This window comes from Mucilaginibacter sp. L196 (assembly GCF_009765905.1).
Lineage (GTDB): Bacteria > Bacteroidota > Bacteroidia > Sphingobacteriales > Sphingobacteriaceae > Mucilaginibacter.
Window position 1 is genome coordinate 606,909 of record NZ_LMUO01000015.1, and the last position, 57,671, is coordinate 664,579.

A 57,671-nucleotide genomic window follows, 5' to 3' on the forward strand; every position below is an offset into this window, starting at 1 on the left:
GAATTTTTTTATTTCTCTTATTTCCCTTGGCGTCTCAATAAAATCATAGACCAACAATTTATTTTTTATTGCATATACTATTTCTGGAGTTTGTGTGAGGATATTATAATATTCGGGTCTTTTACTTCTATATTTTTCGATCAGTTCTTCTCTAATATTGGTATTGAGAATAAAGTCTTTGGAGGATAAATCGCTAAGTGAGTAATCAGAGAATTCAATTATTTTATCTAAAAGATTTAGATTGTAACCCTTTTTTTCACTTTCAATATTAACAATGGTTGGTTTTGAAAGGCCTGTGAGAATTGAAAAACTTAGTTGCGATAGCCCTAAAGATAACCTTAAGGATTTTACATTTTTTCCTATAATGCTTCGAGAAAAATCATTCATGAAACAAATAGATACAAGCAAATCATTTCAATTTGAATATGTATGTTTTATAATTGAAATAATTTATATATATTTGATTCAGGTAAACAGGTAATAATAAGAGTCTTGCGGTTACATTTTCTGACGCCGTGACGTAAGACAGCAGTTAATGCCCATGTCTATGTGTAGATGTGCTATATTAGCGCATTGAAATAGATGTGGGGGCTGCTGTAATTCCATGTCACATAAGGCGTCAGAAACTTTTAGTAACCATGGTTTGTAGCCCCCACATTTATTAAGGGAACCTTCCAACAAGACTCGTACTTCTATACGAGTATGATCAGAATTTACAGATTTGATTTTTTCCTTAATGATCAAATTGCAACAAATCTTGCACTTAGGCTTGTTCATGCCTTTTATTTCCATTTCTTTTCCTTCAAACTCTTATATAAGAGCCTGATAAAGGCCCCTGTATAATTTCATGCAAAAACGGCAGCGACAAATCAGTTGTAGTTAATTATTTCTCAGCTGCCGTTTTCCATCGTTTTTCTTAAATATCAATTAAAATCGAAAAATATATTCATGAAAAAAACTATACTTTTTATAGGGCTGGCCACGCTTTGCCTGAATTTTGAGGCAAAATCCCAGGTAGTTACTAAACTATTTGGAAGAGTCACTGATTCCTCTGACAATAAGCCTGTGCGAGGCGCTACAGTTAAAATTAAATCTACAAGTCTTTCAACTACAACCAATGAAGATGGTGAATTTGCCATTAATACAAACCAGATCAAAGGGGTTGTAGCGATTAGCTTTGTGGGTTACAAAACCATCGAACTCAATTTTAATCCAACCATAAAGGGCCCTTTTAACATCAGTCTAAGAGAGGGTAGAGTCTTGAAAGATGTAAACATTGTTTCAACAGGTTACCAGGATATTCCCAAGGAAAGGGCAACAGGTTCTTTTGCGCAACCAATTAAAGAGATGTATGATGACCGGGTATCTACAGATGCTTTATCAAAACTGAACGGGATTACCAGCGGCCTTTTATTTAATGCTAATACCTCACAAGCCCAATCAGGCTTGGACATAAGCATCCGCGGCCGTAGCACCATTTTTGCCGATGATCAGCCCCTAATCGTTGTAGATAATTTCCCGTATAGTGGCGATATAAATAATATCAACCCAAACGACGTAGAAAGCATTACTATATTAAAGGATGCTGCTGCTGCAAGTATTTGGGGTGTTAGGGCTGGCAATGGGGTGATTGTTATAACCACGAAGAAAGGGAAAATGAAACAGCCCCTCAAGGTTGGCTTTAATTCAAACATCACGGTCTTCAATAAACCTGATCTAAATTATAATCCCAACCAACTAAGCTCCTCGTCATATATCGGACTGGAAAAATACCTTTTTAATCAAGGATATGATGATGCGAATTTAAGCGATACCTATAATTTACCTGTCATCTCGCCAGTTGTACAGCTTTTAGCTGCACAGCGTGCGGGAACCATTTCAACAGCCAATATAACAACTCAACTGAATGCCTTGAGCAATGTAAATATAAACGATCAGTTGAATAAATATTTTTATCAGAAAGCAACTAACCAACAATATGCTGTCAACCTTTCAGGAGGCTCTGATAAAGCTATCTATTATTTCTCAGCCGGTTATGATGAAGATATAGCAAGTTTAAAGGCCAATGCAAATCAAAGAATTACTATTAATACACAAAATACATTTTACCCGATTAAAAAGCTGGAAATAACTGTTGGTTTAAATGCGGTTCAAACCAATGTGAAAATTGATAATACGTTAGCTCAAACGCAGCCTTTTTTATTCCCTTACAGCCAGCTTGCAGATTCAAAAGGGAATCCATTAACTATTCCATACGGTTACAACCAAAGCTTTATACAAAGTGCGCCCGCAAATGGGTTTTTAGACTGGTCGTATTCTCCTTTGCAACAATTAGGAGAATCGGATAATAAAATTCAGGACAATGACATAAGATTTACAACCGGTTTAAAATATACATTCATTAAAGGGCTGAGCGGTGAAATAAAATACCAATATGAAAATTCAAATGTACAGAACCGGGATTTTGAGGGCCAGAATAGTTACTCTACTCGTAACTTGATAAATGAGTACTCAATCGTTTCAAATGGTATTGTAACGGGTTATAATATCCCACTGGGCGGCATATTAAATTTTAATAATTCAAATACAATATCCAATAATGTCAGAGGCCAGTTAAACTACAATTTAAGCTGGAAAGATAATAGTATAACTGCACTGGCGGGATATGAATTGTCGCAAACAACTTCTTCAAGCAATGGCTCTGTTTTATATGGTTATGATGACAACAATGGAACTTTTACCAACGTAGATGCGGCAGATTATTTTTCTCTTAACCCTACCGGTAATTACGGAACAATTAATAGCGGTTTAGGTGTCAGTGGAACATTGGATCGGATTCGTTCTACCTTTGCTAACATAGCATATACTTATAAAGACCGTTATACCTTCTCAGGCAGCGCTAGGATCGACGGATCAAATTATTTTGGAGTTGCCACCAATCAAAAAAGCTTACCGCTTTGGTCTGCGGGAGCCAAGTGGGCTATTGATAAAGAAGATTTCTATGATGTTTCCTGGCTGCCTGTGTTAGCACTTAGAGCCACCTACGGGTATAATGGAAACCTGGACAGATCGGTAACTGGTGTAACCACATTATTATATTTGAGCAACGCCCAGTATACGAATCTTCCATACTCCTTAATTTCTAATGTAGGTAACCCTGATCTGCAATGGGAAAAAACAGGTATTGCTAATTTGGGGATTGATTTCGGATCGGAAAATAACATAGTAACAGGAAGTATTGAATATTATTCAAAAAAAGAAACCGACTTACTTGGATATAAGGCATTTTCTGAAAATTCAGGAATTACATCATTGGAAGGCAATTATTCTGATATGGAAGGCCATGGTTTCGATCTTTCGGTTACGACACGTAACTTAAATGGGAAGTTGAAATGGGTAACTACAATTTTGTTTAGTCATGCAACGGATAAAGTAACCAATTACGAAGCGTCTCCAGACCAATATGCGGAAACACTTGTATCTGCTGATGGTAACCAATCATCAACGGCTCCTGTTGTTGGTAAACCCGTATTCGGTTTATACAGTTATAAATGGGGAGGCTTAGACCCCGTTAATGGCAATCCTGTTGGATTTTTTAATGGCGTTAAGAGTGAAGATTATGCCAATATGGTTTCCAATACACCAGTCAATGATTTGGTGTATTCAGGGCCTGCAAGACCTACCTACTTTGGGGGACTTAATAACCGCTTTTCATATAAAGGATTTAATGTTTCATTTCAAATCAATTATAAGCTTGGATATTATTTCAGGAGGCCAACTATCAACTATTATAATATAACTGCACAGCAAACTTCATTTCTTTCTGTAAATCGTGATTATAACAATAGATGGATGAAACCGGGGGATGAGAAAATCACCAACGTGCCTTCATTGGTTTATGCGTTTGATTTTAATCGCAGTTATTTTTATCAATATTCTTCTATAAATGTAGATAATGGTGATAACGTTCGCTTACAAGATCTTAGTTTAAGTTATGATTTTAATAAATCAGCTTATAAAAGCCTGCCTTTTAACAACCTCCAGTTATTCATCTACGCAAATAATATAGGGATTCTATGGCGTGCTAACCACGATGGGCTAGACCCGGACGCAGTTCCCACAAGCCAGTTTAGTAACACGACAATGCCTAATCCAAGATCAATATCCATTGGATTTAAAGGCACCTTTTAATTATGATCAGTTGGTATCTGTCCGTTCGGAATGAAATTTAATTTATCAGAGACTGAATAAATATTTGTAAAAATAGAAATCATGAAAACTATAAAAAATTACTCCATATACCTGATGCTATTTGCATTTTTAGGATTAAACGCCTGCAATAAGAACTGGTTAAATGGAAAACCGAGTAAAGCACTAGTAATTCCAACCTCGCCAGAAGATTATCAATCTCTACTGGACAATCCTGCAATGAATGATAATTATGCCAGCCTTTATATGTTGGGGGATGGCGACTTCTATTTGACAGATTCGGTTTATGCCAGCCTAGATCAACCCGAAATAGGCGCTTACACATGGGCGGAAACAAAAAGCTTTTACGGCGGCCAGAAAAATTATGATTTGTTACAAGCTTATAGCAACGTTTTAGACGCGAATGTAGTTTTAGACGGCATTAAGTCATTACAAACCCAACCGAGTACTATAGCGGTTTATAATAATGTAAAAGGCAGTGCTCTATTTTATAGAAGTAATATATTTTATGATCTGGCACAAATGTTTTGCAAGGTCTATAATAGTGCAACTGCGAATACAGATTTAGGATTGCCTTTAAGAGTATCTGCTAATGTTAATTTGGTAATTAATAGATCATCAGTTCAGCAAACCTATGATCAAATCATTAACGACTTATTAACAGCAGCCCGACTCTTACCAGTAACCCAGTTATATCCCACCAGACCCTCAAAGCCAGCGGTATTTGGACTACTGGCAAGAGTCTATTTATCGCAACAAAATTATACCAAGGCGCTGTTATATGCAGATTCCTGCCTTTCTATTAGCAATACGCTGGTTGATTTTAACACCTTAAATCCAACTAAAAACTATCCGATACCCCGTTTTAACAACGAAGTTATTTTTCATAACCTACTATGTAATTACGAGGCTTTTAGCACTGGTTTGCAATTGGTTGATTCTGTACTATACCAATCATACGCATCCAATGATTTAAGACGGAACATATATTTCACACCTGAACCAGGCGGCTTTTCCTTTAGAGGAAGCTACAATGGGAACAGCGAATTCTTCGGTGGGGTGGCTACGGATGAAATGTACCTTATCCGAGCAGAGTGTTACGCAAGGGCTGGCAATACGACATCCGCAATGAACGATATTAATTCATTATTAAAAACGAGATGGGTGACGGGTACTTATACGAATCTGACAGCATCCAGTTCAGATAGCGCATTGATTTTAATTCTTAACGAAAGAAGGAAGGAATTGTGTTTCAGAGGATTTAGATGGACTGATCTCCGGAGATTAAACAATGACCCACGTTTCCAAATAACACTAACCAGGATTATCAATGGTCAAACCTACACCTTACCTCCAAATTCAACAAGGTATGTTTTACCTATTGATGATTATGAGATTCAATATGGAGGCCTGGTACAAAATCCACGATAACAATAAAGAATCTAATACAAATACGACAATAAAAATCTTAACAAAACTTAACCAACAAATAAAATGCGTAGAATAATCAAAATCTCCTTATTAGTCTTAGTTTCACTAAGCATTACGAGATCAACTCTTGCACAATCCCAAATTGAAGAAATCCAAGTTGGACGAAAAATCCCTGATGTTAAAATAAATGGAATAATAAACTATAGTACACAAAGTGCCAATGTCTCTGATTTCAAAGGGAAACTTTTGATACTTGATTTTTGGGCGACGTATTGTGCACCTTGTATTAGTATGTTTCCGAAGACGGACTCATTGGAAAAATTATTTAATGGAAAAATTCAATTTCTGTCGATAACGAAAGAATCGAAAGGAAAGGTAAATGATTTCCTAAACAGGATGTACGAAATAAAAAATATTAAACCGCTAACCGTAGTTAATGATACGTTATTTAGCCAGTTTTTTCCTTTTTCTTCAATTCCATATTATGTTTGGATCGATGCGAATGGAAAAGTGATTGCAACAACCAGTTCCGAAGGGGTAACAGCCTCCAATATTGAGGCTGTTTTGACAGGTAAGCCAACAACATTTGAAAATAGAAAGGATTTGCGATTTCGAAAATTGGATATTAGAACCGCGGCATTTGTCATCAGTAATAATTTTGTACTAAAAGATAGTTTGGCTAAAAGAGAGGAAATTCCCAATAAAAATATTTTCTCCTACTCCATTGCCACAAAAGCCGTTGACGAAACGGCCGGTCACATGCATTATAATATGGATCGGTTTTCGGTAATTGATGTTACCGTTAGCATGTTGTATAAATATTATTACGCAGCGGGCTATTATGATTCACCTGTTCAAGGTGCTTTTGATTCTAAGCTCAATTATTCTTATGAAATTCATGATCCTAAATTGTTAAACAGGATTGACTTAATGGATGAAGCTCATATTAAGCCTGGCACAATAGCTATGCACAATTGGTTAATGGAAAATACAGTTTGTTACGAAATCAACTACCCGGCAGGTTTAAAATGGAAAGATAAAATGGCATTGGTTGGTCAGGATTTAGATCGATATTTTGCTAAACCGATGGGTTTTGAAGTTCATGTCGAACATAGATTGGATAGCAACACGATGGCATTAAGATGTCTAAATAGTCAATCACCGCTTGGCACAACAGGCGAAAAACCTGAAGAGCATCATGACAGGTATGGTTATGTTCAACATAATTTACCGCTGAACCATTTGATAAGTTTGTTAAATAGTTATTTCTTCCAAGATCAAAAGATATCATTCGTTGATAAAACAGCCATAACACACCCCGTTGACCTTGATTTAATTTGCGACATGACGAATTTACAATCCATTAATTCCTCACTATTAAGATATGGGCTCAAATTGAATAAAGAACCTACCAAAATAGATGTCTTGGTATTTTCAGATGTCAAACGCTAAAATGTTTAAAAGCAGGTGGAAATTATAAATTTCCACCTGCTTTGTTCTATTACGGTTTGTAAGTTCCTGGCTCAGTTCCATTTTCAAACATTGGGGAACCGGCTGGAGCATCTCCCTGAACAGGGGCAATAGTGGTTTGCCATACGGCTGAACATATTTTTGTTGACGAAGTACAAGAGCCATTTTCATCATAAACATAATCGGATGCGGAATGACTCGCCGTACCGTCCAAGCTATAATAACTGGCATTATAAAGGGTTTTGTGTCCAAATGATGTTTTTGCGTTTGTAAAAGCACTAAACCCGATTGCCATAGCGCCTACCATTAAGCCTAAAGCGATTTTTTTGAAATTTTTCATGATTTTTGAATTTTAAAATTGTTTGAATTACTGAGGTACAAAGCAAATACAGCAATGGCAATAAACGCCAAGTTAAACCATATATGTTGTACCCATGTTAATTTTTCAATGACACCACCGCAATTACATGGTAACGTCTTTGCCCATAATACCATACTTATAATATAGATAGTGAATACACTCACCAATCCTGCAAAACCATAAAGGCCCAATTTGTAAGTTCGAGGGATGATGAGTAAAACAGAAACTAAAACTTCAGATGATGGTACGAGCCACGATAAATAAATCGCAAAGCTCCCAATTACTGAAACCGTTGACAGGCCCTTAAAAAAACGCTGATGATCAATAAATTTGCTGTAAGCTGTATATAGAAATAAAAACATACAGATTAGACAAATAATGAATACCACTCTTTCCCCGAGCTTATCTGAAAGATGAAATTTTGATTTTGAGATTTTAACTGTTTCCATTAGGTATAATTGGTAAATGCCATATTAATAAGAGTGGCAATTGCCACTCGCCGGTCAGTGACCATCAATTTCGCTTCTTTTTCTATGTCACGACACTCCTTTCTTATTTGTATTACCAAAAAATATTCGGTAAGGGGTAAGTAAGTTTATAACGGTTATGTAACAGGATAAAATTAGTGGCTTATATTCAAGCTCCCTTGAGAGGATATCACTATTTTACAGTTAAAATCTCACAACTTTAAGGAATGATTTTCGCATTTTGAAAGTGATTTTTTCACACGCTTTTTAAGAAACACTATCGCTTACCTATAAATTTGGTTAAGGTTTCCCTTGTCATGTGCAAATAGGAGGCGATGATTCTAATAGGTAATTTTTGAAAAAGTTCCGGTTTCTTTTTTCGAAGTATTTGATAGCGTTCTTCAGCGGGTAAAGAAACTAGATTTTGCTTTTCATATTCTTCATGCTGATATTGAAGTAACAATGATTTTATTAAGATTGAAATCTCCGGAAATTTATCATCCAGATCATGGAGTTCTGTATAGGCCATTGTAATCAGTTCTGTTTCCTGGATGATCTCGGTGTAGAAATAAGATGAAACTTTATAATAGCCCTCGTAAGAAAACAAAATATCTCTAGGTTCCCAGAATTTTACAGTATGCTCATCACCACGCTGGTCATAATAATAGTTTCGGGCGAATCCTCTGGTCATAAAATATAACCTGCTTTCTGTTTGTCCGGCAGCATGTAATATTTGGCGAGGTTTATAAAATTCCTGTTTTAATGTTGAATTTACCTCACGAATGAACTCTGGCGATAAATCGGTAATAGTAGATAATAGCTGAATCATTGGACCAGTATCCATAAGGTTTAGTTTCAGTAATAAATTATAGATCCTTGCTACAGGCTTTTAGTCTAAAGCTATAAAGTGATGTCAAACTTAGAATTGAAAAATGCCAAAAGTGGTGACATGGAATAATTTTTAATAATAAATTATAATAATTAAGAAAAAGTTAAAGAAATATACCCATGTCACCACTTATAAGGATATCCCGCCATATTTTAGAAAAATGATAAACTAAACCTTATAAATATGGATTTTGAAAAAGCAAGTTTTAAAGACTATGAAAACATTGAAGGGTGGGATATATATGCAACCGCACTTGAATTTGAAAAATATTTGGACTACCTCAGATCTAAAGGTCATTTAAATTACAGGATCGAATCATTAACCCGTGTTGGTCCTGAAATGAACCTGATGTTACCCGGCGATGATCACCCTTCCTGGATGGTGTGTCTGGTTTCCAATGATTACCTTGGTTTTAGCCAACATCGGAGAATTAAAGATGCTGTAATCAAAGGTGCCGAGATGTTTGGAACAGGTTCAGGCGCATCACCTGCAATTGGTGGACACTTCGTATATCACAAGCAATTAGAAAACAAAATTGCAGGATTCTATAAAAAGAAGGATGCGATTCTCTATACAACCGGTTATACAGCTAATAGTGCTACGCTTCAATGTTTGCTTCACAAAGATGATAAGGATCGAAATAATAATAAAAGAAATGACCTCGCCATTGTGGATATGAATGTTCACGCTAGTGTATATGAAGGTGTTTTAACAACAAATGTGAAGACTTTCTTGCATAATGATTTGGAGATGCTGGAACAGGTTCTTAAAAATGCGCGGGACAAATACCGTACAAAAATGGTGATCATAGATGGCGTATATAGTCAAGATGGCGACATTGCGCCAATTGATCAAATAGCGGATTTAGCCCACAGGTATGGGGCATTGCTGGTAGTTGATGATGCTCACGGAATTGGTGTCTTAGGAAAAACAGGTCGAGGTGTTATTGAAATGTATGATGCTTATGAAAAAGTGGATATTATTACCGGGACATTTAGCAAAGCGCTAGGCAACATAGGTGGCTATGTGGTAGCAAGACCGGAAATAATCACATACCTAAAATACCAATCCAAACAGCATTTATTTTCAACTACCGCTACTCCTGCAATAATGGGTATCCTTAAAGCAATTGACCTTGTAGATGAAGAGCCACAATGGAAAGACAGGCTTTGGGAGAACATAAACTATTTAAAAACTGGTCTTATTGGTTTAGGATTCGACGTGGGGGCGACTGCCTCCGCAGTGATCCCTGTAAAAGTTGGCGATATTCATAAAACTTTAGAAGCCGGTAAACTTCTATTAAAAAGGGGCGTGTATACGAATCCAATCATGTATCCTGCGGTTTCCAAGAAAAATGCTAGAATTAGAATGAATGTTATGGCTACCCATACCCAAGTACATCTTGACAAAGTACTTAACTCGTTTGGTGAAATAGATCGTCAATTACATATTTCAAATAAATAACCGAAAACAAATGAGTGATTGTTTAAAACTTAATAAATCAATAAATCCATCTGGCTTTAAATAAGATGATTTTCTAATCATAATAAATAGTGAAACCGGAAATTTAAATAAATATCTAATTACCTATGAATTACGAATTAGAATTACTGGAAACGCTGGCTGATTGGTTGAAAAAGCAGGTTGTTTTTAACGAACAAGATGTATTGATACATGAAGAGACGAAAAGGCTTCGGAAAGCAATGTTAAAACATATAATGACTTTGACCAATGACACGCAAATAAATACCTACTTACAAATACACCTTTACAAATTGGTAGAAATATGTGATCTGCTTTATCACCCGGAAAACGAAAATAATTTTAATTCTGCTGCAACGCTTGAATTATTGATAGCCATCAGGCAGGCAGCAAACTCCTTTGCCCCGCAAGACTTGAAATTACCCTTGTTATTGAGGCAAATTAAATGTGTGGATTACGCCGTTCAATGGATAAATATAAATAAAGCACTTAAAGATCAGATTGTCGATGAAGTGCTCATTGATATTATTGCATATCCTATTGAAAATTTTGCAAATATCAAATCTCAGCCTAAATGGTCTAATGACAATTATTTAAGTTTGTTTATAGGCGCTTTAGAAGATATACCTCAAAATGTCAATGTAGATGTGATAATTCATCTGCTGATTAGAATTGGATATAATTTCTCACGTTTTACAGCTTATTGCTACAGATGGATGCAGCAAAAATTAGAGGGGAAAGATCAGGAAGAAAAGCTGAAATTATTATGGGTATTAAAAAAAGAAATCAGGCAACATGGTTTATTAAATAATTTAAGCTTTGATGATAGAAGATTACCTATAACGGAGGAATTGTGTAATTGGATAGACGAAGAACAGACATCTTTAATCCATCAACAATCAGAAAACCCTTCTAATCAAATGAAAATAAATACCAAACTGAAGGTTTTGCAATTGGCTTATTGGGAAAAATTGCAGTATGATAATGGCGTATATGACGAAGCTAATTTGGATATTTTGTCTGAAAAAATTGCTTTTAACTTTTCAAGTAAATTTCAAGAAGAGCTTTCAGCCCCTAGTATTAAGTCAAAGTTTTATCCTAAAGATCGTTCAATAATTGAACCGATTGAAAAATTACTGGTGAAAATGCTGGAAGAGGTTCGGCAATTTTTGCATTAGCTATCTTACTATTCCATATCCAGGTAATGGCATAAATGATGCGTTTCCAGAAATTCAATGTATTCACCGAGCAAGTGATATGAAAAGCCAGGCACTTTTATTAGCTCGCTGGTATGGCGCTCTAGTAATTCACCTGCTGTGTGAAAACCAGCCAATTCACAAACCAGCGAAAATTCCTCACTTAATCCTAACTGGGAAATTGGCAACTTTAAAATAGGCTCCGGAAATCGTGTGTGCATGTTAGAATATTTAAAGCCGTTTATCCCTTTCAGCGGTTTGTATAATAACATAGCGCGGAAATGACAAATATCTGTATCAGAGGCTTGATGAAAAACCAGAAATATAAGATAAGGATTTTTCATGCTAAAGCGCAGATAATCAGCCTGGTTTCCATGAGCTTTTCAAAGTTTCATCGGTTTCTGATTACAAATGAAAATAGTCTTCGCTATATATTAACACCCTAAATATACATTACAAAAATAAAATATCCGGTGAATTAATCATGTGTATGTACTGTGTATGTATAGGTAGTATCGATATAAAAACCATTGATTTACATCAATCAAACAAAATAATGATGAAAAATCACTCAGATTCCATTTTTAAAGAACTTGAAGAAGAATTGTTTCTTTATTTAGAGCTAGGTACAGTTCCTGTTAGACGGTTAGCGGGGGCATTGAGTAGTATTAGAAACGCCCTTAGCAAATTGAAAGATTTTTTAAAGGAACATCCATTTAAGAATCAGCAAGAAGAAATTGAGTTCTTCAAGTATGAAAAGCCTCGGTTTACAAGTGAGCAGATTTTTGCATTGGAAATGTTCAATATAGAAACAAACAAGCCTGTAACAGACAATATTTTAATAAAGGCTTTTTATGAAAAGGAGTTGCAATTTTTAGATCGCTTTTTTACTCAATACAAATTTCTTTACCAATACCACAAATTTGAATTTAAAGAATTAGATGCATTGCTATTTGTAAGAGGGGCGAAGCCATCCGATATAATTTTACCGGAAACAGCGGGATTGGATATTGATTTTTCTACAAGTTGTGACTTGTTATTTGGAAAGTTTATGGCTTATGACCGACTACAGATTTATTTGTTGGAGGAAATCCAAAGTCTTTCAAACCCTTTTAAACCTTCAATCGAAGTTAGAGAGGATTTTATTGACCTCAAATGGACGGGCGAAACAATTAATCTCGCTGAGTTAGGGTATGGAATATGGCTAACCAAGCAAATCAATGACGGTAACGCTACAATTACAGAAATAATTGGATGGTTAGAATATCATTTTCAGATTAAAATAGGTACAGCTTTTCGTCGGTGGCAGTCAATTTCCAGGCGAAAGAGAATTAAACCGACAAAATATTTAGATCAAATGAAGGAAGCTGTATTACGAAGATTAGATGAGGAGAATAGTAGATAGGTAAGAATATACCGTTAGATAGCCTTTAATATACAATTTCAGCCAGAGATATGGAAGGTGTTTTAACGATAGGAAATGGCCCTCTATTTACAAATCACTTATATCGAATATTGTCCATTTCAAACCTTTAATTGTCCGTTTGATTTTATTATCTATAGATTATTTAAAAATTAAAACGAGATTTATATATGTTTAAACTCTATCACATTAAGTGGGGTATCTTCCTATCACTTGTTTTCACGGTAATTGGATTTTTACCAAGGTTAGGACTGCCTGGATTTAATCAGCTTGATCTCATAGAAAGTTATCTTTTTTTTTCCTTTATCAATGTATTCACTTGTTGGTTTATCCATCACTATTTTATTCTTCATTCATTTAAATATATCGGTAATATAACAAAGAGTATAGTCAGTAATATAATTGCTATTTGTATTATATCCTTCTTAGATTATTTCTTAACTCGGTTTAATGCAATGCCATCACTGAGTAATGATAGGAGTCGGGATGTATTATTTGATCTTACTGCTGCTGCTTTTATCAGCGTATTTATCTACATTATCATTCACAATATCCAGATCAATGTAACATTGCAAAAATCAAAATTGGAAAACGAATTGCTTAAACAGGCGCAATTAAGGGCACAGCTCTTGTCGTTACAACAGCAGGTAAGCCCGCATTTTTTATTTAATTCGCTGAGTACGTTGAGAACGATTGCGCCGGACAATGAAACTAAAACCTATGTAATACAGTTAGCCAATGTTTATCGTTACCTGTTGAATTTCAATGAACATCACCTGGCAAGCGTAAAAGATGAACTGGCTTTTATGAAATCATACCTGTATATATTACAGGAGCGGTTTGAAAAAGCATTACAAGTTTCCATCAATGTGCCCGATAACTTTTTAAACTATAGTATTCCGCCACTTTCTTTACAGCTGCTCGTTGAAAATGCTGTCAAACATAATATTTTATCACCCGAACAACCGTTGATTATCAATATTTACACGGATGAAATGCCCTCTATCACGGTTTCAAACAGCTATCAGCCTAAGCCTTCGCTGGAAGAAAGTACCGGTATGGGCCTGCAAAATATAAAAGATCGTTACCAGTTACTAATAGGTAAACAGGTTGAAGTTATTCAAGCAAATAATCTGTTCATTGTTACTTTACCGCTGTTGCTGCCATGAATATACTTATTATAGAGGACGAAAGTAAAACGGCCAAAGAGCTAAAAGGCTTGGTTGAAGCTTTGGGCAACGATATTAAAGTTGTTGATATTTTGCAATCTGTCCGATCGGCTATACAGTGGTTTAAAGAGAATGTAGCACCTGATCTTATTTTTTCGGACATACAATTAGGTGACGGGCTTAGTTTTGATATTTATCGGGATGTGCAAGTCAATGCGCCCGTAATTTTCTGTACGGCATTTGATGAATATGCCATCCGCGCTTTCGAAGCAAATGGCATAGATTACTTACTTAAACCAATAGATGTAGACATGCTTCAACAAAGTCTGGAAAAATACCAGCGGTTTAAGAAGTTGTTTGATGGTCAAAACAGCCCTTATCAACAAAAGCTTACAAAGCTAATCGGGCAAATGGATACTACATATAAACAGTCCATCCTGGTTTATTTTAAAGAAAAGATTATTCCTGTAAAAGTAATTGATATTTGCTTTATCTATGCTGCCCATGGATTAGTTTATCTGTATACGTTAACTGATCAGTTCACAATCCAGCATAATATGGAACAGTTAGAAGCCATGTTAAACCCTCAACAATTCTTTAAGGCAAACCGGCAATTTATTATTAACAGGGAGATTATTAGAAATGTCGAACATTATTTTAATCGCCGCCTGTTTGTTAAAGTAAACTGTGAAACGCCAGAAAAGATCATTGTCAGTAAGCTAAAAGCGAATGACTTCCTTCGATGGATAGAATCCTAAATTCCCTTTACTCCTTTCTTTTCCTATAAATTCCCGATTTATCTAATTTAATTTCCAATCTATTAAGCTCCTGAAATTCATTTTCGTTTCTGTCATTTTCATTTCTCTTTTTGTACCGTTCACTGTGAAATTTCTGATAATCAGTCGGTACAGAACTAATTTCGGGGAATTAAAAAAAATAGAACAGGCATGTTTTCAGGAACAAACGATCATTTTAACCCCTCATATTTTGCTCAAAGAAGGTTGATAATTAAAATATTTTTTTATCTGGCCCTTCTGCTGGTTCCTACTTTAGTACTTGCCCAACAAAATTACAGTCTTAAAGATTGTATTACTTACGGTCTGAAAAATAACCGCAGCAATATTCAATATGCCAACGACCTGAAAATTGCAGATGCCAAAGGTAAGGAAGCCTTGGCTGACTACCTGCCAAGCATCAGTTTAAATGGTTCTTTGGATGATAATTTAAAAGTTCAGGAATCAGTGATCCCGGCTGGTATTGTTGGCCCTAATAGTATTAAGGTCGCCTTTACGGAAAGGTATAACACTAATGTTACCGCTGAGATGGATCAAACGCTTTATGATCAGTCGCTACTGACCGGGCTGAAAGCCAATAAGTACAACAAACAACAGGCACGTCTCAACCAGCAGCAAAACGATGAAAGCATTATTTATAATGTAAGTAATGCCTACTACCAGATATATGTTTACAGGGAGCAGCTTTTATTGCTGAAGGCCGATTTGGAGACCTACCAAAAACAATTGGAAATATCCCGTTTACAGGTGAACAAGGGTACCGTTTTGCAAACCAATATGGATAAAATCAGCGTGAATTATAATAACACGCGCTCCCAGATTTCGGTAGCAGAGAGTAACTTGGCATTATCAGAAAATCAGCTCAAGACGGAAATGGGTTATCCGTTGGATATCCCCTTATCGGTAGATAGCAGCAGCAATGAAACCGTTAATCCAATATCGGTTGTAAAAGATAGTTTAACAGTATTTCAGGTCAGTAACCGTTCAGATTATCAATTGTCCCAGGTGAATTCCAAATTATTAGAAATTGACGAAAAAAGGATAGCCGCTAATGCACTTCCTAAGCTGACCGCTTATGCACGTTATGGTGGCGTTGGCTTTGGTGCTGATCTGTCCCCGGCTTTATCAACATTAGATCCTTTTTCAACTATAGGGATCAAATTAAATATCCCATTGTTCGATTTTTTTAGGAGAAATGCCCAGCACAGTCAGGCAAAATATAAATACCTGAATGCGCTGGAAGACACCAAACTGGATGAAGCTGAATTCAGGATGGAATTTGAAAATGCCCGTACAAAACTGAATAAGGCAACAAGTAACCTGGAAAATGATCAGCGGAATATCGTGTTGGCGCAATCTGTATTTAAAATTACTGACTTGCAATATCAAAAGGGCGTAACTGGTTTGACCGATTGGCTGAATGACCGATATTCACTAAAAGAAGCCCAAAACAACTATCTCGTCTCTCTTTATAATTACTATCTCGCCAGAATTGATCTGGAAAAGGCAAACGGAACACTTAAAAACTTTTATAACAATTTATAAATCCCCAATGAATCGCAAATACGCTATAGGCATTTTAGTAATTCTGGCAGTAATCATCCTGATTGCCTGGAAGCTTACTGTCAACAAAAACAAACTGGATGAAAAGAATGGCCCGATAAAAACCATTGCTGTCAGGATACCCGTTAATGTAGCTGCTGTGAAGGAGCAGTTAATGATGATAAGTATCCTTAAAACCGGCAGCCTTGCCCCATTTAAGGAAGTAAAGGTACTTTCAGTTACCAGTGGCATCGTACGGCAGCTACCTATAGAACTTGGAGATCATGTAAGACAAGGGCAGCAATTGGCCTTAATGGATACACGACTGCTACAAATTGACCTGCAAAAATCGGAGGTAAATCAGGCAAAAATGAAAAACGACCTGCAAACCTATACAGACCTCTTCAACGGAAACGCTGCTACCCAGGAAAAGGTCAATGAGGTAAGGCAGAATTATACTGACCAGGTAAATCAATCTGACCATCTCCGCAAACAAATAGCCGATGGCGCTATCCTGGCGCCTACCAGCGGCATCATATCCGTAAAATCGGTAGAGCAGGGCGCATTCGTCAATGCCGGAGCCGATATACTAACCATTGTTAATTTATCCAAAGCGAAAGTACAGGTAAATCTTGGTGAAGCAGAAGTTTACCAGATAAAAGAGGGTCAACCCGTTAAGATCACTACGGATGTTTATCCGAACAAAATATTTAACGGTAAGGTGAGTTTCATCAGCCCACAGGCAGATGCTGTTCATAACTATCTCGTGGAGATCATCGTTGATAACACCCAGCAATCCATTTTAAGGTCCGGCACATTTGTATATGCTGACTTTTCGAAAACGACGAAACAGCAAATGTTGGTTATTCCCAGGGAATCGCTTACTGCAAGTATAAAAGATGCGTCAGTCTTTGTCGTGGAAAATTCAGTAGTACATCAGCGGGCTATTAAAACAGGCATAGAAACCAATGGAATGATCCAGGTACTCGAAGGCCTGAAACAAGGCGAACAGGTGGTGGTTTCCGGCCAGATCAATCTTAGGGATGGAACCGCAGTAGACATATCTAAATAAACAGACGATAATGAGTATAACAGAAATAGCCGTTAAACGGCCCTTATTGATCATCGTTATATTTATTGTGCTGCTATTATTTGGTGCAGAGAGCTATTTTAAGCTCAATTATAACCTGCTGCCAAAAATAGAGACCAATGTAGTAACTGTAAGTACAATCTATCCGGGCGCTTCCGCTTCAGAAGTTGAATCATCGGTGACAAAAAAGCTGGAAGACGCTTTCGCCTCTGTGGAAGGACTGGATAAGATCAGTTCTACCTCTCAGGAAGGAGTTTCTCAGATCACAATAAATTTAAAAGCAAGTGCGGATGCTGATCAGGCGGAAAGAGATATTCAACGCAAGGCAGACCAAGTACAAAATAATCTGCCAGACAATGCAGATAAACCGGTGGTCAATAAGATCAACCTGGAAGAAACTCCGGTTATTCAAGCGGGTGTTACCTCTAAATTAGCATCCCGAACGCTTTATGATCGCATTGATAAACAGATAAGGCCAGTTTTGCAAAATATAGCAGGCGTTGGCCAGGTAAACATTATCGGCGGAGATAAACGGCAGATCCAGGTGAATATTAATCAAGGTAGATTAAAAGCTTACGGACTCGGAATAACCCAGGTAACACAGACCATTGCCAATGATAATCAGTCTTTTCCGGCGGGCAGTATTGAAACAAAGGATCAGCAGCTTTCTATTTTGTATGACGCAAACGTCAACTCAATAGAACAGCTTAAAAAACTGATCATTCAGCAAAATCCACAGGGAGGAAGCATCTATCTGACCGATATTGCAGAAGTGGTAGACGCGACGGCCAAAACCACCGCTATCAATCATATTAATGGCCTGCCATCAATCGGAATACAGATTATTAAACAAACGGATGCCAATGCGGTGGATGTGAGTAAACGGGTCAAAGCAGAGTTTGTTGAAATTGAACGGCAATACGCGGCAGATCAGCTTAAATTTACCGTATCAACCGATCAAAGCACTTACACGTTATCATCAGCAAATGCGGTGATGGAGGACCTTGGCCTTGCCGTACTTATTGTCGGGATTGTCATGCTTGCCTTTCTGCATAGTTTTCGCAGCGCCATGTTTGTCATGGTCGCTTTGCCTTCTTCCATCATTCCAACATTTATTGTTATGTACCTCCTGGGTTTTTCTTTAAACCTGATGTCGCTTTTGGGCATGTCACTCGTCGTAGGTATTCTGGTTGATGACTCTATCGTAGTGCTCGAAAATATTTACCGGCATCTGGAAATGGGATCGGACCGGATGAAGGCGGCTGTAGATGGCCGTAGCGAGATCGGTTTTACCGCGTTGGCCATAACACTAGTTGATGTGGTTGTATTTCTCCCTTTATCATTTGCAGGCGGAATTATTGGCGCTATCCTAAGAGAATTTTCGTTGGTCGTTGTATTCTCTACGCTCATGAGTTTGTTTGTATCGTTCACCATAACGCCCATGCTGGCGAGTCGGTTTGGAAACATCGCCAAAATGAGCCGTAAAACCTTATGGGGAAAGCTTAACCTGGGATTTGAGCATTTTATAGATGCTTTAAAAGAAGATTACGGTAAACTACTGACGCTGGCACTACGAAAGAAACGATGGCTGCTCTCAGGAGTTATCATCCTTTTATTGGGCTCATTTATGCTCCTGGCTAAAGGATTCATTGGTGGGGCCTTTATCCCTGATGGTGATCAGGGTGAACTGATCATTAAATTGGAGTTGACTCCGGCAGCCTCTATTTATCAGACCAACATGGTTACCCAGCAGGCAGAGAAAATGATAATGGCAAGACATGAGGTTTCCAATGTTTTTTCCAGCATAGGTTTTGTAACCGGCAGTGTTATTGGTTCAACCAATAACAGTAACCTTGCCGAAATCACTGTTTCCCTGGTAGATAAAAGTAAAAGAACGTTTTCTTCGCAGGACTTTGGGCTGGATATGCAGCGGAAACTTAGCGCGGTATTGCCGGGAGTGAAGGTGACTGCGGCTGCAAGCTCAATTTCGGGTCAGAATCAGGCGCCGATCCAGATTGCTGTTAAAGGAATTGATCTTAAAGCTATCAGGACGGTAGCTGAAACATACAAGGGTTTAATTGCAACTGTACCTGGTGCCCAGTTTGTGGAACTCTCGGTAAAAGATCAGAAGCAACAAATAAAAGTAACCCTTAACCGGGATAAAATGACGCTTTTGGGCCTCAATGCCAACCTTGTAGGGGCTGCCTTGCAGAACGCTTTTAGTGGGAATGATAAAAGTAAGTTTAAGCAGGCAGGTAATGAATATGATATCCTGGTCGGGCTGGATAGCTACGACCGTTCAAAGATCAGTGATGTCCGCAATTTATCTTTTACCAACAGTGATGGACAGAGTTTTGTCCTTAGCCAGTTTGCAGATGTACGGGAAGAACTTGGCGAAAGCGTTTTACAGCGCAGTGACCGTTTAGGATCTATTACCATAAATGCTAGTGTGGTCGGAAGACCTGTGGGTTCTGTCGCCAATGACATCAAAGTCAAGTTGGCCAAAGTTAATGTACCGGCAGACGTGTCAGTTGAATATTTAGGTGATGTAAAAAATCAGGCGGATGCCTTTGGCAGCCTTGGATTGGCATTGCTAACCGCTATCATTTTAGTTTACCTGATCATGGTTGCGCTTTATGAAAGTCTTATCTATCCTTTTGTAGTTTTATTTTCCATACCGGTAGCTTTAATTGGCGCGCTGCTGGCACTGGCTTTAAGCATGGAAACACTCAATATCTTTTCCATCATCGGTATGATCATGCTGCTCGGGCTGGTCTCTAAAAACGCTATCCTGATCGTCGATTTCGCTAACCAGCTGAAAGGCGAAGGCAAATCTGTAAAAGAGGTATTGGTAGAGGCGGGGAAGGAACGTCTGCGACCTATCCTGATGACAACTTTAGCTATGATCCTGGGTATGTTACCAATTGCGCTGGCTAACGGTTCCGGTTCGGAGATAAAAAATGGCATGGCCTGGGTAATCATCGGAGGATTGACCAGCTCCATGATTCTTACTCTTTTTGTAGTACCGTCAATGTACTTAATTATAGATAATCTGGCTATGAAATTTCAGAAAAAAGCTGCTGCGGAGCCGGCAAATCATGCAGCATCCTTAACAAAATATAAAAATCAAACTTCATGAAAAAGATCTCATTATTCAGTATTTTATTCCTTCTATCTATCGGAGAACTATTTGCTCAGACGGACAAACAAGCCATGATGAAAAAAATGGCCGATTCCATGAGAATGGTTTACCTTGATGCTGCCGCGATTCAGTACCCGGTTTTACGACAGGCTTTTATTTCAACGGATATTATGGGTGGCGGGGATGTTACCGGCAAGCTCAATGGGAATGACTTATTTAAAGCAAAGCTTCAGCTTAGTCGGATAAAGGCAAACTTCAATCTGCCCATTGCTCAGTGGGGTAAGAATAACCTGACGGCAAGCATGGGCTACTTGCTCCAACATACGGATATATCGCAGGTAACCAGCTATAACCCCCAGATACCGGTAAGTAATTCAGATGTTAACACAACAACCATAACGTTTGCAGCCAGTTTTACCAGGGTGGATTCTTTATTTCACCACCAGGTGATCTATTCCGCAAATATTACAGGGCTAACTAATGAATTATCCACCATAAGAAGAGTTAACGAGATTGCCGGTATAAATGTTCCCTTCAAGCGGACAGCAACCTCCGCTTTTTCGGTGGGCTTGTATTATATTAATGACCCAACCATCCCTACCCACATTATACCTTTTATTACATATTGGCATTTATTCCAAACCGAGAACATCCAGTTGTTAGCCGATTTGCCTTACCGCATTTTATTAAAAAAGCAATTGTCGCCAAAAAGCTGGGTATCGTTTGGATCTGAACTGGCTGGTAGCGAATCATTTTTAGCCCTTAACCAGCCTCCTTTGCCACATAATTCGGTCAGTTCAACACTGGAGCTTAAAACAGGGCCGGCATTTGAATATCTGGTGAATAAAAAGATTATACTGGGTGTTAGCGGCGGCATGTTTTCAACCCTGTCTTCCAAAGTATTTGAACAAGGGAGCAGTCCGTCTGATTATTTTATAAAAGGCAGCAATAATACTGTTCCGTACGTAAACTTTTCTATTTCATTCCTACCGTTCTTAAAAGCGCTCAGTAACAAATAGTGGATGACTATTTAAAACGTAATACTCTGTTCAATGCGGATAATCACTGATTATTAACTTTGAACAGATGGGTGTTTTTTCAAGTGTTCATTGTCTTTTCTTGAATTTGTGTAAATGTAAGAAAAGGAGAGAAGGGTCGGTACTGTATAACTGTGGAACGTTAACTAGCATGATAACAGTGGTTTAAAACATAAAGTTCCAAATTCAAAACACACAAAAAATCATTTTTTGGGCTTTTAATGCATTTTGTTTGCGGGGATAAAGGGAGCCAATTAGAACACTTAACTACGATTCTGGCAATAATCAATGAGATTAAAGGAAATAAAAACAAGAAATGATCAGTCTGGTTCTTGTTTTTATTTCCCAATAGTTTTAAGCGAGGTGGTATTTTATTTAAGGATGTCTATTTTTGGTGTTTCCAAAATCTGCTTTTTCCTTCACCTATCCATTCTAGAGCTTCACTTATTCTTTTTTGTCGTGTTTCGTCGGTTTTGGTGTCGGTGATCCAAACAATATATTCCTTGCGGAACGAATTGGATTTGCTTTCAAAAACTTCCTTTGCTTTGGGATTAGTTATTAATGCGACCAGCAAATAATCGGGCGTTTCTAGTATCTTAGGTTTATCAGATTCTGGCTTATTCCTTTTTATCTTAATGCCTTTTTCGTTTAACTGCATGGCTTCTTTAAGCATAGATATAAATTCATCGTCTGGAGGGAGGTCAGTTATTTTACTTATCTTTCCTAAAAATCTTTGTATAGGCTTCAAATCCTTGTTTATCTTTAGTCGCGGGTTCGTCATCAGTTCGGCCTTCAGGAATGTGAAAGAGCAATGATTTTTATAGGATGCCACTACGCACATATTATCATCTTTATAATCAAAATGAGGTAGGCTCCATTTTATCGTCTCTTCCACATCAGGGCAATTTTTATGAATAAGCAAACGCCAGTGCTCAAGAATGGGTTTTGCAAAGTCTTCCGAGTTAGCTATGTAAGCATCCACAGCTGAATTATAGTTCATGGTGTTTAATTTAACTGTTTAAGATTGTGGGAGCTGACTCATGTCAAGATAAGCCATTTCCCATTTATGCCCATCAAGATCGGCAAAGCTGTGTTGATACATCCAGCCCTGGTCCTGTGCCTGGGCATATATCTTTCCGCCCAGTGATTCAGCTTTACTGATAAATTGTTTCACTTCATCAGCCGATGCTGCGTCAAGCGCAATAAGTACTTCGGTGGAGTGGTGTGCATCGCATACTTCAGTATCAATAAAAGATTTGAAATAGATGTCAGTAAGCAGCATCACAAAGATACTGTCGGTCACAATCATGCAACCGGCCTTCTCATCGGTAAATTGCGGATTAAAAGAAAAGCCTAAATCATGGAAGAACTCCATAGACTTTGCCAAATTCTTCACAGGTAGATTGATAAATACTTTAGTAGCCATATTTTTAAACTGATCGTTTAGGATATATTTAATTTAACGGAACAAAGAAACTTATCCAGACACGAAAGATTTGGTCGAAAACTTGGATAAACAGGTCAATTTAATTACTTGAACCGTTTGCGGAACGCCGAGGGCGAGAAACCAACCTGTTTTTTAAAGAATTTGCCAAAATTGGCAGGGTCTGAAAAATTAAGCTGATAGGCAATTTCGGCTATCTCAAAATCGGTGTATTGGATGAGTGATTTAGCTTCAGTGGCAATACGCCCGGCAATAAATGTGAGGGCATTTTTTCCTGAAACCTGTTTAATAGATTGCGAGAGATAATTTGCGGTAACTGAGATCCTGTACCGTTCGCATATCAATATAATGGTTATTTATTAACTGAATAAACTTACGCAACAGGATTTGTTGGGTTGTGGCCGGGCGAATGTCCTTTTTCTTTTCTAGTAAAAAGTCTTGCAGGTAGTAGAGCAAGCCGAGTAACTTTGTTTTTGCTTCAATATGTTGTGCTTTGGCCGACCTTTCATAAGTGGTAAATACAGCTTCAAAATGTGGCGCTAAATGTTTAAATGTGGCGTGGTCAAACTTAAACAGGTTGGTATGTAATACATCAAATAGGGGGAATTGCTGGTGAAAGTCTGGTTTGAAGAATGAGAAGCACTCCGGTTTAAAATAAATAATATAGCCCTCCAGGGCATTGTTATGGGCAAAACTATACACAAGATCAGGAGAATGAAAGACGAGATAGGAATCAGGATCATGAATGGTCTGATCGCCATAGTTAACTTCGATCTTACCGGAATTGAATAGCAGGGCGAAAAAATAAAATGAACGTTTAAAAGGTGGCCGATATACCTGCAAGTCGTGGTCAAGATGCTTTAACCGCAAACAGTAAAAGTTTGGATTAGTGGTTCGGCCTGGCCATGGAATAGAGGCCAGAAAATCGTTGATTTCTGTGTAATAGGGAAGTGTGATTTTTATTTTCTCCATAAAATAATCTACAAAAAGGATTGATCCTAAAATAGAAAAAGAAAATCTCTTCACCTACTGATCACAAAAGATTCACCATCGTGAACATCTAATATTATCGTATAGTTTTCACCCTTGTTGACGCTGTGGCTAACATATCTATGAAATGGGATAAGGAGATTTAGAGCATGATAATATCTTCTGTTCATGTTATGAAACAAGAAAACCCGACTAATGTCAGGTCTTGTTGGATTTACGAAGAGGCCCTGTTATTTCATTATTTGCTTTGTGATATCGCATAAACCCTACCATCAGGCGCGCGGAAAAACTGATATTTATAATTTGGACCCGCTGACTGTACATCACCCAAGAGTTCATCGCCAGCATTTTTTAGTTCTTTTATAGCAGCTTGTATATCATCAACAGCAAAGCCAACCGCAAAACCATTAGTCCCATTTTTCCAGGGTCTTGCGGGCGAACCCGGGCCATACAATTCAAAAAGGCTGCCGTTTGGAAATGCAAACACCGAAAAATTAGGTTGATCAACAACTGCGTGCATGTGAAATATATTTTTTGCCTGATGATACATTGCTTTGTATTGCTGGTCATTTAATTCTACGGCACTCCACTGCAACCGTGAGGTATTAAACATAACAGAATCTGCATGTTTCTTCGCACTTGTCACTATGTTGGTTTGTGCTTTGAGTAAAAACGGGATAAGAATTATAGTAAAAACGATGAATGAGATTTTTTTTCTGTTCATTGGTTTATTTTTATTGTTGAAGTATTTGCTGTTTAGAAATTTAATCAATTACCAATGTTGCAATGGAATGAGCAATACTTGTTGTTTTAGCAGCCTTTCCTTTTATCCATAAAAAGTAATCAATGTTTTTATCGGTTGGGTTCATTACTACCACAGCAATTTTACCGTCAGGGTTTTGATAAGCAGTGGTTAAAAGGTTATTCCTGCTGGCAGAACTCACAATCCGTTTTGCGCCGGGGCGGATGAACTTTGAGAAGTGTCCCAGGTAATAATAAGCATTAGTGTAAATTAATTCGCCTGTTTTGCTATCCATGTGTATTGGCGCCATACAAAAATTTCCAACATGGTTTGGTCCTCCTTTATCGTCAAGCAGGATGTTCCAGTCTGTCCAGGCAACGGTGCCTATGTTAAAATCGTTGATCATTGACTGACCATATTTTTCACCAAAGTCCCAATCCGTATAAAATTTAGGATCAAAATTTTCAGCACACCCTTCTGTTAGCATCAGTGGTTTGTTCGGGAATGATTGTGCAACTAAGCGTTCATTTTCAAAATCCATGCTGCCGCTTATAAGGTCTTCATACCAATGATAGGCTACACCCCAAACATATTTGGCTGCTTGTGGATCTTCCAGAACAGTACTTACCCGCTGGTACATCAAATCACGGTTATGATCCCATATCAGTATTTTTTTGCTTGCTAAGCCCGATTTTTGCATGGCAGGCCCTAAAAAGTTTTTGATAAAGTCGCGTTCCTGTTCGGCGGTGTATATACATGATTCCCAAGACTGCTTAGCCATTTCTTCGTTTTGAACCGTAATACCCCAAATAGGAATACCCTCCTTTTCATAAGCTTTTATAAACTTTCCGTATAAATTGGCCCAGCTTTGGTAGGCTTCGGGTTTGAGCGAACCACCATGCAATGCATTATTATTGGTCTTCATCCATGCAGGCGGACTCCAAGGAGACGCAAACAGTGTTAATTTTCCACCAGTAGCAGCCAAAACATCTTTAATAAAAGGTATGCGATATTTTTTATCGTGGCTGATATCAAATGTTTTCAAGGCTAAATCACCTTCTTTTACATAGCTATACGTATCACTGCTGAAATCGCAGCTTTGGATGTTGGTGCGGCCGAGCGTATAGCCAATACCATTCTCCTTATTGTAATAAGCGGTAAGCAATTCCTTTTGCTTTTCTTTTGATAGTTTAGCATAGACTTCGGCAGAAGCATCCGTTAATGCCCCGCCAATTCCTAACATAGTTTGGAAAGTTTTAGACGGATCAACAAATATCGATACTTCGTTTTGAAGCGGTTGTGGCTTATCAGTAAAATGAAGTGTTTCGGTCTGTGTTAATTTATTGTTTGTATTTTTAGCTGTTACATAAACTGTTATTGTCTTGTTGTCAGTCGAATACGCAGCTTTTTGTGCATTCGCAAACATTGCCGTTAACAAAGTAATTGCTATAAAAGCCCATCGCAGCGTATTGAATTTTCTTTTCATAATTAAGTAATTGTATTTGGTCCTGGTAAATGATTTATCCTAAAATGTTGTTTATGGCGCACAGTTCTTCGTCGGAAAATGACAGATTTTCAAGGCACTTGATCGAATCCGTTAACTGTTCGGGTTTACTTACACCAACGAGTACAGAAGTAATCCGGTCATCTTTTAAAATCCATGAAAGTGCCATCTGTACCAGATTTTGGCCACGTTTAAGGGCCAGTTCATTCAGTTTTATCACTTTGGCAATTTTTTCGGGCGTAATTGCATATTCCTCAATAGCCCCGTTCCCGCGATGGCTTGATGCCCTTGAACCTTCGGGTATACCTTTTAAATACTTATTGCTTAAAAGGCCCTGGGCAAGTGGTGAAAACGGAATACAGCCAACGCCATTATCACCAAGTACATCCAGTAAACCATCTTCCACCCAACGGTCAAACATCGAATATTTGGGTTGATGTATCAGGCATGGCGTTCTAAGTTGATCTAAAATTCCAATGGCAGTTTCTGTTTCCGATGCGCTATAGCTTGATATGCCCACATATAAAGCTTTTCCCTGACGCACAATCAGATCGAGGGCTCCCATTGTTTCTTCCAATGGGGTTTGCGGATCGGGGCGGTGGTGATAATAGATATCAACATAATCCAGCCCCATGCGTTTTAAACTTTGATCTAAACTGGCTACCAGGTATTTTTTTGACCCCCAATCGCCGTAAGGTCCTTCCCACATTCCCCATCCCGCTTTTGTAGAAATGATCAACTCATCACGGTAGTTTTTGAAGCCATCTTTGAAGATTTTACCAAAAGTCTCCTCAGCCGAACCAGCTGGGGGGCCATAATTGTTGGCCAGATCAAAATGGGTTATTCCGCTATCAAAAGCCAGTTTTAAAATCGTACGGGCATTTTCCAGATTATCAATAGCGCCAAAATTATGCCATAATCCCAACGATACAGCAGGCAGCATTAAGCCACTTTTACCGCAACGGCGATAGGACATGTTTTTATAGCGCGTGGGATTAGGTATATAAGTCATATTTTTAGTTTTTAATGTGATTAATTACTATTTTATCTAATGTTTACAATTATCCCACTGAATACGTTAAATCATCTATGATTTAAACAGCTACGTTCCCATTGGCAATAATACTTGTTGAAAAGCAAAATATTAATTTCCAAAAGCTATTTGATTAATTATTCCCCCCAATTTAACTGATTTTTACCCTGCGGAAACTTTCAATCCATGTAGGTTTGATTTATAAAAGTTGCGGCTACACCTGTGTATTCGAAACGTCTCGATATGTAACAACAATTTAAAGATTCAAAGATGAAAACGAATCGCAGACCTTTGATCTGTAAGAAGAAAAACGGCCTCCCATTATGACGAAAATTTCGAACACTGTAACTTATTATGATTAGCGCCATTTATCCTTTAACTGTTTCCACATTTATATAATACTTAATGAATAGTAAAATCATCGTTTTTAGTCTTGCTGCATTTTTTACAGTAAAACAAGCTAAAGCCAGAATAGCATTGCCCGTTTTGCGGGATACCATGGACGTCGCAAAAACTGTGTCGCCACTAGAACCTTTGGATTTAAAAAGAGTGGCAGAGATAGCAGCTATGCTTCCTGTTAATCCGCAGGGCTTTGGCGAAACGTATCATAATCGAAATGCGTGGGATCAATTATATCAAGATACCCGATATCGAAAGATTATTCAATCTGCAGAATACCTACTTAATAGGTCATTTCCGTTATGGGACGACAAAAAATATTTAATGTATTTTACAAAAGGGACCAGGCCCGAAGGGGAAAAAATGATGAGTGATAGAACGAAATGGCTTACCCCACTTGTATGGGCTGAATGCCTGGAAAATAAGGGCCGTTTTATACCTACGATTGAAATGGTTTTAAATGAACTGATTCATCAGAAATCCTGGTCGTTACCAGCCCATGATAAAAATAAGCAAAATATAGAAGGGCGTAACTTCACTGTCGATCTTGGTGCTTCTGTACTTGCACATAATATAGCACAAGCTGTTTATCTACTGGATGACAAGCTGCCACCATCGTTACGTGCAGAAGTTTTGAATCAAATGAACAAGCACGTGTTTATACCGGTTTTGCGGTCAGTGGCGACGGGCAATAACGACCAGTATTGGTTAATCTGGACCAATAATTGGAATTCGGTGTGTCTTGCCGGTGTCACCGGAGCAGCTTTAGCAATTATTCCGGATAGAACGGAGCGGGCGAAGTTTGTAGCCATTGCAGAGCGTTATTCAAAAAATAGTATTGCCGGATTCACAGATGATGGTTATTGCACGGAAGGTTTGGGTTATTACGCATATGGATTTGGACATTATATTTTGCTTCGTGAAAATATATTACAAGCAACCAATTCGCGAATTGATTTATTTTCCAACCCCAAAATACGCCGTATCGCAGCTTATGCTCCTAATTTGGAAATTATGAATGATGTTTACCCCTACATTGCGGATTGTCACGTCGGGCTTAAAGCGCCCGCTGACATCCTTTGGTATTGCAGCCGTAACCTGGGGTTAGGACTTAAAAAATATGACACGCTTACATTTAAAGGAGCGACAAGTAATCTTGTTGAAGATATCATGCATGCGTTTCCAAATTCGGCATCTGAAAGTAAAGCAACTACCTCAAATTCAGATTTAGCGCCTGGGATTCGTTCCTATTTTAAAGAGCCTGGCGTCTTGATAGAACGGCCGGTTGCCGGTTCGAATTGTAATATCGGGGCAGCGCTGAAAGGCGGCAATAACAACGAAGCGCACAATCATAATGATATCGGATCGTTTAGTGTTGTAATCGGTGACGAAATGCTGATGGGCGACCCTGGAGGTCCATTTGTCTATACTGCGAAAACTTTTGGCCCCGAGCGTTATATACTTTATAAATCTTTAGCCTCATATGGGCACCCCGTTCCGTTGGTCGCAGGAAAGGAGCAGCAACCAGGTGCTGTAGCACAAGCGCAGATCACAAGCACAGATTTTACAGAAAATAGGGACGAGTTTGCAATGGATATTTCTTCCGCTTATCCTGTATCCGGACTAAAGAAACTCGTAAGAACCTTCGTGTATGATAGAACTGGACATGGCTCCCTCGAAGTAAGGGATGATTTCAAATTCATGACAAGTCAGAATTTTGAAATTGCACTAATAACACGGGCCCAATGGAAGCAAATCGCGCCAGATCAGATTGAATTTGACGGCCAAAAACAGATAATGATCGCCACTATTCAAACCCAGGGGGGCTTCACCTTAAAATCTGAAAAAATTGAAGAAAATTCTCCGGTTTTTACTCGTATTGGAATTGTCTTAAAATCATCGGAAAAAGGAACAGTAACGGTTACTTTCAGACCGATTACCGCGAATTAATTACGAACGTAGTAGAACATTTAGATATTCCAATCTTCTAATAAAACAAATCATATGTCAATGTTAATAAAGACAACTGTCGTCCTATCAGTTTTAATAGTAGCTACCGCATTCAACACAGTATTGGCCAGTAGTTTATCTCCACCTCCCAAAGATAGTATAGTAACTGTAATGAAAAGGGTAGCGGATTGGCAATGGCGTGAAATAGAAACAAAGGGTTGGAGAAATGATCCGAAAGACTGGACAAGCGGCGCCATGTATGCTGGCATGATTGCCTGGGCCAGAGTTGCCAAAGACGATTTGTATTGGCAGAAGCTATTGGAAGTGGGCAATAAGAATGAATGGAAGATTGGTAAACGTAGACATTTCGCAGATGATTATTGCGTTGGCCAGATGTATGCTCAATTATATAAGAAATACAAAAACCCATTATACATCGCGGATTTTAAGTCGTTGGCAGATACACTGGCTGTCATCCCGCACAAGGATTCCTTGCTTTGGGTAAATAACGTCCATTTGCGTGAGTGGGCTTGGTGTGATGCGCTTTTTATGGGGCCGCCTGCCTTAGGCTACTTAACTGACGCCACCGGAGATCCAAAGTATCTGGAACTTGCCTGTAAGCTCTGGTGGAAAACCAGTGACTACTTATATAATAAGGATCAACATTTATTCTTCAGAGACAGCAGATACTTTACTCAAAAAGAAAAGAATGGGAAAGCGGTTTTCTGGAGCCGTGGTAATGGCTGGGTTATGGGTGGTATGGTTAGTCTGTTATCGATAATGCCAGCGAATTATCCGGATCGTAACCAGTTTATTATGCAATTTAAGCAAATGGCTGACCGTATCTCTGGTTTACAACAGCCTGACGGCACCTGGCATGCCAGTTTACTTGATCCAGGAAGTTATCCATCAAAAGAAACCAGCGGAACCGCTTTTTATTGCTATGTTTTTGCCTGGGGCATCAATCATAAGCTACTGTCCTATGATAAATATTATCCCGTTGTGGAAAAGGCTTGGAAAGCGCTTATTTCATCTGTCCATCCCGATGGTGAGCTCGGATATGTCCAACCGCAGGGCGCTGCGCCCGAAAAGGTAACGGCTGATGACACGGAGGTGTACGGTGTGGGGGCATTTCTTTTAGCCGGAACGGAAATGCTCAAATTAGAAAATAGTAGCCAGTGATTAGCAGTACTTGTTTATTAAAACCTATTATAATTCAGCAGTCTATTTACACTTTTTTGTTGTTCGTCAATTAGCGTTGCCAATTAGAGCTGCATATTGATAAGTAAACAACATTAATAAGTGTTTACTGACGAGGGAATTTATTTGAATTAAGCAATTGCATAAAGGCAAATACGCTTACATCTACCTTTATTGTGCGACTAGATTATTTGTGATGAAAATATTAAAGTCCTCAAGATTCGATTGCAGGTGAGGTTTAGTGTTTGGTAAAAATATTTCCAATTAATAAAATATCACGATAACACCACCAATAGCTTTTTAACCAAAATTGCGTAATTTAGGAGGTGAATAGACGATGAGAAAGGTTTTTGTAATAGGTATTTTGCTGCTTTTGCGGTGGTCTCCATCATTTGGTCAACTTTCCTTCGACCACCTAACGGTTGCCAATGGACTTTCTCAAAGTACGGTTCTGTCAATTTGTAAGGATAGCAGGGGTTATATGTGGTTTGGTACCCGTGATCGGCTTAACCAATATGATGCCAGATCGTTCAAGATTTTTAATCATGATTACCGGAATCCAGGCAGTATCAGTTGCAGTGATTACGTTTTTTCAATTTTCGAGGATCGGGAACAAAATTTATGGATAGGAACGGTTAAGGGTCTTAATCGCTATCAGCGTGAAAAGGATAAATTTGAAGAACTGCTGCATGATCCCGCTAATGCCGCCAGTATTACTGACAATAATATTTATTATATATTTCAGGACAGCCAGGGGGCGTTGTGGATTGGAACAAATAATGGCCTTAATGTATTGTCATCATCCACCTCTCGACGGTTTACTCACATTTTCAGGTACAGTAATGGGCATCAAGGGCTCACAGATAATCAAATTTATGCTATCTATGAAGATCACCTTCATAATATTTGGATTGGGGGCGCTGAGGGCCTAACCAAGATTGAACGGAAGAATGGCAAATTAAATTTCACCAGGTTCCATAGTACTAGTTACAAGCCCGACAGTTTACAAGGTAATGAGGTTAGAACCATTACGGAAGACAAACAGCTAAGACTTTGGATTGGAACCGAAACAGGAGGGCTCAATCTCTATCATCCGGAAACATCGACCTTTAGTCATTTTAAGCATGATCCGTTTAACGGCAATAGCCTTAGCAATAATGATGTGCGTAAGATTATGCTTGATCGACAGGGACAGTTATGGATTGGAACGATTAACGGTCTAAATATTTTAGACCCGGAAACGTTAAAATTCACCCACTTTGTTCATGATGCAGAAAGCCGAAACAGTTTAAGTGATAATTCCATAAAATCGATCTACCAGGACAATTACGGCAGTATTTGGGTAGGTACAACTTACGGTGGCGTAAATGTTATGCATGCGGACAATATCCCGTTTAAAGTATATCAACACAATGATTTTAAGAACAGTATCAGCGGGAATATTGTTAGCGCAATCATAGCCGGCCCCAAAAAGAGTCTATGGATAGGTACAGAAGGTTACGGCCTCAATTATTTTGATGAAATAACTGGTGTGTTTAAACAGTATAAGAATATTGCTTCGAACAAAAGTAGTTTAACCACTAATTTTGTAAAAACCGTTTACAATGACCGTGAAAATAATCTTTGGGTTGGTTTGCATCAGGGTGGACTGGAGTTATTTGATCCGGCATCAGAAAAGTTCAAACATTTTAGGCATAACAAAGGCGATATCAATTCTATTAGTAGCGATATCGTGAGTAGTCTGCTTGAAGACAGTTACGGTAGGTTTTGGGTTGGTACTTCGGAGGGGCTTGATATTTTTGATAAAAAATCGCAGCGATTCAGGAATTATTTAAAAGATGCTAATAAGCCTTTTATATTAACGCATGCCAGTGTGCGATGCGTTTATGAGGACTCCAGGCATAACCTATGGGTAGGTACGACCACGGGGCTTAATCTGTTATCACCCGGTTCGGACAAATTTAAAAGGTTTGCGGCTAACGAGCGAAAACCTGACAGCTTGAAGGTCGGATATATTAATTGTATAAAGGAGGACTCCGATGGTAATCTTTGGATAGGATCCTTTCACGGGGGACTTAGCCGCTATATTGCAGCTACCGGTGCGTTTCAGACTTATGGTATAGAGCAGGGCCTGCCAAGTGATAATGTATTAAATATTCAACAAGGCGATCAGCACTCGCTCTGGATTAGTACAGATAATGGCTTGTCACGTTTTGATTTGGCTACTAAAAAGTTCAGAACTTTTACCGTGAAAGACGGCTTGCCCACTAATGAGTTTAACTACAATTCTTCATTCAAAGATGCCGGCAATAACCTGTATTTCGGAACTTATAATGGGCTTGTTACCTTCAATCCAAAACAAATAACCCAAAACCATATACCACCCGTTATCCAATTTACAGATTTAAGATTATTCAATAAATCTGTTAAAATCGGACAGGAGAATGACCTTCTTAAGGAAGACATTAGTTTAACAAAGGAAATTGTATTCAAATATAATCAAAACGTCTTCAGTGTCGATTTTACTGCATTAAGTTTCGACAAACCTGATCGCAATCGCTTTATGTACAAACTGGAAGGATTTGAAAATAATTGGAACAGAGTAAACATTCCCTCTGCAACTTACACTAATCTTCCTGCCGGTGAATATGATCTGCTAGTTCGCGGCAGCAATAATGATGGAATATGGGGCAGTTCTAAAAGCCTGCACATTGTGATATTACCTCCCTGGTGGAAAACGTGGTGGGCTTATGGAATTTATACCATTATCTTTTTTACTACGTTATATTTTGTTATTCGGTTCTTCAGGCGTCAGGCACGGCTGGAGCGGGATCTCTATTACGAACAACTCAATCATGAGCGGCAGCAGGAGATTTATCAGTTAAAACTTGATTTCTTTACAAAAATTTCCCATGAGATCAGGACACCACTGTCTCTTATTTTGGCTCCGATAGAAAAAATGCTGATACAGGAAAGGAACAACCCGCAAATAGGCCATCAACTTAATTATGTAAAACGGAATACGGATCGGCTGATGCGGCTTGTTAACGAATTGCTGGATTTCAGGAAGATAGAAAGTGGTTTTATGAAACTCGATGTCGCTGAATATGATTTGGTCGCATTTTGCCAAAGTGTTTTTGATTCTTTTATTGAATTAGCGCTATCGAAAAATATTGTTTTCAGGTTTTCGCCGCCGCCAACCCCTGTATATCTTTACTTTGATGCCGGTCAGTTGGAAAAAGTTCTTTATAACCTGATTACAAACGCTTTCAAATTTACTCCTGATAACGGTATAATTGAGCTTTCGATCTTTCCGAAATCGGATGTTGTCGAGATTTTAGTAACCGATAACGGTATTGGTATAAGCAAGGAAGTTCAAACAAGAATCTTTGAAAATTTCTATCAAAACAAGCAGTCTTCGTCATCACCGGGCTGGGGAATTGGTTTAGCACTTGCCAAAAATATCGTCGATCTCCACAAGGGCTTGATTTCTGTGCAAAGCGAGGTTGCTTTAGAAAATAATCCGGGAAAGACAGAATTTATAATAACGTTGTTAAATGGAAGAAACCATTTTTCTGATGATCAATTATCACATCCCATTAAACCCAATGTAGATGCAATTGAAATTGGAGCGATTGAGGTAATTGCTTTTTCAACACAAACCGATAGTGATCCAATTGCTGAAAAACAGGTTATACTACTGGTTGAAGATAATTCGGATTTACGAGGTTTCGTCAAAGCGGCATTGTGCAGTACATACCAAATTTTCGAAAGTGAAAACGGACTTGATGGATGGCAGCTTGCGCAAAAGATAATTCCTGATATAATCATTAGCGACGTAGCTATGCCGGTGATGGATGGGTTTGAGCTTTGTTCGAGGATTAAAATAGATGAGCGCACCAACCATATTCCGGTAGTGCTTTTAACAGCGAGGGCAGATCAGCCTAACCATTTAAATGGACTAACAAATGGTGCAGATGTTTATATTACCAAACCTTTCAGTATGGAGGTATTGGAGCTAAATATCCGTAATCTACTTGCCTCACGGCAGGCCATGCAACAAAAGTTCTCTCGGCAGATTACTCTCATGCCAAAAAACAGGGAAATCGATTCGCCCGACGAACAGTTTTTAAATAAGACAATGCAGATTATCGAGTGTAATTTGGAGAACCCGGATTTTGACGTGGTGATGTTAGTAGACAAAATTGGCATGAGTCAAACTGTTCTCTACCGTAAGGTAAAGGCACTGACCGATATGACTATCACCGATTTTATAAAATCTATAAGGCTAAAGCAGGCAGCCTCAATGCTTACACAAAACAAACTGACAGTAGCGGAAGTTGCTTATTCGGTTGGATTTAATGACCGCAAATATTTTAGTAAAGAATTTAAAAAACAATTTGGTCAGACTCCCTCTGGTTATGTGACTAATGCACTTCTTGCCAGGTCATAAGTTTAAATTTCACGGTTTCTTTATTTTAAATTAATAAAGGCGAATTATTACCCCTATTTCAACGAAAAAATACTCCGTAAAAAATATGTTTAGATAGCAACTTCGCTATTGTAGTTGTTGCCGGGTTTTTTTTGAGCCGTTGTTTGCTACATATAAACTATTATTCATTTCCATTAACAAAACTTTTCTGCATGGCCCGTATACCATTACGCGTACTAATTCCTGTTTTTCTATTAACCTGTTTATCGTTCAAGACAGAACATTCCATTTATCAAAATGGTTGGATCGATTTGAATAAGAATGGTAGGAAAGATATCTATGAAGATCCGGCTCAACCCCTAGATGCCCGGATCAATGATCTTATTTCACAAATGACACTCGAGGAGAAAACCTGTCAGCTTGCTACGCTTTATGGTTATGACAGAATTCTTAGAGACTCATTGCCCATGCCTTCATGGAAAAAAGCTATATGGAAGGACGGTATTGCTAATATTGATGAGCACCTGAACGGGTTTATTAACTGGAATAAAATATCAGCTTGCCCATTGGCTACAGACATCAAAAAACACGTGTTAGCGATGAATGCCACTCAACGGTTTTTTATTGAAGAAACACGTTTGGGCATCCCTGCTGATTTTACCGACGAGGGGATACGCGGTGTAGAAGCTTATCAAGCTACAGACTTTCCAACTCAACTGAATATGGGAATGACCTGGGATAAAGACCTGGTGCACGAGGAAGGGCTGATCACCGGTATGGAAGCGAGGGCTCTTGGATATACGAACGTTTATGCGCCTATTCTCGATGTCGCGCGGGATCAGCGCTGGGGTCGCTTGGAAGAGGTCTATGGAGAAGACCCTTACTTAGTGGCACGTTTAGGAGTGGCAATGGCAACCGGCATGCAGCACGATAACCAAATAGCTGCCACTGCCAAGCATTTTGCAGTATACAGTGCAAATAAAGGTGCACGCGAGGGGCTGGCCCGTACTGATCCGCAAGTGCCACCACGAGAGGTTGAGAATATAATGTTGTATCCATTTAAAAAAGTAATCAAAGAGGCTGGGCTAATGGGCGTCATGAGTTCCTATAACGACTATGACGGCATACCCATTACGGGGAGTAGTTATTGGTTAATTCAGCGGCTGCGTGTAGATTTTGGTTTCAAAGGTTATGTGGTGAGCGATAGCGATGCCCTGGAATATTTATATCGCAAACATCACGTGGCGGCAAATTTAAAAGAAGCTGTTTATCAGGCATTTATGGCCGGGTTGAATGTGCGTACTACTTTTAGAGAGCCAGATAGTATTATCATTTATGCCCGTCAGTTAGTTAGGGAAGGTCGAATACCAATGGATACTTTAAATAGCCGGGTCCGCGATGTTTTACGGGTAAAGTTCAAGCTGGGTTTGTTTGACCATCCTTACGTTAAGGATCCCGACGCCAGCGTCAAGTTGGTGAACAATGCAGACCATCAGGCAGTATCGTTACGCGCTTCGCGCGAAAGTATCGTGTTGTTAAAAAATAACAATCATATTCTGCCAATCTCTAAAAACCAGAAGATAGCAGTGATTGGTCCGAATGCAACTAACGACAGTTATGCACATAATCATTATGGTCCACTGGCGACACAGAGTGTCAATATTTTGCAAGGCATTCAACAAAAGGTTGGTGTTAGTAATGTCAGTTATGCCATTGGATGCCAGCTAGTCGACAGAAATTGGCCGGAAAGCGAAATATTGCCACAAGAACCGACACCGGCAGAACAGGCTACTATTGACAGTGCAGTGAGTGTTGCCAAAGCAGCCGATATAGTTGTTGTTGCGCTGGGCGGAAATTCACAGACCGCAGGGGAGAATAAAAGCCGGACCAGCCTTGATCTGCCTGGCTTCCAGCTTCAGCTTATTAAAGCCATCAAGGCTGCAGGGAAACCAGTAGTAGTAGTTCTCATCGGATCTCAACCCATGACCATTAATTGGATCGATAAATATGTTGACGGCATAGTTTACGCAGGATATCCGGGCGCAGAAGGTGGAACTGCAGTAGCGGATGTATTATTTGGCGATTATAATCCAGGCGGCAAATTGACGCTTACCTTCCCAAAATCGGTTGGACAATTGCCATTTAATTTTCCCGCCAAACCTGGTTCCGAAACAGATGAGGGCGAACTGGCTAAAATAAAGGGTTTATTATATCCCTTTGGTTTTGGCCTCAGCTATACAACCTTTAAATATACTGATCTGGTAATTTCGCCAAATACGCAAGATATTAACGGCAACATCCAGATAACTTTTAAAGTAACTAACACAGGTACGCTGGATGGGGATGAGGTTTCTCAGCTTTATATCAGGGATGTGCTCAGTTCGGTGACCACGTATGAAAAGGTGTTGCGTGGCTTTGACCGGATACGGCTACATCCGGGCGAAACCAAAACGGTGTCGTTTACCATCGTACCGGATGATCTCAAACTCTATAACCGCCAGATGCAATATGTTTTGGAGCCCGGCGACTTCAAGGTAATGATAGGTGCTTCATCACAAGACATTCGTTTAGAGGGGAAATTTACAATAAATCAAGATCAAAAATGAGAGCACTAATTAATACCCCGATAAAAGCGAATTATTACCCCTTTTTAAAGGAGTAAAGCAGGAAATTAGATACAACTAACCAAATAATAATTATGACGCTAAAACTTTTAACTAAACAATTAAGCAACTATGAAAAAAATTCTACAATTTAAAATCAGGGTCTCATGGGCCCGGCGGCTCAAGGTCATTTTAAGCCTTGCACTGCTGATGGGAGCCTTCATCGATGCAGGAGCCCAAACTATTAAAGTCACCGGCTTGGTCAAAGACAACATGGGGCAAACCCTGCCTGGCGTCAACATTCGTGTTAAAGATAGCAAGTCGGGTACGGTAACCGATGCAACCGGAAAATATTCGGTAAGCGCCAGCAAAGATGCTACACTTGTATTTAGTTATATCGGGTATGTAACTCAGGAACAAAAAGTTAGCGGTCAGTCAACTGTTAACGTCACTCTGGACAGTCAGCAATCAGGATTAGATGAGGTTGTCGTTGTCGGATACGGAACTTCCAAAAAGAAGGACCTTACCGGCTCGGTCGGCGAAGTTTCGATGAAAGACTTACAAAAAGCACCCGTGCTTTCGATCACTGACGCGCTCGCCGGACGTGTTGCTGGTGTACAGGTTAACTCCACAGACGGACAACCCGGTGCAGCGGTAAATATCGTTATCCGTGGCGCGAATTCTATTACCCAGGACAACTCTCCGTTATATGTAATAGACGGGTTTCCGGTAGAAGGATTTAATTTAAATACTTTTAATCCCCAGGATATCCAATCTATTGAAATCCTTAAAGATGCATCGTCAACAGCGATTTACGGTGCCAGGGGCGCCAATGGCGTAGTTATTATTACAACCAAAAAGGGACTTGTTGGACCGCCTCAAATAGATTTTTCCACAACACAGGCGATAAGTAACAACATCAAGACGATGAAACTGATGGACGCTTATAATTTTTTGGAATATAACCTGGAGCGTGATGGAACAGCCGGTTCTGCGGCTAACCCAACCCCAACTTATTTATACCTGACTGAGCCTAATAAAACGCTCGCAGATTACCAAAACTATCCCGCTACAAACTGGCAGGCTCCGTTTTTCAAGCAGGGCTCACTGCGTAATTATTCATTGGCCATACGTGGCGGAACTGCTCAAACGCTTTATTCAGTTTCAGGCTCTATCGATAACGAGGATGGAACGATTATAGCAACCGGTTACGATCGTTATCAAGGACGTGTCACCCTTGATCAAACCATTAATGATCAATTGAAAGTAGGCATCAATGCGAATTATGCGCATATGTTACAATATGGTAACGGAACATCATCGTCGACCAATAGTGCTACGACCAACGTTTTATATAGCGTTTGGGGTTATAGCCCGTTAGCTACCTTTAGTGATGACGAAGCCATAGACCCAAGTACCAATACCTCTAATGATTATAAATTCAACCCGGTTGAAAACCAGTCAAATTTATTGAGAGACAACTATACCAATAATTTGAATGTCAATGTTTATTTAAACTATAATATTACGCCCGACCTGGTATTAAGAGTAACCGGTGTGCTCAATAACAACGTAGTAGAAAATGATGTCTTTAACAATTCCAGTACTTACTACGGCAGTCCGTTAACCAATCCTGGTATTACGAATGGCGTAAACGGTTCGACGGTTACTAGCAAAGTGAATGACTGGGCTAATGAGAATACATTAACCTACACCAAAACCTTTAACCAAGTGCACAACTTTGGTGCGTTGGTGGGTTTTACTGAACAGGGCGAAACCTCAAATATTCGGGGTTTTGGCGCCAATTTTTTGCCGGACGAGTCATTGGGTATTAACGGGTTGGATGAAGGTACCCTAAGCCCCTCGGCGACTCGTGCCAGCGGTTCATTATGGAATGCGGCCTCGTTTTTAGGCAGGGTCAATTATAATTATAAATCTATCTATTATCTGACGGGAACATTCCGCGCGGATGGCTCTTCCAAATTTGCGCCTCAGAATCATTGGAGCTATTTCCCATCCGGCGCATTTGCCTGGCGATTTACCGAAGAGGATTTCTGGAAAAATAAGAACATCCTAAGTGACGGTAAATTGAGGTTGAGTTATGGTTTAACCGGTAATAATCGCGTGGGGGATTTTTCTTATCTTTCTACCTCTTCCGTTCAACCTGGTCAAAGTTATGTTTTTAACAATACATACGTGCCCAGTATCATTCCTTTAACGCTAGGTAATCCCGATTTGAAATGGGAAACCACAGCACAATATGATGCCGGTCTTGATCTGTCCTTCCTGAATAGCCGGATCAACTTAACCACCGATGTCTACCGCAAAACAACATCCAACTTATTATTGAACGCCACCCTGCCGGCCTCGAGCGGCTATGCGAGTGCATACGAAAACATTGGTAGCGTCCGGAATCAGGGTTTGGAAATCGCTATCAATACAGTGAACATTGATCGCAAGAATTTTAAGTGGTCGAGCGGCTTCAATATTTCATTTAATCAAAGCAACGTGCTGGCGCTGGCAAATAACCAGGAATCGCTGACAACAGCCATTGCCTGGGATAATAACTGGTCCAGCATACCGGCTTATATTGCTAAAGTAGGGCAGCCGTTGGGGCTGATGTATGGTTATGTTTATAATGGTATTTACCAGTACAGTGATTTTAACAAAACAGCAACCGGCGGATATATTTTAAAAGATAATGTTCCTACCAATGGCAATACCCGTTCATCTATTCAGCCAGGCGATATCAAGTATAAGGATCTTAACGGGGACGGTGTGGTTAACGCTTCGGATTATACGGTTATCGGTCATTCACTACCCATTGCTACCGGCGGGTTCACTAACAATTTTACCTACAAAAACTTCGACCTGAATGTGTTTTTTCAATATTCCTATGGCAACGATATCCAAAACGCGAGCAATATGGTATTTGATGGCAATGCACTGAATAAATCTTTTCTGGAACAGTTTGACACTTATAGCAATCATTGGACGCCAACTAATACCAGCTCGCCCAACTACCGGGTGAACGGTTACTACGGCGGCGGGTATTCATCCCGTACCATTGAAGACGGCTCTTACCTGCGTTTAAAAACGGTTTCATTGGGCTATAACGTTCCCAAAGAGTGGTTAGATAGGCTTAAGGTAAAGTCAGCAAGAATATTTGTATCAGGGCAGAATCTCTGGACCTGGACAAAGTACACGGGATTGGATCCTGAAGTAAGCACTTACAATTCTGTACTTACCGGCGGATTCGATTATAGTGCTTATCCGCGGCCAAGAACAATTGCATTAGGTGCTAATATCAGTTTATAAATTAAAAGAACGACATTATGAAAAAGATAATCAGTTTAACATTAGCCTTACTGTGTATCGGTATGATTTCCTGTAAGAAATTTCTTGATACCACGCCGGTGGATCAACTGGAACAAGTGGATTATTATAATACAGCCGCTAAATTGAACAGTGCTTTAGCCGGTGTTTATCAGCCCCTGACTACCGCAGGTATTTACGGGGATAACATGTTCGATGAACTTGGCGGTCCGACTGACGAGGGTTTTTATGCCCGTTCAGCGCAAACCACCGATATGGAGGTGTATAATTTTGATTATGGCAACGCCAATTTGAGCGCCTACTGGACGCAGATATATAAAGGCATTGAACGTGCAAATATCCTGATCCAGAATATTAACGTCGCTCCAATGGATGCGACTGCGCGGCAGCAAATTTTAGGTGAGACGTTATTTCTCAGGGGATACTATTATTATTTACTAGTTACCAGTTTTGGCGCTGTTCCCTTAAAAACGGTTCCGACGCCATCTGTTAATGCGGTGAATATTCCGTGTACACCGGCTAAACAGGTTTATGCCCAGATTTTGGCTGATATGCAATCTGCTGAGGGGAAAGTAGCTACCGCTACAACATTGGGTGCGGGCAGTCATGTTTCTAAAACCACTGTGGAGGGAATACTTGCAAGGGTTTGTTTGTCCATGGCTGGCTATCCATTGAACGATGATTCGAAATATGCCGATGCACTGGCGTGGGCACAAAAAGTACAGGCATCAGGCGAACATACGCTTAACCCTAATTACAAACAGATATTTATTAATCTGGCACAGGATATCTATGATGTGAAAGAAAGTATGTGGGAGGTTGACAATAAAGGCACCGGTGCAGATGGTATGGGTAACGTTAACCGATTGGGGAATACCAACGGCATCGCGCTGTCAGTCAACTATAATACCATCGGTTACAGCTATGGGTTTATTGACGCTACATTAAAACTGTATAACTTATACGAACCCGGTGATCTTAGACGTGACTGGAACATAGCCCAGTTTAGTTACAATTCGGCTACCACGCCGGTATCTTACACTTATTTCACGCCTGCACAAATATATAACCGTAATTCAGGTAAATATCGCCGCGAATATGAACTTTCAGCGGTAAAGGCGAAGAATTATACGCCTATCAATTTCCCGATACTCCGTTACTCAGACGTATTGCTAATGATCGCTGAGGCTGAGAATCATATTAACGGCCCTGATCAGGTTGCTTATGATGCTATTAATCAGGTACGGCGTCGCGGTTTTGGTTTAAATCCGAGTACGCCGGTCGCATCTGTAAGTGTATTGAATACGATTACGCTGGCAACGACGGGCAATACCGGCTATCTGGCAACTGTTCCAGATGTTCAGGTGAGTTTCATTGGCGGAGGTGGTACAGGTGCTACGGGCTCGGCATCGGTAGGCACGAATGGAAAAGTTTCGGGTATTGCAATTTTATCACCGGGAAGCGGCTATACGGCTCCGCCGACTGTTGTGGTTGGTACGCCATGGGCGGCTGGTACCGCTTATACTGCCGGTACCCAGATTGTCAGCGGGGGCAAGCTATACACCGTAACCACCGCGGGCACGTCAACGGCAACGGCGCCGACACAAACATCAGGAGCTTCGTCCGCCTCTTCTACAGGCGCAGTGTTTACCTATGCGGGAGTAGCAGCCACTGCAACGGTGACAGTCGCTACTTCAACAGTAGATCTGGCAGGACTTAGCCAGGCGGATTTTCAACAAGCGATAGAGGATGAACGCGCCCGCGAGCTATGTTATGAGGCATGGAGAAAGTTTGATTTGATCCGCTGGGGTACTTGGGTTCAAACGATGAATGCGCTTGCAAATGAAATGAAAGCCGATGCAGGATCGTTTGCCTATGGTGCGCTGGCCGGTTCAAATATTACCAACAGAAATCTGCTTTATCCGATTCCGGCTTCGGAAATTACGGTTAACAGTGCTGCAACACAAAATCCAGGATGGTAAAACTAAAATCAAAAGATCAAATGTCAACATTAAAATATATCCAATTCGCCCGTTACCTATTGGTAACTGCGGGCATTCTGCTGTCTGCGTGCAGTAAGAAAGACAGTGTGACACCGGCAACGTTCGATGTCGTAAGCGCTCATATTAACGGAACTGCATCCAGTTCATTTTCAAGCAAGGACACCGTTTTGTTCAAGTTTAGCGGAGACCCAAACCAAATTAGTTTTTATTCGGGTGAAATCGGCAAACGCTATAATTATATCAACCGGATCACAGCAGCTGGAGATCCCCAGCTGCTGTTTAGTACGGTACGTGCCAATGGAACACAGTCAGGTTCCCTGTCACTGCTCGTTTCCAGTGATTTCAAAGGCGTGGTTGTCCGCACCATTGCCGGGGTTGTTACGCGCGATACCTTATCGACCAATGCGAATATTGCCGCAGCGACCTGGACGGACATTACCAGCAGGGCAACTCTTTCTACAGGGTCTACAACCGCGTTGCCTTCAGGAGTAATTGACCTGGCAGATTTTTCGAAGGGAAAACCGATTTATATAGCGTTTAAATACGATGCGGTAGCGGGATCCATTCAAAATAAATGGACGATCACGAATCTGTCAGTCAACAATGTGCTCCCGGATAGTAGCGTTTACACTATAGCCAGCCTTAACAGTTCTACTTCTGCCATCACTAATTACGGTAACAGCACCTATGGACCAGGTTGGGCGGTTTCTTTTGATCCCACAAAAAACGCCAATCTTTATGGATGGGTATACACGGATAAAACATCGCTGGTCATTACCGGTGCGGCAACTGCGGTGACGGCTACCGCAAATGCGGAGGCATGGGCAATTATGGGACCAATAGATCTTACCCGCGTTACGCCCGATATTGGCGTCAATATTAAGTCCATCACGGCCGCGCTTGCTACTTATCAATATAACTATGCTAAAGCAGGAACCTATAACGCGGTATTTGTAGGCGGAAATTACACGCCTACTGCTTCCAGTACAGTTGTTAAAAAAGCCACGATAACAATTACTCCCTGATGAAAAGATATATCCTGAGTTTCATCATCTGTGTGCTAACCTTTACAAGCGGCTTTGCTCAAAACGCAAAGCACGCTTTTAGGGTGTATGGTTTTATTCCTTACGCAGGCTACTTTCAGAACGGGCAACCGAAGGCTGCCTCCTTTAATGTGATGCAACAATACCTGGCCACGTTGGGCATCTCAAAATATAATTTAATTTATGAGAGCCGCATCGCCAATTTCCCGGATGGAAACAAGACCCATGGTGTGATCGATACGCCGAGATTACAGGGTTTTGCAAAACTTGCCTCGCTAGAGCCCGAAGTACTTGTTGCGCTTGACCTGGAAGGGTGGAATCGCTTTGATACGGTAAATACGACCAGAAAACTCATCGACGCGGTCAACACATTCAAGGCCATCAATAAACAATCCCCGGTTGGTTTTTATGCTACTGTACCGCAGGATACTTATGGTAACCCGAAGGATACGGTATTATGTAATAAGCTGAATAAAGCTTATGCGAATGTGGCTGCTGTCGTAGATTATTTCAGCCCCTCACTTTATAATTATCGCGGAGCAGGGAGAGATGAGTGGAAAAAGGAAGTCTTGTATAATGTAGCCGCATGTAAAAAATATGGCTACCCTCAAAAGAAAATCATTCCCTACATCACGCCGGAAATTACGATTAATGGCCATACTGAATTGCTCAACTATGACGAAATGTTATATCGGTTGAATACACTGTACGAATTGGGCGTTGACGGTTGCCTGTTATGGACAAGCAGCGGAACACGCGATGCCGATGGTAAGCGGCCGTTTGTAAACGAAGATGAAGGATGGTTGAAGGCCGTAAAGGATTTTATTAGACAACATAAGAGTTAAATCATTTTTTAATAAAAAAATATGAAAAACAGAAATCTGCAATTACTTTGGTTAACTGTGCTTACACTCGCTATCATTTCATGTAAAAAAAGTGATCATGCACCGATAACAGGATCAGTAAAAAACAATTCCCTGCTAAAAGCAGACGCTGTTTCGGGCCCCATAATTGAAACCGGTATGACTTTGACTCAAATCAACGCGGTCATTGCCGGAGCAAGTGCAGGTCAAACAGTGTATGTTCAGCCCGGCACTTATACCATAACCGGTAAAATAGTGATGAAAGCTGGAGTTTCGATTGTTAAGCAGACAACAACGAATCCAGTCTTCGATGCAACAAGTCTCCCAAATGAGCTAACGATTGATTATACGACAGATGTAAGTGGGGTGCTTTTATCAGGGCTTACTTTTTGGAATATCCGAATGCAGATAACAGGTTCGAGTAAGACATCTGTAAAATATTGCATTTTCGATTATGGGAAACGTACGCCAAACACTAATAAAACAAATAATTTAAAGGATGATTATCTGGAATATATCGATACCGATAGCGCATTGGTATCCAATAGTGTGTTTTGCCACCGTTCAACCGATCCTGGTCGCGGCGTATGGATGAAAGGTTCCACGAATACTAATGTTTTAAATAACACTTTTGGAAATGGCGGTACCACGGGTTATTTCGTATGCGGCATAGATGATAACAGCCAGAGCAATTCACTTCTGGATGGTAATACGCTGAACAGGAATACGGTATTAAACACTGTTGATTCTCTTACGGATCATGGTATCTATGGGCACAGTTTTGACGGTTTAACCATATCAAACAACAATATTTCAGGCTGGCCGGCCAATGGAAACGGAGGTTCAGTTAAGGTACGCAACGGGCAGCATGTTTCCATTTCCAATAATACCATGAACGGTTCGGGAGTGTTGTTATATGAATATTCAAATTTGCCGGCATATCCATATCTTAAATATGTCACCGTAACTGCAAACACAATTAATATTAGCGCACCTGCGGGTGACCTTTATCATGGTATTGGGTATTATCGCGATAATAGTACGGATACCGAATATTCAATCAATATTACCGGGAATCTATTACCAGATGGCAGTATTGTCATGAACGGTTCAAACATAAACGTCGCTAGTTTTAATGCTGGCGGCGGCGGAGTATTCAACAATGACACTGCATCGGGATACCTTTTGTTAAAGACAGGGATAAACAATTCGGGTAATTATTAATGGTGATGAAAGGACTGCTAATATTTGCTTGTTTCTTTTGGAACGGCTACGCAATCGCGCAGCAATGTCCGATTGTCCCATTCCCAAATGATGTAAAGACGATTAATGGGAAGCTGACCTTAACTGTAAACACACAAATAATATGCGACGATGACCGGATTAATGAACAGGCGATTTATTTGCAACAGCAAATCTTAAAAACTACCGGCTTAACGCTATCAGTAGGAGCAAAAAGCACAAATTCTGCAATCACACTAAAGTTGGAAAATAGTATAGAAGGAGCGGAAGCCTATAGGCTCGATGTTAAACCCAATGGAGTAAATATCACTGCAGCGACAGCTCATGGTATCTTCAATGGCATCAATTCGCTTCTACAACTTATTCGCCTTAGCGTGGTCAAAAACAATAATATCAGCATCACCTGCTGGTCGATTAAGGATAGTCCCCGTTTTGCATGGCGTGGACTATTATTGGATGAGTCGCGCCATTATTTTGGCATGGAGATGGTAAAAGAGTTGCTCGATTGGATGGCATTTTATAAACTCAACAAGTTTCACTGGCATTTAACAGACGAACCTGCCTGGCGACTGGAAATTAAAGCTTATCCGAAACTGGCACTCACCGGAGGTATTGGTAATTTTGACGATCCCAAGGCACCTTCTCAATATTACACCCAAGAACAGATCAAAGATGTGGTTGCTTATGCAGCTGACCGCTTTATCGATGTTATCCCGGAAATAGATATGCCGGGACATGCATCAGCAGCTAACAAAGCCTATCCTGTTTTTAGCGGCGGGGGATCGACTAAGCACCCGGAGTTTACTTTCAATCCCGGCCTGGATAGTACTTACAGTTATTTGGGTCGAATCTTGCGTGAAACGGATGTCCTTTTTCAATCTCAAATGGTGCATTTGGGTGGTGATGAAGTAAGTTTTGGCAATGAAAAATGGCGCACTGACCCAGGAGTAGTTAAACTCATGCAAGATCAACACCTTGCTGACCTCACAGCAGTAGAACATTATTTCACTGCTCGGATGGCTGATACTTTATTTCAGCTAAACAACAAAGTATTACTCTGGGACGAGGCGGCAGATGCCGATTTGCCGCGAGACAAAACGCTCATATTCTGGTGGCGGCACGATCATCCTGAACAATTAAAAAAGGCCTTGGACAAAGGTTATTTCACTATACTTTGTCCCCGGCTGCCCTTTTACTTTGATTTCATGCAGGATAGTACACAGCGGCTTGGCCGAAAATGGAAGGGGGCTATCGTTACATTGGATAAACTGTATGCTTTTAATCTGAATGATCTGCAGGTGAGCAATGAGCACCGGCATCAGATTATTGGTGTACAAGCCGGCATTTGGACTGAATTCATCACTACAAAAGAAAAATTAGAATATATGCTTTTTCCCAGGATTACCGCATTAGCAGAAATAGGATGGACACTGGACGAGAAAAAAAGTATTACTGGTTTTCATCAAAGGGTTCTTGATCAACTTAAATTATACCGTAAAGACGGTATATATTACTATAATCCATTTAAGCCGCAGCAAACCCCGGAGCCACTTACAGCTCGACAGGTTGCAAATTTATCCGAATAACAAAGATCAGGTTGATTCTGGTCAATAAAGAAAACCCTTTGGGTTAGTTTAGTAAATAGTGGAAAAAGGCCAGTACTGCGGGATGCGGGCTGGCCTTTATTTTATGTGTCTTGAAACGAAAAAATGATTGATTATATACATTTTATGTATCAGTAGGAAATAGCGGAATGCTACAACTCTTCAGGTCGATACATTATCAATTCGTAATACAATCTTACTTCCCTTATAATAATTGTAGGTAGGTTTATAAAGTATATAGCCAAAATTGTCAAGATCCTTCATGCATTTATGATAGGTTGCTATTGAGTTTATTCTTGCCAAAGGCATTAAGTCCTTTCTGTAAATTGTAACTGGATTTTCTAATCCATTTCGCGAACAGAAATAATATATGGCTAGATATAAGGTCAGGTGTGTAGGAAGTAGCCTTTCATCATTTGCTGCTTTGCGATAAAAATTAATAATATGCTTATGCTTTTCCATTATTTCGTGTTGCCCTCCAAAATGTTTTGGATGTCTTCCAATTTGTAATAAATGAGGGTTCCTAATTTTGAAAAAGGAAGCGTTCCGTTAATTCGTAAATTTTGAAGTGTACCTGGAGATATTTTTAGCATTTGTCTTACTTCAAAACCTTTCAACCATTTGACAGGTTGCTCAGATTTCATGGTAAGCAGGTTGCTAATATCTTTTAACAGCTCCAGTTTAAATTGTTGTAAATCTTCCTTGGTGATAATCTCTACCGACATTTTAATAGATTAAATGCAGCAAATGTGGGGAGGGGACAAGTTGAAATTGGGTTGTATGAAGGGTTGAAACCTTAGATATTTATTTTTTTAGTAGTAGGGTAAGTAATTAAGAATTGGAAGAAACTATTAGACAGTAAGATTAAAAAATGGCTAAAATCCTAGTTATAGTTTATAGTTAATGAAACCATCAATAACTAATAGATAGATTCCAACAACATTGCATAAGTTTATCCAATTGATTTGGATGCAGCAATAAGATCAAATGTATTGACAATGTATAACTGGATATATTATTACTAGTTATATTTCTACCCAGGGAAGCATGCTGTTATCGAATAATATCTTTTCGAATACTGCTGTGATTTTCCCCTCTATGAAGTAGTGGCAATCGTTTAATAGCCTGCTCGCCTCACGAATATGTCCAAAGTCAGTACCAGCTAAATAGTAAATGGTTATCGTTGTATTTTTACCGTTTTCGTAAAAATCTTCCCATTCATTGAAGTCGCTTCCTAAACGGTATTTAAGATATATTCCAAATGATATGAAATCCACCGCGATCTTCAAACCCTCATAGCGTTTACTATCTCTTAATATTGGTGCGATCCATTCTTTGGTTTCGACTTTGGCCGCCTGAACATAATTCGTACAAACGATAACGTCGGTATCATCGCAAGGTTTACTATTGATTTCTTCTGTTAAAGCTATAAATTGAGGTTCTATTTCTATAGGTTTTTCCTTTAAATGGGTGCGGTTTAATTTGTCTTTTAATACCGCCATATCCTTACCAACTGTGATGTCAAGTATCTTCGCATAATGCTGGGTCATTCTTATTGTCGTGTGGCCGAGCATTTTGCTTACTGTTTCTATAGGCACACCGTTAGCTAAGGTTACCGTGGTAGCAAAAGTATGCCTCGCAATATGAAAGGTCAACGTTTTGATTATTCCGCATATATCCGCGATCTCTTTTAAATAGGCATTCATTTTTTGATTTGATAGAACGGGAAGTGCCAAACCTGTGGAACAGCAGAGCGGATTTTCCTTGTAGCGCTCCAATAACTGAATGGCAAATGGCAGAAGAGGGATACGTGATGGAATCAATGTTTTGGTACGGTGGGTGAAAATCCATATTTCACCATCAACTCCTTTGATTATCTCACTCGTCTTTAATTTTTTAACATCAGCATAGGCTAAGCCTGTATAACAGCTAAAAAGGAATATATCTCGAACATGGTGAAGCCTTTCATTTAGGAAAATTTTTTTGATCAATCGGTCTATTTCCTCTTGAGACAGGTATTCCCGGTCAATTTGCTTGGTTTTCGCTTTGTAATTTACGAATGGGTTTTTGTCGATCCAGCAGTTTGCAAGGCATATATTGACGATTTTTTTAAAATTCTTTATGTATTTTACCGTAGAATTATTGGCGCATTTTCGTTGCGTACGCAAATAGAAATCATAGCTGGTTATAAAATCATGATCGATTTTCCTGATATCGATATCCGTCAAATGATATTTCCATAAGATGAAGTTTTGGGTGTGCTTTAATGATGTCGCATACCGGGCGGCTGTTCCGGCTGAAAATTCATTTCCAATTAATTCATTCACCTGTCTATTATGCTCCCGGAATATTTCAAGAATAAACCTGGATTTTTCTTCTTTACCTAAATAAGTATCTTTCAGGTTTTGCGCCGTTAATCGTTGTTCTTTGTTTGCGATAATTTGCTGAGCAGCATATATATTGGTTCTAAGTAAGTCAAGATGAGCGTTCAGGGATTTGACACTTTCCTTAGTGCCTTTCATCCTTCCCGCTGCTGTATTCCATTCACAGGGATCGACTTCCCTGTTGGCTGAGAGTTCTGTTCTTTGACCGTTTACAGTAATCCTTATGTAAATGGGCACAGGCCCTGTTTCATATTTTTTCGGCTTTTTTGGATAAAAAAGTAAACTGAAATTGGACTGCATAATTTTGTGCTAAAAGTGAAACAAAATTAGCTTTGCAGGGCCTGTTTACAAGATGTTCAATTTTTGAACATCTTGTAAATCAATAAGTTAAATCAAATTAGGTGAGTCATGTTTTTACTATACTTACTCACCGAATTACTCACCAGTTTGCTAGGAAAAAGTGAATAATTTGGTGCGTTTAAAAGCAAAAAAGCCTGCAAATCATATGATTTGCAGGCTTTTAGTGTCATTTGACATTGTAATCAGTGGAGCCGGAGGGATTCGAACCCTCGTCCAAACATGGTATAAGGTAAGCTTTCTACATGCTTATCTGCTGTTTAATTGTAGGGAAGGGGAAGGTCAGCCGATTACCTGTACCGTCTTCCTTAGGTGCTTTGTTTCGCCTGCTATGCACACCATTAAGCAGGCTATTTTCGTTTTTCGATGCCCCGGTTGCCGATCCAACAAAACAGAAAACCGGCGGGACAAAAGCTAGCTAAATTCTAAATTAAGCAGCTAAGGCGTAAGTATTTTCGCCATTTGTAAGTTTGAGCGTTCTGATTTAAGCGCTAATTCACCCAACGCGCTGCATGCTTACTTACTTATCTCCATCCTGTCAATTCCGGTCGACCCCATTTTTTGTAGAGCCACTGTTTTTGGCAGTGGTAATTTTGATAAGGCATCAAAGATACGAATAAACCTATAAGGTTACCACAGTTCTTCCCGGATATTCTTCCAGTGCCTTTTCTAAACAGATCATCGCGTTCTGTATATCATCTATATTCAAAACGTATGCCATTCTTACTTCGTTTAAGCCTGCGCCTTCGGTACTGTAAAATCCGGTAGCCGGCGCCATCATAACTGTCTGATTATTATAGCTAAATTTCTCCAGCATCCATTGGCAAAACTTGTCGGCGTTATCAATAGGCAATTGTGCCACCACATAAAAAGCGCCACCCGGGTTAGGGCAGTAAACGCCGTTCATTTTATTTAGGGCGCTTACAATAGTATTACGGCGCGCGGTATATTCCTTATTTACCGCTTCAAAATATTCATCTGGGGTATCAACGGCGGCAGCGCCTGCAATTTGCTCCACCATACCCGGACTTAAACGAGCCTGGGCAAATTTTAATCCCGCTGTCCAAACCGCTTTATTTTTGGTGATAAGGCAGCCTAAACGTGCACCACATGCGCTGTAACGCTTGCTCACGGTGTCTAAAACAATAACGTTTTCCTCTAATCCTTCCAAAAACATGGGCGAGGTAAATTCACTTCCGTCATAGCAAAACTCACGGTATGCTTCGTCCGAAAATAAATACAGATCATATTTTAAAACCAGTTTTTTCAACTCTTCCAGTTCAGCTTTTGAGTATAAATAACCTGTTGGATTATTCGGGCTGCAAATGAATATAGCTTTGGTTTTTGGGGTGATGAGCTTCTCAAATTCGCTTATCGGCGGTAACGCGAAACCATTATCAATATACGATAGTATTGGTTTAACTACAATATCACTCTGGCTGGCGAAGCCGTTGTAATTGGCATAGAATGGTTCCGGGATGATGATCTCGTCACCGGCATCCAGGCAACTCATCATGGCAATGGTTATCGCTTCTGATCCACCTGTAGTTACCAGGATATTATCAGGTGTTATATTATAGCCCAGCTTATTATAGTATTCAGTAAGCTTAGTGCGATAAGATAATGTGCCTTCGGATGGGGTGTAGGCCCAAACTTTAAAATCGATATTTTTTATTGCATCAAGCATGCCTGCCGGGGTTTCAATATCGGGCTGGCCAATGTTTAAGTGATAAACTTTTTTGCCATCAAGCTTAGCTTTATCAGCAAATGGGGTAAGTTTACGAATAGGGGATGCGGGCATACGCTGCCCTTTGTCAGAAATTTTTGGCATTGTGCAAAATCAAAATAATAAATACAGTCAGTTAAAACATTTGCCTGTATAAACGGCAAAAGCCCCGTTTTATCGGGGCTTTGCAAATATATTTAATAAATTCTATTAATTGCTGGTCCCAGTGGTGGCTCCTGTCGCGGGTGCGGGCGCAGTTTTTGCAATTACCTCACCTACAATTACTAAAAATTTCTGTGGCGTTTTAGCATTTGAGGTAACTACTATAGTTTTATTGAACGGATAAGCTGCTGCAGCGTTATAAGTGATCTTAATTAAACCTTTATCGCCCGGTTTAACAGGAGTTTTGGTGTAATCAGCAATTGTGCAACCACAAGTTGGCCTTACGTCGGCTAAAATAAGCGGAGACTGGCCAATATTTGTAAATTCAAAAACAGTAGTTACAGGTGTGCCTTGTGGTATTTTACCAAAATCATGCTTTTCTTCATTGAATTTAAACTCAGGTTTTTGGTCATCCTGTGCTTTTGCAATAGAGGCAAAACCTATAATTACCGCGCATATTAATAATATCTTTTTCATACTCCGTGTTTGATTGTAACAAATATAAAAGGTTTAGTCCAATAAAAAAACTATTATAAAAACTGAACGTTTTGAATGCAGAGTATACCAATTACAAAATAGAATTTCATAATTTTACCGCTTAAACAAATAAGATATGCCCGAAACTGCAATTCAAGTTGCCGGTACCTTTAATGTTGCTGATCTGAGTTTTGATGATTTTAAGAAGATCGTCATCAATGATTATCGCATTGGGTATGAGAGTCGCCAGGCCAGTATATTGGGCCGTCGCGAGGTACTTACCGGTAAGGCCAAGTTTGGAATTTTTGGTGATGGAAAGGAAGTTGCACAACTGGCTATGGCCAAAGCTTTCCGTAATGGGGACTGGCGCTCGGGCTATTACCGTGACCAAACCTTTATGTTTGCTACAGGAATGAGCAACCTGCGAGAGTTTTTTGCCCAGCTTTATGCAAATCCGGATATTGAAAAGGAACCTGCATCAGGCGGCAGGCAAATGAACTGTCACTACGCTACACGCTTTTTAGATACTGATGGCAATTGGATAAACCAGGTAGAAACCAAGAATTGTGCCTCCGATATTTCAACCACTGCTGGTGCTATACCACGTTTGTTGGGTTTAGCCTATGCATCAAAACTATATCGCCAAAATAAAGAACTATCGTACCTGGATAACTTTTCGGTTAATGGTAACGAGGTTGCTTTTGGTACTATAGGTAATGGCTCAACATCCGAAGGCGCTTTTTTTGAGACCTTTAATGCTGCCGGAGTATTACAGGTGCCCATGGCTATTTCTATTTGGGATGATGCTTACGCTATATCTGTACCTGCCTGCCTGCAAACTACTAAAGAAGATATTTCTGAAATATTAAAAGGTTTTCAGCGTGAGGAGGGTACTAACGGCTTTGAGATATTTAAGGTACGCGGATGGGATTATGTAGCCCTTTGCGAAACCTATGAACGTGCCATATCGCTTTGCCGTGAAGAGCATGTGCCGGTATTGATACACGTTACTGAAATGACCCAGCCACAGGGACATTCCACATCAGGATCGCATGAGCGTTATAAATCTAAAGATCGCCTGGCCTGGGAAAATGACCATGACTGTTTGGTAAAGATGCGCGAGTGGATGATAGCCACCGCTATTGCTACTCCTGAAGATCTCGGTCAAATGGAGGCTGAAGCCAAAAAATATGTACGTGAGTGCCAGCGTGAAGCCTGGAACGAGCTTGCTGATATTATTACCGTTGAATTGAATGAGACGGCTAAAGACCTTGAAGCCCTGGCGGATATATCGGCTTACAGGGACGACTTGATGGAGATTGTTTCTGAATTGCGCAGCAGTGTTGATCCGGGAAGAAAAGATATAGTATCGGCTACACGTAAAGCATTGCGTTTAACCGTAAATGAGGATAGTACCGAACGCAGGGCACTGCAGGTATGGCTTAAGGATGAGATAGGCAAAAACGATGTACGTTATAATACCAAGCTTTTCTCCAATACTATAGAGTCGCCGCTAAAAGTGCCGGTTATTAATGCGCAATATGAAGATGATGCCAGGTTAGTTGATGGCCGTGAGGTGTTAAATGCCTGCTTTGACGCGAATTTTGATCGGGATAAAAGAATTGTAGCCTTCGGCGAGGATTTGGGCGCCATTGGTGATGTTAACCAGGGCTTTGCCGGTTTGCAAAATAAATACGGCGATATACGGATCACTGATACCGGTATCCGCGAAACCTCCATCATAGGGCAGGGGATGGGTATAGCCATGCGCGGCTTAAGGCCGATAGCAGAGATCCAATACCTGGATTACCTGATCTATGCCATGACTATTATTTGCGATGACTTAACCAGCTTAAGTTATCGTACTATGGGTGGCCAAAAAGCACCGGTTATTATCCGCACACGTGGCCATAGGCTTGAAGGTGTTTGGCATTCAGGATCACCTATGGGTATGATATTGAGCGCCATGCGCGGTTTGCATATTTGTGTTCCACGCGATATGACGCAGGCTGCGGGTATGTACAATACTTTGTTGCGGGGTGATGAGCCCGCATTGGTTATTGAGTGCCTGAATGGCTATCGCCTAAAAGAAAAATTACCAACCAACGTTGGCGAATTTACCGTACCACTAGGTAAGGCCGAAATATTAAGCGAAGGCAATGATATTACCGTTGTTTCCTACGGATCAACATTGCGCATTGTAATGGAAGCTGTGCCGGAATTAGCTAAATTAGGCATCAACGTTGAGGTGATTGACCCGCAGACACTTTATCCTTTTGATACTGATAATTTATGCGGAGCATCATTAAAGAAAACCAGCAAGCTGTTGGTTGTTGACGAGGATGTGCCCGGCGCAGGTTCAGCTTATATTATGCAACGGATATTGGAAGCACAGGGTGGTTATTATGCGCTTGATGCACAGCCACGGTCGCTAACGGCTAAAGAACACCGCCCGCCTTACGGTTCGGATGGTGATTACTTTACAAAGCCATCGCTTGATGATGTGATTGATACTGTTTACAGCATGATGAGCGAGGTTAATCCGGCTAAATTTCCGGCGATATATTAATTAATGGTTATCAAACCCTTTGTCATTCTGAGCGGAGTGAAGAATCTATCGACAGGCATTTGCGCCATATGTAACGGATAGATTCTTCGCTCCGCTCAGAATGACAATTTTTTTATTTTGAAATGGATACTACAGATTTCACCTCCCTAACTAATATCATACAAAACCGCCGTACCATCAAACCTTTTATGATGAACGGCCATAAAATACCTAACGGGCATATCGCTTCGATACTGGAGCTGGCGGATTGGGCACCAACACATGGTTATACTGAGCCGTGGCGTTTTGTGGTGTATGAAAACCCATCCGAGTTTTGTTTGGCACATGCCAATTTGTACAAAGAAAATACACCTGCTGATGAATTTAACGAAGGTGTTTTTACTAATTTGAGTCAGCAGGGCGATAAGGCATCTCATGTAATTATCGCTATAATGAAACGTGGTAAATTGCCAAAGATTCCCGCTTTTGAAGAGTTGGCCGCTTCGGCTTGTGCTATTCAAAACCTTTTATTGGGTGCGACCGCGTTAAATATGGCCTCTTACTGGGGTACTGGTGGTATGGCATTAAAGCAACCTATGAAAGATTTTTTGCTGTTAGGCGAAGAAGACAGCGTAATGGGTATTTTATATTTAGGCTACGCCGACCAACATCCCGGAGGTAAAAGAACTATCCCGCTGGAAGAAAAGATTAGCTGGGTTAAGTAACTAAGTAACAATTCGTAGTTTTATCTCGTAGAAGTATAAATAATATTAATCATAGCATTAATTTATTAACAAATATGAAATTGATGTGATGCTTTGTAAAAATATTTTTTTTACATTTGTATCATCACGACAATTATAAACGTTCTATCAGCCTATCCCCGTTTAATTTTAACAGATTGATTAATATCTAATTAGATTTATGAGGAAACATTTTTGGTGGATAACCTGCGTAACATTACTACTTTCAATTACTATTATTAGTTGGAAACCAATAAACGCAAGCAAAACGACTGCTACAGCTCATGCACCAGCATCGGCTAAAGAACTTTTTGAACAATATGTTGACGAAGTTTACCAGGCAGCAAATTTACAAGCAACAGGTTTAGATGAGGTGGTTTTCAGAAAAGCGGTAACAGGCTTTATGAATTTGAAATCAACTCAAAAAATATCTCCTTTCAGCAGTGTTTTAACTGTGGTTGATTTTAATAAACCAAGCCGCGACAAACGCATGTGGATAATTGACCTGGTTGAAAAACACCTGTTAATTAATACCTGGGTAGCACACGGACAAGGCAGTGGCGATGATGTTGCCAACAGCTTTTCAAATACAGACGAATCGCATCAAAGCAGTTTGGGTTTTTACCTGGCTGATGATATTTATTTAGGTAAACACGGCCGATCATTACATTTAGATGGTTTAGATGCCGGTTTTAATGATGCTGCCCGCGCCCGCGAAATTGTGGTACATGCTGCTCCTTATGTAGGTCAGAGTACTATCAATCAGCTAGGTCGTTTAGGGCGTAGCTGGGGATGCCCCGCGGTATCGCCGGAGGTATCAAACGAGGTGATTGACGACATAAAAGGTAAAACTGTTTTCTTTATCAATGGTAACGACAGCAACTACAACTCTAAATATTTAAACGAAGACCTTTCAGCAGACTACGTTTTCCCAACTGAAAATGGAGGGAGTAAAATAGCTAAATTATAGTTATTAGTATCAAGTAGTTAGTATCAAGTATCAAGATTCTTTAAACAAAAATGCCGGGTTTTGCCCGGCATTTTTGTTGTACGTTTTTTGTCTAGCTACTTGATACTATGTACTAGCTACTTAAAGATTATTTTCCAATAACTTTTATCAAGTTAGCATACAAAATAATATCCTGACCGTAAACATCCCTGCGGTATTGCAGTGTGCCGGTGCT

Annotated in this window: 42 protein-coding genes and 1 other RNA gene (2 of these 43 cut by a window edge); 25 read left to right on the forward strand and 18 right to left on the reverse strand. The window is 39.8% G+C overall.

Features of this window, described 5'->3' with window-relative positions; genetic code table 11:
- Positions 1-387, reverse strand: partial view of a helix-turn-helix domain-containing protein gene (locus GSQ74_RS13605; protein ID WP_158994157.1) — the 5' portion only. It extends 126 nt beyond the left edge of the window; the window shows 387 of its 513 coding nt (coding positions 1-387); the start codon lies at positions 385-387; its stop codon lies off the left edge, out of view.
- A gap of 561 nt (positions 388-948) precedes the next feature.
- On the opposite strand from GSQ74_RS13605, the gene GSQ74_RS13610 reads away from it, so the two are divergent.
- From GSQ74_RS13610 to GSQ74_RS13620, 3 genes are all read left to right on the forward strand, one after another.
- The gene (locus tag GSQ74_RS13610; protein ID WP_158994159.1) at positions 949-4,191 is read left to right on the forward strand and encodes a SusC/RagA family TonB-linked outer membrane protein; all 3,243 of its coding nucleotides are present in this window, start codon (positions 949-951) and stop codon (positions 4,189-4,191) included.
- Positions 4,192-4,272: 81 nt separating this feature from the next.
- Positions 4,273-5,640, forward strand: a complete 1,368-nt coding sequence (locus GSQ74_RS13615) for a RagB/SusD family nutrient uptake outer membrane protein (protein ID WP_158994161.1) — start codon at positions 4,273-4,275, stop codon at positions 5,638-5,640.
- Positions 5,641-5,703: 63 nt separating this feature from the next.
- Entirely contained in the window at positions 5,704-7,092 is a 1,389-nt protein-coding gene (locus GSQ74_RS13620) for a TlpA disulfide reductase family protein (RefSeq protein ID WP_158994163.1), read from the forward strand.
- A 49-nt stretch (positions 7,093-7,141) separates the two neighbouring features.
- Here GSQ74_RS13620 and GSQ74_RS13625 read toward each other — a convergent pair whose 3' ends face one another.
- The 3 genes from GSQ74_RS13625 to GSQ74_RS13635 form a co-directional block, all read right to left on the reverse strand.
- Positions 7,142-7,450 (reverse strand): hypothetical protein, encoded by a 309-nt coding sequence (locus tag GSQ74_RS13625; protein WP_158994165.1) that lies wholly within the window; start codon positions 7,448-7,450, stop codon positions 7,142-7,144.
- Positions 7,447-7,920, reverse strand: a complete 474-nt coding sequence (locus tag GSQ74_RS13630; RefSeq protein ID WP_158994167.1) for a MauE/DoxX family redox-associated membrane protein — start codon at positions 7,918-7,920, stop codon at positions 7,447-7,449. The genes GSQ74_RS13625 and GSQ74_RS13630 overlap by 4 nt, the downstream gene beginning before the upstream one ends.
- Before the next feature lie 295 nt (positions 7,921-8,215).
- A complete protein-coding gene (locus GSQ74_RS13635; RefSeq protein ID WP_158994169.1) occupies positions 8,216-8,782 on the reverse strand; it encodes a Crp/Fnr family transcriptional regulator in 567 nt (188 codons plus the stop codon).
- Between the two features lie 228 nt (positions 8,783-9,010).
- Between GSQ74_RS13635 and GSQ74_RS13640 the strand changes: the two genes are divergently transcribed.
- Both GSQ74_RS13640 and GSQ74_RS13645 read left to right on the forward strand, forming a co-directional pair.
- Positions 9,011-10,291 carry an aminotransferase class I/II-fold pyridoxal phosphate-dependent enzyme gene (locus GSQ74_RS13640; RefSeq protein WP_254060884.1) on the forward strand — a complete coding sequence of 427 codons (1,281 nt, stop codon included), beginning with the start codon at positions 9,011-9,013 and terminating at the stop codon, positions 10,289-10,291.
- 125 nt (positions 10,292-10,416) lie between these two features.
- On the forward strand, positions 10,417-11,487 hold the full coding sequence (locus GSQ74_RS13645) for a hypothetical protein (RefSeq protein ID WP_158994171.1): 1,071 nt from the start codon (positions 10,417-10,419) through the stop codon (positions 11,485-11,487).
- Between the two features lie 8 nt (positions 11,488-11,495).
- Here GSQ74_RS13645 and GSQ74_RS13650 read toward each other — a convergent pair whose 3' ends face one another.
- Complete coding sequence (locus tag GSQ74_RS13650; RefSeq protein ID WP_216846740.1) at positions 11,496-11,726, reverse strand: hypothetical protein; 231 nt, start codon at positions 11,724-11,726, stop codon at positions 11,496-11,498.
- Positions 11,727-12,061: 335 nt separating this feature from the next.
- On the opposite strand from GSQ74_RS13650, the gene GSQ74_RS13655 reads away from it, so the two are divergent.
- The 7 genes from GSQ74_RS13655 to GSQ74_RS13685 all read left to right on the forward strand — a co-directional run bounded on the left by GSQ74_RS13655 (position 12,062) and on the right by GSQ74_RS13685 (position 21,684).
- Positions 12,062-12,910, forward strand: coding sequence for an RteC domain-containing protein (locus GSQ74_RS13655; protein WP_158994174.1), 849 nt, complete (start codon positions 12,062-12,064; stop codon positions 12,908-12,910).
- Between the two features lie 473 nt (positions 12,911-13,383).
- The gene (locus GSQ74_RS13660) at positions 13,384-14,097 is read left to right on the forward strand and encodes a sensor histidine kinase (protein WP_254060885.1); all 714 of its coding nucleotides are present in this window, start codon (positions 13,384-13,386) and stop codon (positions 14,095-14,097) included.
- Positions 14,094-14,855: a LytTR family DNA-binding domain-containing protein gene (locus GSQ74_RS13665; RefSeq protein WP_158994178.1), complete on the forward strand. Its 762-nt coding sequence runs from the start codon at positions 14,094-14,096 to the stop codon at positions 14,853-14,855. Before GSQ74_RS13660 ends, GSQ74_RS13665 begins: the two co-directional genes overlap by 4 nt.
- Positions 14,856-15,044: 189 nt before the next feature.
- Complete coding sequence (locus tag GSQ74_RS13670; protein WP_158994180.1) at positions 15,045-16,436, forward strand: TolC family protein; 1,392 nt, start codon at positions 15,045-15,047, stop codon at positions 16,434-16,436.
- A 7-nt stretch (positions 16,437-16,443) separates the two neighbouring features.
- Positions 16,444-17,505, forward strand: coding sequence for an efflux RND transporter periplasmic adaptor subunit (locus tag GSQ74_RS13675; protein WP_158994182.1), 1,062 nt, complete (start codon positions 16,444-16,446; stop codon positions 17,503-17,505).
- A 10-nt stretch (positions 17,506-17,515) separates the two neighbouring features.
- The gene (locus GSQ74_RS13680; protein WP_158994184.1) at positions 17,516-20,662 is read left to right on the forward strand and encodes an efflux RND transporter permease subunit; all 3,147 of its coding nucleotides are present in this window, start codon (positions 17,516-17,518) and stop codon (positions 20,660-20,662) included.
- Entirely contained in the window at positions 20,659-21,684 is a 1,026-nt protein-coding gene (locus GSQ74_RS13685; RefSeq protein ID WP_158994186.1) for a hypothetical protein, read from the forward strand. Before GSQ74_RS13680 ends, GSQ74_RS13685 begins: the two co-directional genes overlap by 4 nt.
- A gap of 403 nt (positions 21,685-22,087) precedes the next feature.
- On the opposite strand, the gene GSQ74_RS13690 is transcribed toward GSQ74_RS13685, so the two are convergent.
- The 7 genes from GSQ74_RS13690 to mgrA form a co-directional block, all read right to left on the reverse strand.
- Positions 22,088-22,702 carry a YdeI family protein gene (locus GSQ74_RS13690; protein WP_158994188.1) on the reverse strand — a complete coding sequence of 205 codons (615 nt, stop codon included), beginning with the start codon at positions 22,700-22,702 and terminating at the stop codon, positions 22,088-22,090.
- Between the two features lie 18 nt (positions 22,703-22,720).
- Positions 22,721-23,128: a VOC family protein gene (locus GSQ74_RS13695; protein ID WP_158994190.1), complete on the reverse strand. Its 408-nt coding sequence runs from the start codon at positions 23,126-23,128 to the stop codon at positions 22,721-22,723.
- A 104-nt stretch (positions 23,129-23,232) separates the two neighbouring features.
- The gene (locus tag GSQ74_RS22985; protein ID WP_158994192.1) at positions 23,233-23,490 is read right to left on the reverse strand and encodes a helix-turn-helix domain-containing protein; all 258 of its coding nucleotides are present in this window, start codon (positions 23,488-23,490) and stop codon (positions 23,233-23,235) included.
- Complete coding sequence (locus GSQ74_RS13705) at positions 23,432-24,118, reverse strand: hypothetical protein (protein WP_158994194.1); 687 nt, start codon at positions 24,116-24,118, stop codon at positions 23,432-23,434. Before GSQ74_RS13705 ends, GSQ74_RS22985 begins: the two co-directional genes overlap by 59 nt.
- A 256-nt stretch (positions 24,119-24,374) precedes the next feature.
- Positions 24,375-24,860, reverse strand: coding sequence for a VOC family protein (locus GSQ74_RS13710; RefSeq protein ID WP_158994196.1), 486 nt, complete (start codon positions 24,858-24,860; stop codon positions 24,375-24,377).
- A gap of 40 nt (positions 24,861-24,900) precedes the next feature.
- Positions 24,901-26,364, reverse strand: a complete 1,464-nt coding sequence (locus GSQ74_RS13715; protein ID WP_158994198.1) for a glycoside hydrolase family 30 beta sandwich domain-containing protein — start codon at positions 26,362-26,364, stop codon at positions 24,901-24,903.
- 34 nt (positions 26,365-26,398) lie between these two features.
- A complete protein-coding gene (gene mgrA / locus GSQ74_RS13720; RefSeq protein WP_158994200.1) occupies positions 26,399-27,394 on the reverse strand; it encodes an L-glyceraldehyde 3-phosphate reductase in 996 nt (331 codons plus the stop codon).
- A 426-nt stretch (positions 27,395-27,820) separates the two neighbouring features.
- On the opposite strand from mgrA, the gene GSQ74_RS13725 reads away from it, so the two are divergent.
- The 10 genes from GSQ74_RS13725 (at position 27,821) to GSQ74_RS13770 (ending at position 48,072) form a co-directional block, all read left to right on the forward strand.
- Positions 27,821-29,764: a hypothetical protein gene (locus GSQ74_RS13725; RefSeq protein WP_158994202.1), complete on the forward strand. Its 1,944-nt coding sequence runs from the start codon at positions 27,821-27,823 to the stop codon at positions 29,762-29,764.
- A 60-nt stretch (positions 29,765-29,824) separates the two neighbouring features.
- Complete coding sequence (locus GSQ74_RS13730; RefSeq protein WP_158994204.1) at positions 29,825-30,946, forward strand: glycoside hydrolase family 105 protein; 1,122 nt, start codon at positions 29,825-29,827, stop codon at positions 30,944-30,946.
- A gap of 355 nt (positions 30,947-31,301) precedes the next feature.
- A complete protein-coding gene (locus GSQ74_RS13735; protein ID WP_158994206.1) occupies positions 31,302-35,417 on the forward strand; it encodes a hybrid sensor histidine kinase/response regulator transcription factor in 4,116 nt (1,371 codons plus the stop codon).
- 191 nt (positions 35,418-35,608) lie between these two features.
- Positions 35,609-38,002, forward strand: coding sequence for a glycoside hydrolase family 3 C-terminal domain-containing protein (locus GSQ74_RS13740; RefSeq protein ID WP_158994208.1), 2,394 nt, complete (start codon positions 35,609-35,611; stop codon positions 38,000-38,002).
- A 129-nt stretch (positions 38,003-38,131) separates the two neighbouring features.
- Positions 38,132-41,317 (forward strand): TonB-dependent receptor, encoded by a 3,186-nt coding sequence (locus GSQ74_RS13745; RefSeq protein ID WP_158994210.1) that lies wholly within the window; start codon positions 38,132-38,134, stop codon positions 41,315-41,317.
- Positions 41,318-41,334: 17 nt separating this feature from the next.
- Positions 41,335-43,317, forward strand: coding sequence for a RagB/SusD family nutrient uptake outer membrane protein (locus GSQ74_RS13750; protein ID WP_158994212.1), 1,983 nt, complete (start codon positions 41,335-41,337; stop codon positions 43,315-43,317).
- Between the two features lie 20 nt (positions 43,318-43,337).
- Positions 43,338-44,363, forward strand: a complete 1,026-nt coding sequence (locus GSQ74_RS13755) for a DUF5017 domain-containing protein (RefSeq protein ID WP_158994214.1) — start codon at positions 43,338-43,340, stop codon at positions 44,361-44,363.
- Positions 44,363-45,226, forward strand: a complete 864-nt coding sequence (locus GSQ74_RS13760) for a hypothetical protein (RefSeq protein ID WP_158994216.1) — start codon at positions 44,363-44,365, stop codon at positions 45,224-45,226. The genes GSQ74_RS13755 and GSQ74_RS13760 overlap by 1 nt, the downstream gene beginning before the upstream one ends.
- A gap of 21 nt (positions 45,227-45,247) precedes the next feature.
- Entirely contained in the window at positions 45,248-46,468 is a 1,221-nt protein-coding gene (locus GSQ74_RS13765) for a right-handed parallel beta-helix repeat-containing protein (protein WP_158994218.1), read from the forward strand.
- A 5-nt stretch (positions 46,469-46,473) separates the two neighbouring features.
- Positions 46,474-48,072 carry a beta-N-acetylhexosaminidase gene (locus GSQ74_RS13770; protein WP_158994220.1) on the forward strand — a complete coding sequence of 533 codons (1,599 nt, stop codon included), beginning with the start codon at positions 46,474-46,476 and terminating at the stop codon, positions 48,070-48,072.
- A 479-nt stretch (positions 48,073-48,551) separates the two neighbouring features.
- Here the strand turns inward: GSQ74_RS13770 and GSQ74_RS13775 are convergent, their stop codons facing one another.
- The 5 genes from GSQ74_RS13775 to GSQ74_RS13795 form a co-directional block, all read right to left on the reverse strand.
- Complete coding sequence (locus tag GSQ74_RS13775; RefSeq protein WP_158994222.1) at positions 48,552-48,815, reverse strand: helix-turn-helix domain-containing protein; 264 nt, start codon at positions 48,813-48,815, stop codon at positions 48,552-48,554.
- Positions 48,816-49,115: 300 nt separating this feature from the next.
- Complete coding sequence (locus GSQ74_RS13780; RefSeq protein ID WP_158994224.1) at positions 49,116-50,774, reverse strand: site-specific integrase; 1,659 nt, start codon at positions 50,772-50,774, stop codon at positions 49,116-49,118.
- A 243-nt stretch (positions 50,775-51,017) separates the two neighbouring features.
- Positions 51,018-51,387: a transfer-messenger RNA gene (ssrA, locus tag GSQ74_RS13785) on the reverse strand.
- Positions 51,388-51,453: 66 nt separating this feature from the next.
- On the reverse strand, positions 51,454-52,662 hold the full coding sequence (locus GSQ74_RS13790) for a pyridoxal phosphate-dependent aminotransferase (RefSeq protein WP_158994226.1): 1,209 nt from the start codon (positions 52,660-52,662) through the stop codon (positions 51,454-51,456).
- Positions 52,663-52,767: 105 nt separating this feature from the next.
- Positions 52,768-53,196 carry a DUF1573 domain-containing protein gene (locus GSQ74_RS13795; RefSeq protein WP_158994228.1) on the reverse strand — a complete coding sequence of 143 codons (429 nt, stop codon included), beginning with the start codon at positions 53,194-53,196 and terminating at the stop codon, positions 52,768-52,770.
- A gap of 136 nt (positions 53,197-53,332) precedes the next feature.
- On the opposite strand from GSQ74_RS13795, the gene GSQ74_RS13800 reads away from it, so the two are divergent.
- From GSQ74_RS13800 to GSQ74_RS13810, 3 genes are all read left to right on the forward strand, one after another.
- Positions 53,333-55,765 carry a thiamine pyrophosphate-dependent enzyme gene (locus GSQ74_RS13800; RefSeq protein WP_158994230.1) on the forward strand — a complete coding sequence of 811 codons (2,433 nt, stop codon included), beginning with the start codon at positions 53,333-53,335 and terminating at the stop codon, positions 55,763-55,765.
- A gap of 122 nt (positions 55,766-55,887) precedes the next feature.
- The gene (locus GSQ74_RS13805) at positions 55,888-56,469 is read left to right on the forward strand and encodes a nitroreductase (RefSeq protein WP_158994232.1); all 582 of its coding nucleotides are present in this window, start codon (positions 55,888-55,890) and stop codon (positions 56,467-56,469) included.
- A 199-nt stretch (positions 56,470-56,668) separates the two neighbouring features.
- Positions 56,669-57,457 carry a murein L,D-transpeptidase catalytic domain family protein gene (locus GSQ74_RS13810; protein WP_158994234.1) on the forward strand — a complete coding sequence of 263 codons (789 nt, stop codon included), beginning with the start codon at positions 56,669-56,671 and terminating at the stop codon, positions 57,455-57,457.
- 127 nt (positions 57,458-57,584) lie between these two features.
- Here the strand turns inward: GSQ74_RS13810 and GSQ74_RS13815 are convergent, their stop codons facing one another.
- A protein-coding gene (locus GSQ74_RS13815) for a L,D-transpeptidase family protein (RefSeq protein WP_158994236.1) crosses the window boundary here: on the reverse strand, positions 57,585-57,671 show its 3' end. 1,452 nt of this gene lie beyond the right edge of the window; only the last 87 of its 1,539 coding nucleotides appear in the window; its start codon lies beyond the right edge, outside the window; the stop codon is at positions 57,585-57,587.

Excerpts from the sequence above, each read along its gene's own strand:
- GSQ74_RS13610 (WP_158994159.1), top strand. The coding sequence starts at position 949 with ATGAAAAAAACTATACTTTTTATAGGGCTGGCCACGCTTTGCCTGAAT.
- GSQ74_RS13615 (WP_158994161.1), top strand. The coding sequence starts at position 4,273 with ATGAAAACTATAAAAAATTACTCCATATACCTGATGCTATTTGCATTT.
- GSQ74_RS13620 (WP_158994163.1), top strand. The coding sequence starts at position 5,704 with ATGCGTAGAATAATCAAAATCTCCTTATTAGTCTTAGTTTCACTAAGC.
- GSQ74_RS13625 (WP_158994165.1), bottom strand. The coding sequence starts at position 7,450 with ATGAAAAATTTCAAAAAAATCGCTTTAGGCTTAATGGTAGGCGCTATG.
- GSQ74_RS13630 (WP_158994167.1), bottom strand. The coding sequence starts at position 7,920 with ATGGAAACAGTTAAAATCTCAAAATCAAAATTTCATCTTTCAGATAAG.
- GSQ74_RS13635 (WP_158994169.1), bottom strand. The coding sequence starts at position 8,782 with ATGGATACTGGTCCAATGATTCAGCTATTATCTACTATTACCGATTTA.
- GSQ74_RS13640 (WP_254060884.1), top strand. The coding sequence starts at position 9,011 with ATGGATTTTGAAAAAGCAAGTTTTAAAGACTATGAAAACATTGAAGGG.
- GSQ74_RS13645 (WP_158994171.1), top strand. The coding sequence starts at position 10,417 with ATGAATTACGAATTAGAATTACTGGAAACGCTGGCTGATTGGTTGAAA.
- GSQ74_RS13650 (WP_216846740.1), bottom strand. The coding sequence starts at position 11,726 with ATGCACACACGATTTCCGGAGCCTATTTTAAAGTTGCCAATTTCCCAG.
- GSQ74_RS13655 (WP_158994174.1), top strand. The coding sequence starts at position 12,062 with ATGATGAAAAATCACTCAGATTCCATTTTTAAAGAACTTGAAGAAGAA.
- GSQ74_RS13660 (WP_254060885.1), top strand. The coding sequence starts at position 13,384 with ATGCCATCACTGAGTAATGATAGGAGTCGGGATGTATTATTTGATCTT.
- GSQ74_RS13665 (WP_158994178.1), top strand. The coding sequence starts at position 14,094 with ATGAATATACTTATTATAGAGGACGAAAGTAAAACGGCCAAAGAGCTA.
- GSQ74_RS13670 (WP_158994180.1), top strand. The coding sequence starts at position 15,045 with ATGTTTTCAGGAACAAACGATCATTTTAACCCCTCATATTTTGCTCAA.
- GSQ74_RS13675 (WP_158994182.1), top strand. The coding sequence starts at position 16,444 with ATGAATCGCAAATACGCTATAGGCATTTTAGTAATTCTGGCAGTAATC.
- GSQ74_RS13680 (WP_158994184.1), top strand. The coding sequence starts at position 17,516 with ATGAGTATAACAGAAATAGCCGTTAAACGGCCCTTATTGATCATCGTT.
- GSQ74_RS13685 (WP_158994186.1), top strand. The coding sequence starts at position 20,659 with ATGAAAAAGATCTCATTATTCAGTATTTTATTCCTTCTATCTATCGGA.
- GSQ74_RS13690 (WP_158994188.1), bottom strand. The coding sequence starts at position 22,702 with ATGAACTATAATTCAGCTGTGGATGCTTACATAGCTAACTCGGAAGAC.
- GSQ74_RS13695 (WP_158994190.1), bottom strand. The coding sequence starts at position 23,128 with ATGGCTACTAAAGTATTTATCAATCTACCTGTGAAGAATTTGGCAAAG.
- GSQ74_RS13705 (WP_158994194.1), bottom strand. The coding sequence starts at position 24,118 with ATGGAGAAAATAAAAATCACACTTCCCTATTACACAGAAATCAACGAT.
- GSQ74_RS13710 (WP_158994196.1), bottom strand. The coding sequence starts at position 24,860 with ATGAACAGAAAAAAAATCTCATTCATCGTTTTTACTATAATTCTTATC.
- GSQ74_RS13715 (WP_158994198.1), bottom strand. The coding sequence starts at position 26,364 with ATGAAAAGAAAATTCAATACGCTGCGATGGGCTTTTATAGCAATTACT.
- mgrA (WP_158994200.1), bottom strand. The coding sequence starts at position 27,394 with ATGACTTATATACCTAATCCCACGCGCTATAAAAACATGTCCTATCGC.
- GSQ74_RS13725 (WP_158994202.1), top strand. The coding sequence starts at position 27,821 with ATGAATAGTAAAATCATCGTTTTTAGTCTTGCTGCATTTTTTACAGTA.
- GSQ74_RS13730 (WP_158994204.1), top strand. The coding sequence starts at position 29,825 with ATGTTAATAAAGACAACTGTCGTCCTATCAGTTTTAATAGTAGCTACC.
- GSQ74_RS13735 (WP_158994206.1), top strand. The coding sequence starts at position 31,302 with ATGAGAAAGGTTTTTGTAATAGGTATTTTGCTGCTTTTGCGGTGGTCT.
- GSQ74_RS13740 (WP_158994208.1), top strand. The coding sequence starts at position 35,609 with ATGGCCCGTATACCATTACGCGTACTAATTCCTGTTTTTCTATTAACC.
- GSQ74_RS13745 (WP_158994210.1), top strand. The coding sequence starts at position 38,132 with ATGAAAAAAATTCTACAATTTAAAATCAGGGTCTCATGGGCCCGGCGG.
- GSQ74_RS13750 (WP_158994212.1), top strand. The coding sequence starts at position 41,335 with ATGAAAAAGATAATCAGTTTAACATTAGCCTTACTGTGTATCGGTATG.
- GSQ74_RS13755 (WP_158994214.1), top strand. The coding sequence starts at position 43,338 with ATGTCAACATTAAAATATATCCAATTCGCCCGTTACCTATTGGTAACT.
- GSQ74_RS13760 (WP_158994216.1), top strand. The coding sequence starts at position 44,363 with ATGAAAAGATATATCCTGAGTTTCATCATCTGTGTGCTAACCTTTACA.
- GSQ74_RS13765 (WP_158994218.1), top strand. The coding sequence starts at position 45,248 with ATGAAAAACAGAAATCTGCAATTACTTTGGTTAACTGTGCTTACACTC.
- GSQ74_RS13770 (WP_158994220.1), top strand. The coding sequence starts at position 46,474 with ATGAAAGGACTGCTAATATTTGCTTGTTTCTTTTGGAACGGCTACGCA.
- GSQ74_RS13775 (WP_158994222.1), bottom strand. The coding sequence starts at position 48,815 with ATGTCGGTAGAGATTATCACCAAGGAAGATTTACAACAATTTAAACTG.
- GSQ74_RS13780 (WP_158994224.1), bottom strand. The coding sequence starts at position 50,774 with ATGCAGTCCAATTTCAGTTTACTTTTTTATCCAAAAAAGCCGAAAAAA.
- GSQ74_RS13790 (WP_158994226.1), bottom strand. The coding sequence starts at position 52,662 with ATGCCAAAAATTTCTGACAAAGGGCAGCGTATGCCCGCATCCCCTATT.
- GSQ74_RS13795 (WP_158994228.1), bottom strand. The coding sequence starts at position 53,196 with ATGAAAAAGATATTATTAATATGCGCGGTAATTATAGGTTTTGCCTCT.
- GSQ74_RS13800 (WP_158994230.1), top strand. The coding sequence starts at position 53,333 with ATGCCCGAAACTGCAATTCAAGTTGCCGGTACCTTTAATGTTGCTGAT.
- GSQ74_RS13805 (WP_158994232.1), top strand. The coding sequence starts at position 55,888 with ATGGATACTACAGATTTCACCTCCCTAACTAATATCATACAAAACCGC.
- GSQ74_RS13810 (WP_158994234.1), top strand. The coding sequence starts at position 56,669 with ATGAGGAAACATTTTTGGTGGATAACCTGCGTAACATTACTACTTTCA.